This window comes from Rhodococcus sp. IC4_135, assembly GCF_011602025.1.
GTDB classification, from domain to species: domain Bacteria; phylum Actinomycetota; class Actinomycetes; order Mycobacteriales; family Mycobacteriaceae; genus Rhodococcus_F; species Rhodococcus_F baikonurensis.
The window spans coordinates 1-40,557 of the sequence record NZ_JAAOLG010000035.1 but is presented as its reverse complement, the minus strand read 5'-3'; the positions used below and the strand labels follow the sequence as shown (position 1 = coordinate 40,557).

The 40,557-nt window shown below is 64.7% G+C and carries 30 protein-coding genes, 3 tRNA genes and 1 pseudogene; 16 read left to right on the top strand and 18 right to left on the bottom strand.

The window, feature by feature from the left end; translation table 11 throughout:
* Positions 1-84: 84 nt before the first annotated feature.
* A complete protein-coding gene (locus tag G8767_RS30955; protein WP_166813665.1) occupies positions 85-495 on the bottom strand; it encodes a MerR family transcriptional regulator in 411 nt (136 codons plus the stop codon).
* 54 nt (positions 496-549) lie between these two features.
* On the opposite strand from G8767_RS30955, the gene G8767_RS30950 reads away from it, so the two are divergent.
* A complete protein-coding gene (locus tag G8767_RS30950; protein WP_166813663.1) occupies positions 550-1,512 on the top strand; it encodes an oxidoreductase in 963 nt (320 codons plus the stop codon).
* 133 nt (positions 1,513-1,645) lie between these two features.
* On the opposite strand, the gene G8767_RS30945 is transcribed toward G8767_RS30950, so the two are convergent.
* Positions 1,646-2,854, bottom strand: a complete 1,209-nt coding sequence (locus tag G8767_RS30945) for an Ig-like domain-containing protein (protein ID WP_166813673.1) — start codon at positions 2,852-2,854, stop codon at positions 1,646-1,648.
* A gap of 329 nt (positions 2,855-3,183) precedes the next feature.
* On the opposite strand from G8767_RS30945, the gene G8767_RS30940 reads away from it, so the two are divergent.
* The 3 genes from G8767_RS30940 (at position 3,184) to G8767_RS30930 (ending at position 4,963) form a co-directional block, all read left to right on the top strand.
* Positions 3,184-3,256, top strand: a tRNA-Lys gene (locus tag G8767_RS30940).
* A 111-nt stretch (positions 3,257-3,367) separates the two neighbouring features.
* A complete protein-coding gene (locus G8767_RS30935; RefSeq protein ID WP_166813661.1) occupies positions 3,368-4,798 on the top strand; it encodes an amidase in 1,431 nt (476 codons plus the stop codon).
* A 92-nt stretch (positions 4,799-4,890) separates the two neighbouring features.
* Positions 4,891-4,963, top strand: a tRNA-Lys gene (locus G8767_RS30930).
* Between the two features lie 66 nt (positions 4,964-5,029).
* Here the strand turns inward: G8767_RS30930 and G8767_RS30925 are convergent.
* Positions 5,030-5,251, bottom strand: a complete 222-nt coding sequence (locus G8767_RS30925) for a DUF3618 domain-containing protein (protein ID WP_003945299.1) — start codon at positions 5,249-5,251, stop codon at positions 5,030-5,032.
* Positions 5,252-5,396: 145 nt separating this feature from the next.
* Between G8767_RS30925 and bcp the strand changes: the two genes are divergently transcribed.
* A complete protein-coding gene (gene bcp, locus G8767_RS30920; protein ID WP_166813659.1) occupies positions 5,397-5,870 on the top strand; it encodes a thioredoxin-dependent thiol peroxidase in 474 nt (157 codons plus the stop codon).
* A 2-nt stretch (positions 5,871-5,872) separates the two neighbouring features.
* Here the strand turns inward: bcp and G8767_RS30915 are convergent, their stop codons facing one another.
* Positions 5,873-7,216 (bottom strand): dipeptidase, encoded by a 1,344-nt coding sequence (locus G8767_RS30915; RefSeq protein ID WP_166813657.1) that lies wholly within the window; start codon positions 7,214-7,216, stop codon positions 5,873-5,875.
* Positions 7,217-7,507: 291 nt separating this feature from the next.
* Between G8767_RS30915 and G8767_RS30910 the strand changes: the two genes are divergently transcribed.
* Positions 7,508-8,209: a TetR family transcriptional regulator gene (locus G8767_RS30910; protein ID WP_019749142.1), complete on the top strand. Its 702-nt coding sequence runs from the start codon at positions 7,508-7,510 to the stop codon at positions 8,207-8,209.
* A gap of 59 nt (positions 8,210-8,268) precedes the next feature.
* On the opposite strand, the gene G8767_RS30905 is transcribed toward G8767_RS30910, so the two are convergent.
* Both G8767_RS30905 and G8767_RS30900 read right to left on the bottom strand, forming a co-directional pair.
* Complete coding sequence (locus G8767_RS30905; protein WP_021333452.1) at positions 8,269-8,667, bottom strand: holo-ACP synthase; 399 nt, start codon at positions 8,665-8,667, stop codon at positions 8,269-8,271.
* 10 nt (positions 8,668-8,677) lie between these two features.
* A complete protein-coding gene (locus G8767_RS30900) occupies positions 8,678-18,019 on the bottom strand; it encodes a type I polyketide synthase (RefSeq protein ID WP_166813655.1) in 9,342 nt (3,113 codons plus the stop codon).
* Positions 18,020-18,438: 419 nt separating this feature from the next.
* Between G8767_RS30900 and G8767_RS30895 the strand changes: the two genes are divergently transcribed.
* Positions 18,439-19,155, top strand: coding sequence for a hypothetical protein (locus G8767_RS30895; RefSeq protein WP_166813653.1), 717 nt, complete (start codon positions 18,439-18,441; stop codon positions 19,153-19,155).
* Positions 19,156-19,228: 73 nt separating this feature from the next.
* Positions 19,229-19,310, top strand: a tRNA-Leu gene (locus G8767_RS30890).
* A 57-nt stretch (positions 19,311-19,367) separates the two neighbouring features.
* Here G8767_RS30890 and G8767_RS30885 read toward each other — a convergent pair.
* Positions 19,368-20,087 carry an aspartate/glutamate racemase family protein gene (locus tag G8767_RS30885; protein ID WP_166813651.1) on the bottom strand — a complete coding sequence of 240 codons (720 nt, stop codon included), beginning with the start codon at positions 20,085-20,087 and terminating at the stop codon, positions 19,368-19,370.
* Positions 20,088-20,332: 245 nt separating this feature from the next.
* On the opposite strand from G8767_RS30885, the gene G8767_RS30880 reads away from it, so the two are divergent.
* Positions 20,333-20,740 (top strand): hypothetical protein, encoded by a 408-nt coding sequence (locus G8767_RS30880; protein ID WP_021333455.1) that lies wholly within the window; start codon positions 20,333-20,335, stop codon positions 20,738-20,740.
* A complete protein-coding gene (locus G8767_RS30875; protein ID WP_003945334.1) occupies positions 20,737-21,117 on the top strand; it encodes a DUF3817 domain-containing protein in 381 nt (126 codons plus the stop codon). The genes G8767_RS30880 and G8767_RS30875 overlap by 4 nt, the downstream gene beginning before the upstream one ends.
* 62 nt (positions 21,118-21,179) lie before the next feature.
* Here G8767_RS30875 and rdgB read toward each other — a convergent pair whose 3' ends face one another.
* The 7 genes from rdgB to clpS form a co-directional block, all read right to left on the bottom strand.
* Positions 21,180-21,788 carry an RdgB/HAM1 family non-canonical purine NTP pyrophosphatase gene (rdgB, locus tag G8767_RS30870; protein WP_166813649.1) on the bottom strand — a complete coding sequence of 203 codons (609 nt, stop codon included), beginning with the start codon at positions 21,786-21,788 and terminating at the stop codon, positions 21,180-21,182.
* 3 nt (positions 21,789-21,791) lie between these two features.
* On the bottom strand, positions 21,792-22,577 hold the full coding sequence (gene rph / locus G8767_RS30865) for a ribonuclease PH (RefSeq protein WP_003945332.1): 786 nt from the start codon (positions 22,575-22,577) through the stop codon (positions 21,792-21,794).
* Between the two features lie 52 nt (positions 22,578-22,629).
* Positions 22,630-23,388 (bottom strand): cyclic nucleotide-degrading phosphodiesterase, encoded by a 759-nt coding sequence (locus G8767_RS30860; RefSeq protein WP_166813671.1) that lies wholly within the window; start codon positions 23,386-23,388, stop codon positions 22,630-22,632.
* A 97-nt stretch (positions 23,389-23,485) separates the two neighbouring features.
* On the bottom strand, positions 23,486-24,145 hold the full coding sequence (locus G8767_RS30855) for a rhomboid family intramembrane serine protease (protein ID WP_166813647.1): 660 nt from the start codon (positions 24,143-24,145) through the stop codon (positions 23,486-23,488).
* A 93-nt stretch (positions 24,146-24,238) separates the two neighbouring features.
* A complete protein-coding gene (locus G8767_RS30850; RefSeq protein ID WP_166813645.1) occupies positions 24,239-25,306 on the bottom strand; it encodes a P1 family peptidase in 1,068 nt (355 codons plus the stop codon).
* Entirely contained in the window at positions 25,303-25,893 is a 591-nt protein-coding gene (locus tag G8767_RS30845) for a DUF2017 domain-containing protein (protein ID WP_003945318.1), read from the bottom strand. The genes G8767_RS30850 and G8767_RS30845 overlap by 4 nt, the downstream gene beginning before the upstream one ends.
* A gap of 55 nt (positions 25,894-25,948) precedes the next feature.
* Positions 25,949-26,260, bottom strand: coding sequence for an ATP-dependent Clp protease adapter ClpS (gene clpS / locus G8767_RS30840; protein ID WP_166813669.1), 312 nt, complete (start codon positions 26,258-26,260; stop codon positions 25,949-25,951).
* A gap of 121 nt (positions 26,261-26,381) precedes the next feature.
* Between clpS and G8767_RS30835 the strand changes: the two genes are divergently transcribed.
* The 3 genes from G8767_RS30835 to G8767_RS30825 are packed head-to-tail and all read left to right on the top strand — an operon-like array spanning position 26,382 to position 30,424.
* Entirely contained in the window at positions 26,382-27,722 is a 1,341-nt protein-coding gene (locus G8767_RS30835) for a nicotinate phosphoribosyltransferase (RefSeq protein WP_185565010.1), read from the top strand.
* Positions 27,719-28,366, top strand: coding sequence for an isochorismatase family protein (locus G8767_RS30830; RefSeq protein WP_095973027.1), 648 nt, complete (start codon positions 27,719-27,721; stop codon positions 28,364-28,366). The genes G8767_RS30835 and G8767_RS30830 overlap by 4 nt, the downstream gene beginning before the upstream one ends.
* Before the next feature lie 9 nt (positions 28,367-28,375).
* Positions 28,376-30,424: an ATP-dependent DNA helicase gene (locus tag G8767_RS30825; RefSeq protein ID WP_166813643.1), complete on the top strand. Its 2,049-nt coding sequence runs from the start codon at positions 28,376-28,378 to the stop codon at positions 30,422-30,424.
* A gap of 67 nt (positions 30,425-30,491) precedes the next feature.
* Here G8767_RS30825 and glgP read toward each other — a convergent pair whose 3' ends face one another.
* Entirely contained in the window at positions 30,492-33,092 is a 2,601-nt protein-coding gene (gene glgP / locus G8767_RS30820; protein ID WP_166813641.1) for an alpha-glucan family phosphorylase, read from the bottom strand.
* Positions 33,093-33,268: 176 nt separating this feature from the next.
* Between glgP and G8767_RS30815 the strand changes: the two genes are divergently transcribed.
* Genes G8767_RS30815 through G8767_RS30805 form a run of 3 tightly spaced genes read left to right on the top strand, consistent with a single transcriptional unit; the run spans position 33,269 to position 38,942 of the window.
* Positions 33,269-35,293 (top strand): alpha-1,4-glucan--maltose-1-phosphate maltosyltransferase, encoded by a 2,025-nt coding sequence (locus tag G8767_RS30815; protein ID WP_166813639.1) that lies wholly within the window; start codon positions 33,269-33,271, stop codon positions 35,291-35,293.
* Positions 35,293-37,494, top strand: a complete 2,202-nt coding sequence (gene glgB / locus G8767_RS30810; protein ID WP_166813637.1) for a 1,4-alpha-glucan branching protein GlgB — start codon at positions 35,293-35,295, stop codon at positions 37,492-37,494. The genes G8767_RS30815 and glgB overlap by 1 nt, the downstream gene beginning before the upstream one ends.
* Positions 37,494-38,942 (top strand): neutral zinc metallopeptidase, encoded by a 1,449-nt coding sequence (locus tag G8767_RS30805; RefSeq protein ID WP_166813635.1) that lies wholly within the window; start codon positions 37,494-37,496, stop codon positions 38,940-38,942. The genes glgB and G8767_RS30805 overlap by 1 nt, the downstream gene beginning before the upstream one ends.
* Positions 38,943-38,960: 18 nt before the next feature.
* On the opposite strand, the gene G8767_RS30800 is transcribed toward G8767_RS30805, so the two are convergent.
* The 3 genes and pseudogenes from G8767_RS30800 to G8767_RS30790 form a co-directional block, all read right to left on the bottom strand.
* Positions 38,961-39,857, bottom strand: coding sequence for a tetratricopeptide repeat protein (locus tag G8767_RS30800; RefSeq protein WP_166813667.1), 897 nt, complete (start codon positions 39,855-39,857; stop codon positions 38,961-38,963).
* Positions 39,858-39,962: 105 nt separating this feature from the next.
* Positions 39,963-40,325, bottom strand: coding sequence for a DUF3817 domain-containing protein (locus G8767_RS30795; RefSeq protein ID WP_020908283.1), 363 nt, complete (start codon positions 40,323-40,325; stop codon positions 39,963-39,965).
* Positions 40,326-40,425: 100 nt separating this feature from the next.
* A pseudogene (locus G8767_RS30790) lies at positions 40,426-40,557 on the bottom strand (acetyl-CoA C-acyltransferase); the annotation flags it as partial.

Genomic DNA, 40,557 nt, shown 5'->3' with positions numbered 1-40,557 from the left:
CCTCTCGTCGCCTCAGATAGACCGAAAGCCACTTTCGCTCACATCGGGGTAACTGGAGATCGCGACAAATGGCCCAGCCGTCGATCACTCGGGCCGCGGGCCGGGCTCCCAGACGCCCACTACGGTCCCCTCACTCACGTGTCGCTCGTATGCCGAAACCTTGCCGTGGATGACGGCAAGGTTGTCCTGCATCGCAGAAATCCTGGATCGAATCAACACCTCATGCTGTTGCAGAAGTGAAAGCCGTTCCTTCTCGTTTCCCGGACCAGACCTGACGAGTGCGGCGAATTCACGGATCGTGGCGATCGGCATACCCGAGTCTCGGAAGCGATTGCACAGCTTCAACCAAGTGACATCGCTTTCGGAGTAGACCCGACGCCCACCTGCCGAGCGTGCAACCTCGTGAACGAACAGTTCCTCGTGTTCGAAGTATCGAAGCGAATCGATGCTGATTCCGGTCTCGACAGCGACCTCACCGATTGACAGTTCACGCATTGCCTGACGACCTTTCCTTGACCTGGAGTGCACTCCAGATTTTACGGTCCTGCCATGATTTCCATTCAGCGCAAGATCAACACCGGATTCGCCCGAACCTCCACCGCCGACGACGTACTTGCCGGGCGAGACCTGACCGGCACCACCGCATTGGTCACTGGCGGATACTCCGGACTCGGATTCGAGATTTCGCGGTCGCTTTCGTCGGCCGGCGCGCGAGTGCTGGTGCTTGCCCGCCGACCAGAGCAGGCACGGGGTGCCGTGGCCGACTTTCCAGGTATCGAAGTGCGAGCGTGCGACCTGTCGGACCCGAGCAGTGTCAGATCGTGTGCGCGAGAAATTCTCGATTCCCGGATCAGTCCGGACATCATCGTCTGCAATGCGGGAATCATGGCCTGCCCGGAGATCCGAGTCGGGTCTGACTGGGAATCACAGTTCGCGATCAATCACCTCGGGCACTTTGTACTGGTGAACCTGCTTGTGCCTGCCATGCCCGCAAACGGTTCTCGCGTGGTCGCTGTCTCGTCGGCGGGACATTTTCTGTCGGGGGTGCGTTGGGACGACATACATTTCCGCAACGGTTACGACCGATGGCTTGCGTACGGTCAGGCCAAGACTGCAAATGCTCTCTTCGCTGTACAGCTGGCGAGCGCCGGTGCTTCACGCGGAATCACTGCGTTCTCCGTCCATCCCGGGAGCATCCTCACTCCCCTTCAACGTCACTTCTCCGCATCGGAGAAACACGAACTCGGATGGACTACGTCGAATGGCGATGCCGTGCCGGGATTCAAGACTCCCGCCCAGGGCGCCGCGACAGCGGTGTGGGCGGCGACGGCGCCGATACTCGCCGATCACGCCGGCGCGTACCTCCAAGACTGCAACATCGCGGACGTTGCGCAGACGGATGACATGAGCGTCGGCGGCGTGAAGCCTTGGGCTACCGATCGCGACGACGCACGCAGACTCTGGGCACTGTCCGCTGAAATGACCGGAGTGGACGCCTTCGGTCGGCGCTGACACCGAGCGAACGTACCTCCCGTCGCCTCAGATAGACCGAGAGGCACTTTCGCTCGCAAAGGGAATACAGATGCAGAATGCCCCCAACCGGACGGTCGGGGGCATTCTGACGTTCAGTGCTTCAGGAACGCGATCAGACGTCCGCGTTGCCGGTCTTCCAGACGCTCCACGGGATGTTCCAGTCACCGAGTCCGTCGGTGCCGGAGAGCGTGCCGCCGACGGTGTTCTTGACGACGACGATGTCCCCGCGCTTGGTGTTGTCGTAGACCCACTTGGCGTTGGACGGGCTCAGGTTGAGGCAGCCATGGCTCGTGTTGGAGTAGCCCTGCTGCCCGACCGACCACGGCGCCGAGTGGAAGAAGATGCCGCTGTAGGACATTCGGGTCGCCCAGTCGACAGGAGTCTTGTAACCCTGAGCGGAGGTGACCGGGACGCCGTACGTGGACGAGTCCATGATCATGTTCGCGAAGCGGTCACCGATGATGTAGACGCCGTTGTCGGTGGGAGTGCTGTCCTTGCCCATGGAGGTGGGCATGGTCATGACGGTCTCACCGTTGACCTGGAAAGTGACCTGCTTGGTGTTGTCGTCTGCCGTGGCGATGACGGCATCACCGATGGTGAAGGAACTCTTCGCGTCTTCCTGCCCGAAGACTCCCTTTCCGAGATTGCGCCCGTACACGTTGACGCTCACGTCGACCTTGGTGCCCGGTGCCCAGTAGTTCTCCGGACGCCAACGGACCTCACGATTGTTGACCCAGTAGAACGCACCTTCGACGGCCGGAGTCGTGGTGACGGTGATGGCAGCTTCGGCAGCCTTGCGATCGGGGATGTTCTCGTCGAACTGCACGGCGATGGGCTGACCGATGCCGACCACGTCGCCCTCGTTCGGCAAGACGTACGGCTTGGTGACGTTGCCGGGTGCGCTGGTGGTGAAGGACGTGACCGTCGTACTGGCGCCACCCAACCCGAATGCGCGGGCCTCGATCTTGTACTTGCGGTTGTAGCCGAGAGGTTCGGTGGTCGTCCACGACGCACCATCGGCAGCAATCGCGCCGGCAACTGCCTTGCCGTCCTGATTGACCATCTTCACGTCGGACAGGGCGCCGTCGGCGACGTTGATCTTGACCGGGTCGCCCGGGGAGAATCCGACAGCGCCGTCGGCAGCGGTCGAGGTGAGCTTCGGCTTGATGAGTTCGGTGAGCGGATTGGAATCGATCGGCGCCGACCCTTCGGTGCTGACGTCCTTGCCGCCCGACGTGCACGCGGTCATCAGAACGAGAGCACCGAGAGACACCGCGATCATCGCCGCGCTCTTCGACGCTCGACCGTTCCCCCCGCGCACGGACAGACCCCACCTTTGACGACTCATCGTTCGACTCCGCTTCACAATTTCTCCGACTAACTTCCGCGCCACATGCGAATCCCACTTACCGGAAGGCAAGTGGGACTTGCGGTATGACTGCGCTGCACCAATGATGCCAGGCGCGCTCGTTACCAACGGTCATGAAGGGCCACGCCGTCAGTAACGTTCAAGTATCAATCGCTCCGAACCGTCCGTTTTGTTACCGATTTCAGCGGATTTCCTCCGATCGGACTACGGCGGCGACGCCTCCACCTGGCGATTTGCTCCCGAACCGGCGATTCGGCTAATGTTCTGTCTCGCAAGAGCGAGCGCCTATAGCTCAGTTGGTAGAGCAAGTGACTCTTAATCACTGGGTCCGGGGTTCGAGTCCCTGTGGGCGCACTTGCAAAGGTCCCCACCTTCTTCGGAAGGTGGGGATTTTTCTTTGTGTCGTGGTGACCAGGTTGTGGTGAATAGACTTCACAGTTACCGGAACCACGGCCTGGAGGACTGATGACTGAGCGCGGAACCACACCTGACAGCGAGCTGGCATTTGCCGGGGTGGCAGGTCAGGCAGCTCTGATCCGGTCCGGAGAATTGTCGGCCCGCGAACTCACCGAGAACACACTTCGCCGGATCGAACGCCTCGATTCGACGCTCAATGCATTTGTGCGAGTTCTCGCAGACGAAGCACTCGACGAGGCGACGCGGCTCGATCAACGTCAGGCCGACGGCCAAACCCTGGGCCCACTGCACGGAGTCCCGATTGCAATCAAGGACGAGAACGACGTCGCCGGAACGCCCACGACATACGGCGGTGCGGCAGCAACGCGCATCGCACCGGCCGATTCAGAGGTTGTCCGCCGGTTGCGCGAGGCGGGTGCGGTGATCGTCGGCAAGACGACGATGCCCGAGTTCGGCATCTGGCCCTTCACCGAGACTGCAGCAAACGGCTACACGAGAAACCCTTGGGACACCGACATATCCACCGGCGGATCGAGCGGAGGATCTGCGTCGGCCGTCGCGTCGGGAATGGTCGCGGCGGCAATAGGCGGCGACGGCGGCGGTTCCATTCGATTGCCTTCGGCATTCTGCGGGTTGTTCGGCCTCAAGCCGCAACGCGGTCGGGTGAGCACCGCGCCGAACCGAAACCTCTGGCGCGGACTCGGCACGCTCGGGCCTCTCACTCGTTCGGTCGAGGACAGCGCACTCGTATACGACGCAATCACCGGCACCACCGCGACCGACGACTACACAGCCGAAACGATCCGCACCAGCTTTGCCGACGCGGCCGTGTCGGCGCCCGGGCCGCTTCGCATCGCGGTGTCCACCCGGAGTCCGGTCCTAGGCGTCCGCCCGTCAGCGGAGATCGTTGCCGCGGTGCTCTCGATCGCAGAGATGTTGAGCGCGTTGGGACATCACGTCGAAGAACACGATCCCGAGTACCCGGATGCCACTGCCGCTTTTCTCCCGCAGGTGCTCGGCGGCGTCCGCGACGAAGCACTACGCGTCGACCAGCCAGCACTCCTGGAGAAGCGCACACGAGCACTCGCGTCGATCGGCCGGATAGCCGCTCCCGCGCGCGTCGGGAAATTCGCTTACCGCAAAGGCGAGCGAATTGCAGCGACGGTCAACCAGGTCTTCGACACCTTCGACCTGGTCCTGATGCCGACCACGCCTGCCTTGCCTCGCCCGATCGGACAACTCGAAGGAACCGGCCTTCTCTCCGCAGTCCGCAAGGCACTGCCGATCGCCGCCTACTGTTCGATCTGGAATGTCTGCGGCAACCCGGCGGCCGCGGTACCCGCCGGGTTCTCCGAACGCGGGCTCCCCCTGAGCGTCCAACTGGTCGCGCGCAGCGGTGGTGAACCGACGATTCTCGCCCTAGCAAAGCAGTTGGAAAGCACCGTCCGCTGGCCGGATTCGCGCCCGCCACACTCCTGAATTACGGAAGCGATGTAACCATCGTCACCACGATGAACACTCGTTTGCAAACTCCTGAGCCTGTCGGCTAATGTTCTGTCTCGCAAGAGCGAGCGCCTATAGCTCAGTTGGTAGAGCAAGTGACTCTTAATCACTGGGTCCGGGGTTCGAGTCCCTGTGGGCGCACTTGCAAGAAGGCCCCCACCTCACCGGGTGGGGGCCTTCTTCATGTTCTGTCTTCGACGACTCGGGTCAGCGAATGATCTTCCGGACCACGAGTAGTCCCACCACTGAACCGACTGCGATCAGCGCGTACTTCACTGCCGGCTCGTTGAGCTTGGCGAGCACCGTCTTCTTGGTGTTCTCGACCAGCCGCTTCGGGTTGGTGCGGACCGTCAGTTCGTCGAGTGTGCTCGCGAGCTGATTACGCGCCTTCTCGATCTCGCGCTCGATGCTCTCGGTGTCCCTGGGCACGTGTCCTCCAACTTGTCTGTGTTCTGCTGCTCTGTGTGCGGGTCTGCTGTGCGGACGCAGCGCGCCGACACTTCGCTCTACCGTAGAGGAGCAGAATGCCCTCGCGCCCACCTGCCGCGCAATTTCTCGACTAACCTCGATTCCCGTGACCGAGAACAGTAGATTGTCCGCCGGCGACGTCGCGCCGGATTTCACGCTCCCCGACGCCGACGGCAACGAGGTTTCACTCCACGATTACCGCGGCCGCAAGGTCATCGTGTACTTCTACCCGGCGGCCAGCACGCCGGGGTGCACCAAGCAGGCCTGCGACTTCCGTGACAGCCTCGCCGAACTGAACGGCGCCGGCCTCGAGGTCATCGGAATCTCGCCGGACAAGCCCGCCAAACTCGCCAAATTCCGCGATACCGAGGAACTGACCTTCCCGCTTCTCTCCGACCCCGAGAAAGCGACGCTCCAAGCCTGGGGCGCATTCGGTGAGAAGAAGATGTACGGCAAGACGGTGCAGGGCGTCATCCGCTCGACGTTCCTCGTCGACGAGGAAGGCAAGATCGAGGTGGCCCAGTACAACGTCCGGGCCACCGGTCACGTCGCCAAGCTACGACGCGATTTGTCGGTCTGACTTCAGTATCTGCTCAAGAACAGCGCCTCCGCGAAAGCGAGATTCTCGATCTCCGACGGATCGACGCTTTCGTCGGGCGCATGAATGCGGCACTGCGGTTCCTCGACGCCGATCAATGCGATCTCCGCGTCGGGGAACTGCTCGGCCAGCGCGCTGCACAGCGGGATCGATCCGCCTTGGCCGGCAAATCCCACTTCCCGGCCGTAGGCATCGGTCAGCGCAGACTTCAGTTGCGCGAACCCCGTTCCTTCGGTCGACGACGAGAACGGTGAGCCCGTCGATTCCGGTACGACCTCGATGTGGACGCCCCACGGCGCCGCTGCGCGGAGGTGGTCGGTCAACAACTTCTGTGCCTGCGCCGGATCCGTGCCGGGCGGGACGCGAAGATTCAGACGTGCGGACGCGCGTGGCGTGATCGCCGCCGCCGAACCGACCACCGGCGGGCAGTCGATTCCCAGAATGGTCAGCGCCGGACGAGCCCACACCTGTTCTGCCACCGAACCGGAACCGGTCAGTTGGACGCCGTCGAGCACTCCCGCATCAGAACGGAACTGATCGTCGTCGTAGCTGACCCCGGCCCATTCCTGGTCGTTGGTCAAGCCTTCGACGGTGGTGTTTCCGGCGCCGTCGTGCAGGGTCGAGAGAATGTGCACCAGCGCGGTGATCGCATCGGGCGCCGGCCCACCGAAGACGCCGGAATGAATCTCACCCTCGAGTGTCGACACGTGGACCACCACGTTGGCGATCCCGCGCAAAGACGTCGTGATCGTCGGCTCCCCCACCTCGGTGTTGCCGGTATCGGCGATCAGAATCATGTCGGCCGCGAAAAGTTCGGGCCGCTCTCGCACCAGGTCCTCGAGGCCACCGGTGCCCATCTCCTCGGAACCTTCGGCGACGATCGTCAGATGTGCGCTCGGATCGACACCGGCGGCGGCAAGCGCACGCAGCGCCGTCAGATGCATGACGACGTTGCCCTTGCAGTCGGAAGCGCCACGTCCGTACCACCGTCCGTCGCGCTCGGTGAGTGCGAAAGGCGGCGAGCCCCAGAGCTCTTCGTTTCCCGGCGGCTGAACGTCGTAGTGGCAGTACAGCAGAACCGTCCGGGCACCGGCCGGACCTGGTCGTCGGCCGACGACGGCGGCCGAGCCGTCGGGGGTCTCGATCGCCTCGATGTCGGCGAAACCTTGATCGCGGAATGCCTCCAGGACCCAATGTGCTGCGGCCGCGCATTCTTCCGGCGGGTACTGCCGTGCATCGGCGACGGACTTCATCGCCACAAGTGCGCTGAGATCTTCACGGGCACGCGGCATGAGTCCACGTACCGCGGTTCGCAGTTCTTCCGTCATCGTCTCCCTCTCCTCGGCATCGAATCTCGGTGTGCCCGAAGAATCTCAGTGTGCCCGAATCGGACGTAGGGAGTCGGGAGGATCGCCGCTTTCGCCACACCGCGCAGCAACCTCTTCGGCTACTGGACAGGTGGTCACCTAGTATCGAGGTGTGGCAACAGCATCGGTACTCGTGTGCGCGCACCTGCGCGGTGCGTGTCGACCGATCACGACCGCCGAAGTAGGTGGCCGATGACACCGGATAATGCACAAGTCCCAAATTCGACAGAAAACACCGATAGCCTGGAAGACGTGCAGCCCACGACTCGTAACCGCGCGCGGCGACGAGTCGACCCGGCACTGGAGAATCCCCAGAGCCTCGAAGAACCGCAGGAACTGCTGCCGCGCAAGCGTCCGACGCAAGAGCGCAGCCAGCGTAAATTCGACGCACTCCTGGCGGCGTCACGCGAACTCCTCACCGATGTCGGATTCGAATCGTTCACCTGCGAAGAGGTCGCGGCACGAGCCGACGTCCCGATCGGGACGCTCTACCAGTTCTTCGCCAACAAGTACGTCATCGTGTGCGAATTGAACCGCCAGGACCTCGTCGGGGTCCAGCACGAGCTTGCGCAGTTCGGCGGCGAGGTGCCATCACTCGACTGGTTGCGGTTCCTGAACAGTTTCGTCGATCACATGGCCGGGCTGTGGACGTCTGATCCGTCGCGTCGCGAAGTCTGGCTGGCGATGCAGTCGACGCCGTCCACGCGGGCCACCGGAGTCATTCACGAGAAGCAGTTCGCCGAGACCGTCGCGAAAATGCTGGGTCCGCTGACGCCTCGTACTCGGCGAGATCGCCGCCTGATGATGGCGGAAGTTCTTGTCCACGTGGTGTATTCGATGCTCAATTTCTCGGTTCAGGACGGCCAGTCGCATGCCGACGCCGTCGCCGAACTGAAAAGGTTGATGATCGCGTATCTTCTCGTCGCCGAGAAGGAGTCCCGCACGAAGGACTAGTCGAACGACGAAAGAGCCGGTCTCCCCTTGGGAGACCGGCTCTTTCGTGTCCGGCGGAGTTACTCCGGGTCGGATTCGATGACCGCGAACGCACCGGCCATGTCCCCGTCGTGGGTGAGCGAGATATGAATCTTCACGCCGGTGAGGTGTTTCGCGACGTCACCACGAAGCCGAATGCCGGGGCGCCCCCAGGCGTCCGAGACGACTTCGATCTGATTGTGGATCATCTCCCCCAGCACCGGCGGGCTGGCGAAGAGAGCAGTCGACCATGCCTTGATCACTGCTTCCTTCGCCGCCCACCGTGCGGCGAAGTGTCGTGCCGGTTCGGAGCTCCGGGTAGCGGCGTCTCGACGCTCGCCCGGTGTGAAGTTGTCGAGCATTGCCGTTCCCGGCCTGTTCAATTGCTCGGCGAACTCCGACACCGTCACGAGGTCGAAGCCGATACCCAGAACTCCCATACCGTGATTATTACTTGCAGCCGGGCAGATTCGAGCGGTACACCTGGTCTGCGCCGAGTCGTGCGTCCTCGCTCAGCAGCATGTCCGCTTCGAGCTGACGCGACGCCTTGGCCGGCGTTCCGTCGGCACCGAGACGACGATCCGCAGGCCGCTCGTAGAGGCTGTCGCCACCGCACATCGCCTTGGCGAGGCGACGCTGACCGTCGATCGTCCGTTGCTGCGCCGCAGCAACGTAGTCCGCACGCTTGTCAGCCGGAACCGACTCGACGAATGCCTGCGGGTGCACGACGGCGATCAGTCCGGAGACGTGACCGAAACCGAGGCTGGTCAGCAGACCGGCGCGCAGCGGAAGCTGATCACCGAACTTGAGCGGCTGACGTGCCCACACGAGGTGCTCGAACTCGGCCATCTTGTCGTCGACGCAGTCGAGGCTGCGGTTCGGCGGGACGATGCCCTGGCTCAATACCTGGCAGAGCCCGATCAACTGGAAGGCTGCGGCACCGCCCTTGGCGTGACCGGTCAGGCTCTTCTGCGAGACCACGAACATCGGCGCACCTTCACTGCGTCCCAATGCCCCGGCGAGGCGCTCGTGCAGCTCTGCCTCGTTGGGATCGTTGGCGGCCGTGGAGGTGTCGTGCTTGGAGATCACGGCGATGTCGTCGGCGCTCACGCCGAGAGCGTTGAGCGAGAGTGCGAGCTGCGAATCCGCTCCCCCGCGTCCGGCGCCCAGTGCTCCGAGTCCCGGTGCCGGGATCGAGGTGTGGACACCGTCGGCGAACGATCCGGCCCAGGCGACCACACCGAGGACGGGCAGACCCATCTCGAGCGCCAGGTCACCACGAGCGAGGAGAATCGTTCCGCCACCGGCCGACTCGACGAAGCCGCCGCGGCGACGATCGTTGGCCCGCGAGAAGCGGCGATCCTCGATGCCCTTGGCGTGCATGTCCTCGGTCTTGGCAGTGGCCGACATGTCACCGAAGCCGATGATGCCTTCCGTGCTCAGATCGTCGAACCCGCCGGCAACAACCAACTGCGCCTTGCCGAGTCGGATCTTGTCGACGCCTTCTTCGACGGATACTGCTGCCGTGGCGCAGGCTGCGACGGGGTGAACCATCGCGCCGTAACCGCCGACGTACGACTGAACGACGTGCGCTGCAATGACGTTCGGCAGCGCTTCCTGCAGGATGTCGTTCGGACGGTTCTCGCCGAGCAGCGTGTCGATGTACAGGCTCCTCATGGAGGTCATGCCGCCCATGCCCGTGCCCTGCGTGTTGGCGACCAGGCTCGGGTGTACCCAACGGAGCAGTTCGCTCGGAGTGAAGCCGCCGGTAAGGAAGGCGTCCACCGTTGCGACGATGTTCCAGAGTCCGACGCGGTCGACCGAATCCGCCATGTCGGCGGGGATGCCCCACTTGGTGACGTCGAAGTTGGTCGGGATCTGGCCGCCGACACTACGAGTCAGCTTCATCTTGCGCGGGACGCGGATCTCGGTGCCTGCGCGGCGAGTGACCGTCCAGTCGCCGGACTCGGCGGAAACCGTGGCCGTCGTGTTCTCCGGATCGGATTCGACGAAGGCCTGCGCCTCTGCCTCACTGCCGACCACGAAGCTCAGATCCTTGTCCAGGAACACCGAGGTGAGCAGCGGAGCGGTGTTGTCGATCATCGCGCCCTCGTCGACGTAACGACGGATGCCGCAACGCTCGACGACTGCGTCGTGGTACTTGTCCGCGATTTCCGCCTCGGGTACCAGGTCGCCGGATTCGACGTCGTACCAGCCCGGCTTGGGGTCGTTCTCCCAGACGATGAGTCCGGTGTTCCACGCCAATTCGAGAACGCCTGCGGCAGAGAGCTGCTCGTCGACCTCCATCTCGAAGCGGGTACGTGAGGAACCGTAGGGTCCGAGCTCTCCGGCACCCACGATGACCACGAGGTCCGCGGGAGTGACGTCCAGTTCGGGCCAGCTCGGAGCCTTGACCGAGTCGTCGAGACGAGCCGGTGCCGGCAACGCCAGGATGCTGGACTCGTCGACGGCTTCGTCAACGGCTTCGGCGATCTCGGCCACCTCGGCAGCTTCCTTGGCCAAAGCACCCAGATCCAGGTTGGCCTCGGACAGTCCGCCGGTCAGGTCGACCTCGAGCGGAGCCTCTGCAGCGGCGCGTCGCGATTCGCGGGTTGCCGTCTTCAGCAGTTGGGTGGCCATCTCCTGGGTGGACCAGGTGCGGACGCCCGCAGCTTCGACTGCGTCGACGATCGGATCGTTGTGACCCATGAGACCGGTTCCGCGAACCCAACCGATGACCGCGTGTGCCAACGTGACCCGCTCAGCCCAGTTGCGCTCGGCCTTCCAACGGTTGACCACGGCGATCAGCGAAGCCTTTGCCTCACCGTAAGCACCGTCGCCGCCGAACGTTCCGCGGTTCGGCGAACCGGGCAGCACTACGTGCAGGTGGGTGTCGACGTCGCTGTCGTAACCGATCTTCGACAGACCGCCGATGAGACGCTCCACCGACCAGAGCAGCACGCGCATTTCCATTTCGGCGCGAGCGCCGGCGTCGGAGAGTTCACCGCCGACACGGGGAGCTGCGAACGGGAAGAGCATCGTCGGCGTCATGGCCGGCTTGATGAGCTTCTTTGCGCCACCTGCGTTCTCGGTGGCCTCGTTGCCGATCCAGTCGATCAGTGCGTCGACGTCGGTGTACGACGCCATGTTCGTGGGAACCACCCAGAGGGCTGCACCGGCGCGAGCGTTCTCGCGGTACAGGTCGCGGTAGAAGCCGAGGCGCTGACCGTCGAGTCGCGAGGTGGTCACGAATACCGTTGCACCACCGGCAAGGAGCTTGCCCGTGACCGCTGCCGCGATGGAGCCCTTGCTGGCGCCGGTCACTACTGCGACCTCGCCTGCCCACTCGGGTGCGTCGGATTCTGCCGCCGCAGCCGCATCAGCGATGCGGGTGTAGACCTCGGCGAGCGCCGTGCGGCCTTCGTCGGTCGCGCGGGTGGCCCACCACTTCGCCTGTGCGGCGACAGTGGAACCGGCACCGATGAAGTTCTCGACCGACAACGCGGTGTCACCTGAGACACCACCCCTCGCTTCGCTCGACCGGATCCAGATGCGAGCGAGATCCTCACGCGCACTTGCCCAACGGTCGTCGAGCAGGACCGCCTTCTGCGCGTCGAATGCCGGAGCAACCAGACGCGGCCAGTCGGAGCCGAGTTCAGCCGAGACCAGGTCGACCAGTTCGGTGTCCTCGACCGTCGCGACTGCTGCTTCTTCGTTCAGTCCGAGCTGCTCGAGCACCAGGCGGGCGGCCGAGGCCAGAACGCCGGTGCGGCCCGTGATGTTCTCGGTGAACTCGCCCAGAGCGGCCGCGTCGACGGTTCCGCCGCTTCCGCCACCGGTGGCCGGTAGCGAGACGCTGACTCCGCGAGCAGAGCCGACCGAGGCAACTGCGCTGTCGATGACTGCGTCCACTGCTGCAGCGTCGGCCAGTGCGCCGGAGCTCAGGCCACCGAGGTCGCCGCCGCGGATGCTGGCGCCGTCGCGGGTGCCGAGAGCCACTGCTGCGGTGACGTGGTGTGCCCAGCCGTCGCCCAGTTCCCAGACCTTCTTGACGCGGTCGGCGATGTAGCCGGGGCGCTTGCCCGAGGGGCCGAAGACCTTGCGCAGGTGATCGTTGATCGAATCGGAGAGCACCGGTCCGAACGGCTTGTACGTACGGGCGAGCTTGTCGACGGTTGCTCCCAGGGAGCCCATGTCGGCATCCGCGGCACCGTCGATGGCGCCGAGGGACAGCTCGGAGCCGAGGTCGACCAGAAGCTGGTTACGACGCGAGGAGACGCCGTCGCACAGTGCCTCGATCGTGTCGGCGGGGCCGACCTGATCGGGACGGAGCTTGGTCCACAGGCTGATCAGGACCTTCGTGGCATCCGGTGCCTTGAAGGTGAGGTCGTCCGGACGCGGTCCACCCGAAGGTGCGGCCGGCGCAGCAGCTGCAACCGGAGCAGCGGCCGCGGCAACCGGAGCAGCCTGCGCGGCAGGCGCTTCGATCTCGTCGTCGTCATCGACGGCGGGGTCGACGTCGGTGCCGTAGACGATCGCAGCTTCGCGCTCGACGTTGAGAACCTCGACCGGGTAGCCGAAGCGGCCCGGCAGCTTGAGGGTCTGCGACGCGAGGTTCGCCACGGTCGGGGCAGCGCCGAGGCCGATCTCGACGAAGCGCTCGACTCCGAGTCCACCTTCGGACTCGTCGCTGAAGAGCAGGTCCTGCGTCTCGATCCAACGGACCGGGCTGGCGAACTGCCAAGCCAGCAGCTCGATCAGGATGATGCGGGACAACTCGTGAGTGCGCGTTGCATAGCTGTCGAAGTCTGCGAGCACTTCCTGCAGCGGCTCGGACGGCACCAGGTCGGCGATTTCCTGAACGAAGTCACGACGCAGCGAGAACGGCTTCGGAACCAAGTTCGGGATGTAGCGGCCGATCAGGATGTCCGGGTCGATGTCGTGCGGGAGCAAGTCCTGCAGGCACACGCGGAAGTCCGCCACGCCGCCGCGAAGGACCGTGGAGTGGAACGGCACGTCGATGCCGGGGACCTGGATGTATGCCCGCTTGCCACCGAATTCTGCTCGGCGACGGTCGATTTCGACCTCGAGTGCGTCGAGACCGGCTACCGAACCGGCAATGGCGTACTGGCTGCCGCGCAGGTTCAGGTTGACGATTTCGAGGAACTCTCCGGAAGCCTCGGCCACACCGGCGACGAAGCCCTGCACGTCGTCGTCGGAAACACCGATCTGCGACGGGCGAATAGCGGCCATGCGGTAGTCGGAGCGTCCGGCTTCGTCGCGGGGAACGAGCTGGTGCATCGCAGAGCCACGCTGGAAGACGACCTCGAGAAGCGCTTCGAGCGGGAAGACCTCGGCGACAGCGGCGAGTGCGTTGTACTCACCGACCGAGTGACCGGCCAGAAGCGAATCCTCGATGAAGGTTCCGGACTCGCGCAGCTCGGCAACCTGCGCAACACCGAGAACGGCCATGGCCACCTGGGTGAACTGCGTCAGGTGCAGGACACCGTCGGGATGCCTGTGCTCGACACCACGGGCCTTGACGGTCACCGGGTTGTCGCGCACGACAGCGAGAATCGAGAATCCGAGTGCCTTGCGGGTGTGCTTGTCCGCGCGCTCCCAGACGTCGCGGGCGGCCTTGGAGCGAGCACGAGCGTCGAGGCCCATGCCCGGGCGCTGGATGCCCTGGCCTGGGAAGGCGTAGACGGTCTTCGGCGCAGCGGTGCGGCCGGTGGCAACCATGACCAGTTCACCGTCGATGCGGCAGCCGACCTCGACGATTTCGGCACCGTGGTCGATACCGACACGATCGACGCGGACGTCGATCTCGGCGCCGGGGCGAACCATCCCGAGGAAGCGGGCGGTCCAGGCGGTCAGGCGGCGCGGCGGGACGCGGGTCTCGGCCGGGTCGACTGCGGTGACAACCTGCTGCGCTGCGGCGGAGAGCCACATGCCGTGCACGATCGGGGTTCCGAGGCCGGCCAGAAGAGCGGCGTTGTCGGAGGTGTGTATCGGGTTGTGGTCACCGGAAACCTGAGCGAAGGCGCCCATGCTGACCGGCGCGAGGATCTTCGCGTCACGGCGACGACGACGCGAGGTGTCGACAGCCGCGTCGCTGATCGATCCACCGGCGCGAGCCGGGTCGGCGAGTTCGCCTGCGCCGGTGCGTCCGCGGATCGCGAAACGCTCGGTCATGGTGACGACTGCGGGGGCGTCGAGGCCCTCGCCGAGCATGGCACCGACCTCGACCTTGACCTCGACGACGCGACCGAGGTCGGTGTCGAGAACCGAGGCGACCTCGGCGTTGACGACGAGAATGCTTGTCTCGGACGGCAGCTCACCGACGAAGTCGACGGTGTGGTCGAGGTGGACCAGGTCGAGCATGCCTTCGATGACGGAAAGACTGTCGAGCTTGGCTGCGCCGAGGACCGCGAAGACGGCGGGCCAGCATGCTCCGACGACGACGTCCGGAACAGCCTTGCCGCTGACACTGAGCGTGGCGGGCAGGCCGGAACCTGTGACACCGGCGTGATCGGCGATTCGATCGGGTACCCACGCGACGTTGAGGCGGGCCTTGCCGTTCTTGACTGCCGGAAGTTCCTGTCCGGCAGCAACTGCCAGCAGCGCGGACATCGCACCTTCGGCGTCTGCCTCGGTGACGACCGGAGCGCCGCCGTCGACGACGGACTCGGGGATCGTGATCGTGATGTCGACGGACTTGTCTGCCACCAACGGAACCGAAAGCAGCACGTGCGAGGAATCGACGACGGTCAGACTGGAACCGGTGGTGCCGTGAACTGCCTTGTCGGCAGACTCTGCACTCCACTCGTCGAGGTCGCCGAGACGACGGACGGGGTTCTGGGTCAGGCGGCCGGCCCACTGGAGGTCGGGAGCCGAGAGGACGGCGTCGAGAATTCCGGGTGCGGAATCCTGGTGGCGACGGCTCGCGAGTGCAACCGGAGTGGTTCCGGCAGCGATTAATTCGTCGTAGGTGGCCTTCTCGAAGCGATCGAGCAGGTCACCGACCGGCTCGTCGACACGGGTGATGCCTGCGACGGCAACGGTGCCGGGAATGACGCAAACCTGATCGGCGGTGTAGCGGGGATCGTGAGCCTGCCACAGGGAGTCGCTGCGCCACCAACGACGCACGTCACCGTCGACGACGGGAACGAAGTTGACCGGCTTGCCCGGCGTCTTGCACAGCGAGATGAAGAACGAGACGTCTGCGGGATGCAGAACGGTCGTCGAGTAGTCCGGGTACGACGCCTGCAGTGCGCAGATCGCAGCCTCGGGGCGCTCGAGAGTCTCGGCGTCGCCGAACAGCGTGGGAATCGGGCCGCGGTCGACCGGGTGCAGACGCGCCTCGGTGCGCTGGAGCATCTCACCGAAGCGAGCACGCCAGGTGATGTCGAGCCACGGGCTCGAGGTCGCCTCGACGATGGCGTCCTGAAGATCTGCGCCGCAGTCGAATTCCTTCGCGGCGTCGATGCCGACGGTCAGCTCGAGGTAGCGACGCAGCCACTGCGCGTACGTCATGGTCTCGACGTCGCCGAAGTAGGGCTTGGCGGTGACGTCGAGGGCGGCGATGATCTCCTCGCGGCGCTCGGCCACTGCCTCGGAATCACCGGCAACCTCGTCGAGGAGGCGTCCGGTACGTGAAGCCGCGTTGTCGATTTCGTGGATGTCGGCACCGAGCTGGCTACGGCCCGAGGCCATTCCACCTTCAGCGGTACCGGCACCGACCCAGTCCGGCGTACCGGGTGTGTCGACGAGAAGCTGCTTGACCTCGGGAGAGGTGGTGGCCTCGAGAGTCGCCATGGCTGCGGTGCCGACCAGGATGCCGTCGACGGGCATGGCGGGGAAGCCGGCTGCGGCAGACCAGCGGCCGGTCAGGTAATCGGCTGCGCGCTCCGGTGTTCCGATGCCGCCGCCGATGCAGATGACCAGGTTCGAACGCGTACGCAGCTCGGCGTACGTGTCGAGGAGCAGGTCGTCGAGGTCTTCCCACGAGTGGTGTCCACCGGCGCGGCCACCTTCGATGTGAACGATGACGGGGAAGTTCGGAACCTCGTTGGCAATGCGGATCACGGAACGGATCTGCGCCACGGTGCCCGGCTTGAATGCAATGTTGGTGATGCCGATCTCGGACAGCTCGTCGATGAGGGCAACTGCCTCTTCGAGTTCCGGGATACCGGCGGTGACGATGACGCCGTCGATGGGAGCACCGGCAGTACGGGCGCGCTGCACCAGACGCTTGCCACCGAGCTGCAGCTTCCACAGGTACGGGTCGAGGAACAGGGAGTTGAACTGGACCGCGCGGCCCGGCTCGAGCAGCATCTTCAGCTCTGCGACACGGTCTTCGAAGATCTCTTCGGTGACCTGTCCACCACCGGCAAGCTCGGCCCAGTGACCGGCATTGGCTGCCGCGGCGACGATCTTGGCGTCGACCGTCGTCGGCGTCATGCCTGCGAGCAGGATGGGCGAACGACCGGTCAGCTTCGTGAACGCGGTCTCGACGCCGATGCGGCCGCCGGGAAGCGCAACGGGCTTCGGCGCGAACTCGGACCACGAACGTGAGACCTCGGGCGCAGCGCCGGGAGTGAGCAGATTGCGGTGTCCACCACGGGTGGCGGCGGCAATGATGCCGATGCCCTGTCCACGCAACGAAGAGGACGTCATACGGGTCAGCTGATCGCTGGGTCCGAGATCGAGAATCCACTTGGCGCCGGCTGAGATTGCGCCGTCGACAGCCTCGACCCAGTCGACCGGATCGACGAGGACACCCTGCGCAAGTTCGCGCGCACGGTCCGCGTCGAGACCGCAACGGGTTGCCCAGCTGCCGACAAGTTCGACGGCCTCTGCCAATGCGGGGTGGTGGAAGCCGATTTCGGTGTCGAGCGGATCGAAGGACGGAGCGAAGACGGAACCGCCACGCTTCTTGCCCTCACGCTCACGGGCTTCTTCGGCTTCGATCTGCTCGCAGCGTTCTTGCACGCGGGCCAGCTGAGCGGGCGGCCCGGCAAGGACGACGCGGCGACGGCCGTTGCGAATAGCGAGGACAGCCGCGCGCTCGGGCGCCACACCCTCGGCAAGCTCGGCGACGATGGCAGCGAAACGCTCGGGATCGACGCCCGAAACTGCAACCATCGGCTTCGCGGAGGCGCCGGCGATGACGCCACGGCGACGGCCGACGAGGCTGGCAGCGGCGCCGACGAGCTGCGCGACGGCGAGGAGCTCACCGTCGTCGTTGCCCTGCGCGGCTACGGCAGCCGTGGCCAGAAGGCCCTGCGAGTGGCCGATGACGGCGGCCGGCGGGTTACCGGCTACATCCAGACCCTGAGCGGAGAGTGCACGCAACGCCGCAAGCTGCGTGAGGAAGACGCCGGGGAGGGACACCGGAGCTGCGGTGAGCGCTGCAGCGGACGGGCCCGCCGACTTCTCGCCTTCTTCTTCGTCGACGATCTCGGCTTCGAGCATCCACGCGATCGGATCGAACCCGACCGGGCGAACCACGAGAAGATCCTGTGCAACGGGCGCGAGGCGTGCGGCTGCGTCGTTGACCAGATCGGTCAGAACGGGCTCCAGGCCGTTGTCACGGCTGAGCTCCTCGAGCGAGGTGAGCCAGGGAGCGCCCTGACCACCGAAAGCGATTGCGTAGGAAACGCCGTTGTTCAGCGAATCGACGAGGGCACCTTTACTGGTCGTGCGGGACTGTCCCCCATCGACGCCGAAACGGCGCCCACCCTTCGAGTCGCGTCCGTTTCCTGTAGGTGTCGTGTCATCGATCGTCACGCGTACGTCCTCTCCTGGTCACCTCTGCGGCGAGGTGGGATTTGCGGTGTGCTGCCCGGCTGAAGTGCTCGCGAATTCGTCGAGAGAATCGACGGAGTCAGGGCGTTCGTGCAAGACAAGGTTTACACAGAATCATGAGGATTTCCTCACGTTTGTCGGCGCCCTGGAAATCTGGACTTTCGGGGCCGTGATCTTCCTCACGAGACTTCGAGAAAGTGACTCGCGAGTAGGTCGCGAACGCCCTGCCTGGGACTGTTACCGGGATTTTCAGAAACCTGAGGAACCCCTCATATTTATTGTTACCAATTCGTGACCTCCTTGACGGACGGTCGATCCCGTGCGTTCGCGGCGACAATCTGTCGGACCCTCTCGCTACGTTCAGCGCGTCCACACAGGACAACTTCTCGGGGGGAGAAATCATGAAAGACACAGACGTAGTCAGGGCGGTCGAATTCATCGCCGCCGAACTTCCGCGCGAGGCGTGGCCGCATTGGAATCAGGGATGGCCGCGCGAGTCCGAAGCCGCCCTTCTCGACGCGATCTTCTCGTCGCGCGCCGCCTACGGAACGCCGAAGACCGGAGTCCGCGCCGTCGTCGACCGTTGGCGCACACACCGCTCGGTAGCCGCCGGCGAACATCTCGACAACCTGTCCGCTCTCGCCGCCTTCACCGACCGTGGCGACGAACTCGCAACGGTTCTCGGCAATCGCCAGCGCGTGCCGGGCAACTACTCCACCAAGGCCGAGGGTGTAGCTCGCGCAGCCAAGGCGCTCGTCGACGCCGGTTGCCGGTCCAGTGCCGACGTCGAGGACACCGAAAGCCTCCGCTCGGCAGTCGTCTCCGTTCCGGGCCTCGGCCCCAGGACCTTCGAGACGCTGGTGTTCTTGTCCGGGAAGTTGTCGGCAGCCTCGATAGATCTGCTTGCACGGTTCGCCACCGAGGCGAGCAGCAGCGAGGAATTGTTGTCGAGCATCGACGCAACCGAATTGCTTGTTGCGGTGTCGGAACATCTCGACGTCGATGTTCGGACACTCACCCACGCTGCGTGGCGGTATCAACGCACCGCTGAACAACCGCGCCGATCGAAGAAAACCACCACCTCGCCGGCAGCGGATCCGCTCGCCGAATCGGCCTGAGAGCAGGCGGGCACATCCCGACCAGGGTGGTGTTCCCGCGAGCGATTCCACTCGCGTATCCTTTGAATTCCGCGCGCGAGTGGCGGAATTGGCAGACGCGCTGGATTTAGGTTCCAGTGTCTCAGGACGTGGGGGTTCAAGTCCCCCCTCGCGCACAACGAAGAGCCCCGCCGGATCTGATCCGGCGGGGCTTTTTCAGTTCTTGATCACGTTCAGCGCTTTCGATCCTTGACCGGTGGAGTCATGTACGTCGTCCGACTCGGCGTCAGTCCCAGACGGACCGAGCTCTCCAACCATGTGATCGCCGCTGCCGTCGGATCCACAACTGGAACATGAATCCCTGTGTCATGCAGCCTGTCTCGGACTGCGCCGGTCACACCGAGCATGCCGGTGCAACCGAGAACAATGGAGTCCGCCTCCCCGTTCTCCACGGCCGCAGACGCCTGATCGGCCAGTCGATCGATCAGAACCTCCCGATCGGTGAGTCCGAGCACCGGCATGTCCACGACTCGAATACTGCCCAGCCGATTGTCCAGCCCGTATCGCCGAGTGAGCGATCGAAGCATCGGCACGACATTGGGCAGGATGGTCACGACGCCGACCCGATCGCCCAGACTCATCGCCGTCAGGAAGGACGGCTCGAAGCCGCCGACCACCGGTGCGTCGATGATCTCTCGGGCGGCATGCACTCCGGGATCGGCGAAACACGTGATGAATACACCGTCGACGCCGTCAGCGGCCGCCTCTTCTACCCTCTGCACGATCCCGGGGCCGGCCAGCGCCTCGTCGTACTCACTCTCGATGCTCGCCGTTCCGGAACGCAGCGAAACGACGTCGACCCTCGTACCGGGCGCTGCCCAGTGCTCCACCTCGGCTGTCACAGCAGGCGTGAGTGTGGTGTCGATGACCGGACGAATCACTCTGATGTGCATGAACGCTCCCCTGTTGTCGGATACGCCCGAGGTTATCGATGCAGTTCAGCCGGGAGAATGTGTTCAATGCCCGACGGTGCGGTCGAGGATGGGCGTAGCGCACATGCAGCTTCTTCGACACGCCGTGGCACGGCTCCTACGACACGCCGTGGCACGGCCTCTACGACACGCCGTGGCACGGCCTCTACGACACCGTGTCGGAGATCGCAGGGCGAGGCACTATAGCTCTCAGGTACCGTCTTAGTGTGTCCAAGAACGCTACGAAACGCCGACCTGCGCTGATTCTGCTGGTCATCGTGTCAGCCGCCGGCTGCCTCGCGCTCGGCTGGTGGCAGTGGGAGCGCTTCGAAGCCGTCGGAGGGTCCGGACAGAATCTCGGGTACGCGTTCCAATGGCCGCTGTTCGCGGCGTTTGTCGTGTACGCGTATCGCAAGTTCGTTCAGCTCGAAGACGTGGACCCCGAAGAGGCCGAGGCCGAGGAAGCCGCCGCGGAGCCGCGTGAGATTCCCGCCGACCTCTTGCCGCAACGCCCGCAGGCCGAGTTCGACGATGTGAACCTCGACGTCGACGATCCTGAAGCCCGCCAAATGCTGGAATACAACGACTACCTTGCGCAGCTCGCCGCTCGCGAGTCCGATAGGAGCACGACGTGAGTACCGGTTCGGAAGCGAGCATCGCTACCCCCGCAGTCAACGCAGAAAAACAGAAGAAGGTTGCGTCGGCGCTGGTCCGATACCGCGTTCTCGCCTGGATCACCGGCCTCTGGCTGCTGTTCCTGACCGGTGAGATGGTCTACAAGTACCTGATTCTCGACAATTCCGCGGACGCACCGTCGTGGTTGTTCTACATCGGTCAGATCCACGGCCTGTTCTACATGCTCTACCTCGTGTTCACGATCGACTTGGCGATCAAGGCCCGGTGGAAGCCAGGGACGACGGTTGCCACCGCGCTCGCCGGCACGATCCCCTTCTTGTCGTTCGTGTTCGAGCACAAGCGAACCGCCCAGGTGAAGCAGGCTTATCAGCTCTGAGAGTGTCGAAAAGCAGAGCCCTGAACGCAGACGCGTTCAGGGCTCTACTTTTCGGATTCGGTTCAGCCGGCCAGTGCGGCCAATGCCGGAACGAGCTGCACGAGCGCGCGCCCTCGATGTGACGCCGCATCCTTTTCGGCCGGGGTGAGTTCTGCGGCCGAGCGGGTGTCGCCGTCCGGACGGAAGATGGGGTCGTATCCGAATCCACCGTCGCCGGTCGGTTCTCGGCCGATCACCCCGCGCCATTCGCCGCGCACGACAGTCTCGTCGCCGCCGGGGATCACCAGTGCACAGGCGGAGACGAATGCCGCGCCCCGCCGCTCGTCGGGCACGTCCCCCAGCTGAGCCAGTACCAGAGCGGTGTTCGCGCCGTCGTTCCCGTGAGTGCCCGACCACCGCGCGGACAGCACACCCGGCATACCGTTGAGCGCATCGATCTCGACACCGGAATCATCTGCAATGCAAGCCATTCCGGTTGCAGCGGCCCCGTCACGGGCTTTGGCGAGCGCATTCTCCTCGAACGTCGCTCCGGTCTCGGGGGCTTCGGGGAACGGCGGTACCTCGTCGAGCCCGACCAGTTCGATTCCGTTCACTCCGGCGGCGTGGAGAACTCGATGAAGTTCCTTCAGTTTCTTGGCATTTCGGCTGGCAACCAACACTCGTACGCTCACAGCTCAGGCACCGAACTTCTTCTTGGGTTCCGGATTCTTCGGTTCGGGGAGCACCCCGGGATACGGCTCGGCCAACGCCTGACGCTGTATCTCGAAAAGTTGCTCACAACCCGCCAGAGCGGAGTCGAGCAGCTTGTCCAGCGTCGAGCGCGGGAAGGTGGCGCCCTCACCGGTTCCTTGAATTTCCACCAGCGTGCCGGTATCGGTGGCCACGACATTCATGTCGACCTCGGCACGCGAATCCTCTTCGTACGGAAGGTCGAGACGAACTCGTCCGTCCACGACGCCGACGCTGACGGCCGCTATGCCACACGAGATGGGCTGCGGGTCGGAAAGCAGGTCGGCTGCGCGCAGGTACGTCACGGCGTCGACCAGGGCTACGTATGCCCCCGTCACTGCCGCGGTGCGAGTGCCACCGTCGGCTTGGAGGACATCACAGTCGAGGGCGATGGTGTTCTCACCGATTGCCGCGAGATCGATGCACGCCCGAAGTGACCGGCCGATGAGTCGACTGATCTCCTGCGTGCGTCCGCCGACCTTGCCCTTGACCGATTCGCGGCCACTACGTGTGTGCGTGGCGGCCGGAAGCATCGCGTATTCGGCTGTCAGCCAACCCAAGCCGGAGCCCTTGCGCCAGCGGGGTACACCTTCTTCGACACTGGCCGTGCACATGACGCGTGTGTTCCCGAACTCGACCAGAACGGATCCGGCCGGATGACTGGTGAACCCGCGGGTGATCTTGACCGTGCGGAGCTCGTCGTCCGCCCTACCGTCTTCTCGTGTAGTCACCTTCGTGAGCCTAGCGGTCGCCCGGTCGGCGCTGCATCGAATGTGAGGGGAATCAGATGTCGTAGACACTTCCGGCGGAGACGGCATGAACCGGTCCGGAGAATTCGGATTTCGCTTCGGCGATCACGTCTTCACGCGATGTCCACGGCGGGATGTGGGTGAGGAGAAGTTCCTTGACGCCGGCGAGCGCAGCCACACGGCCGGCCTCCTTGCCGGAGAGATGGACTCCCTCAGGTCGATCGGGGCTGTCGGTCCACGACGCTTCGGAGAGCAACACGTCTGCACCACGCGCGAGTTCGACGACGTTGTCGCACATACCGGTGTCGCCTGTATAGACGAGCACGCGGCCGTCGGCGCCGGTGATCCGGAATCCGTAAGCCTCGGGTGGATGATTCATCCGACGGGCGACGACGCTCAGTTCTCCGAACGTCACCGGATCGTTCTCGGCCCAGAGCCGGACGTCGATGGTGTCGGAGATGTCGTCCATCTCGCCGGCGCACTCGGCGGAGGACACTCCGATGCGGCACGCGGTGTCGGTGGGGCCGTAAACCAGAGCCCGTCCGACCGGCGGGTTGGGGTGATAGCGACGCCAGACGAGCAGGCCGGGCATGTCCAGACAGTGGTCCGCATGAAGGTGTGAAAGCAGGATCGTCACCTCGCCCGGATCGGCGTATCGCTGCAACGCCCCAAGAACTCCCGGGCCGAAGTCGATCACGAGCGGCGGAGTTCCCGGTGCCGTGAGCAGGTATCCCGAAGCCGGTGAATCCGGACCCGTGACGCTGCCGGAACACCCCAGGACGGTCATGCGCATACCGGTCATGCTGCCACGTCTACCCGTCTGGGAAAAAGCTCTTGGTGGTTTTGGCGCGTCGAAGTCACACCGCAGTGAGGGTGTGACCCACGTCCGTTCAGAAACTCGGTGGTCGAACGGCCGGCGTCGACCCTGCGCGCTTGGCCCTCTCCCCCGACGTCAGCGCCCAGGCGGCCAGCACGCCGCCGATCGCTCCGAACAGATGTCCTTGCCAGGAAACCCGTGGATCGCTCGGCAGTACGCCCCACAGCACTCCGCCGTACACGACGAAAACAGCAACGCCGATCAGGATCTGGGTGAAGCTGCGCGTGAAGAACCCGCGCACCAGCAGGTAGGTGACCCAGCCGAAGATCAGCACGGACGCACCCACGTGATTCGAGTTCGAGCCGGCGAACAACCAGGTCCCGACACCGCCGATCACCCAGATGATGCCGGTCGCCGCGAGTCCGCGCGCGATTCCCGTCACCAGCACGAGGTATCCGAGAATCAGCACCGGAATGGTGTTGGCGATCAGGTGGCCCCAGTCGTCGTGAAGTACCGGGGCGAACAGGATTCCCCACAGACCGTCGAGCGTGCGCGGGGTGACGCCGGCATTCTGAACATTCTGACCGGAGATGACATCCACGATCTCGATCACGTAGAGCAGGATCGCGAAGCCGCCCACCAATACGGCCGACTGCTTCCACACCGAGGGCGGACCGGATTTCGGTGCCGGCGTCCGGGTGCCGAAGTCCGGATTGTTGAAATCCATCGTCATCGTGTGCGTCCTCCACCGTCGATCCGGTTTTTCTGATTCGCTCACTGGCGACCAGGCTCAATTCGAGATTACCGCCGACACCAGGAGTGCTGCCTAGAGAAATGCGGACGGGAAGAGTTCGCGGTAGCTCGGGATTCCGGCCACCGACGTGGCGTCCAGAATCGCTGTGACGATCGCACGTTCGACCACCTGCGCCGACGCTGCGCACACCGCGTCGAGTACGGGCAGATCGTTCGGGAAGGCGGCCGGAACCGCGATCTCCGGATTCGGCTTGTGATCACCGGTAGCGAGGGCGAAGATCGTGTCGCCGTCGAGCGGCGAATGTGCGGGCCGAATCGCACGAGCCAGACCGTCGTGACCTGCGACAGCGACGCGTCGGCACCCGGCTTTGGTCAGGGCGGCGTCGGTGGCGACCACACCGATCGTGGTGTTGAGGACGGTTCCCTTGGCCGCGACGGCGTTGGCTGCCGCGAGTTCGGACGCGTCGGGAGGCCTGAGTCCGAAAGATTCCGCGCCGTCCGAGCCGACGCCCCACGGCAAACCTGTTCGCGGATCGAAGACCGAACCCACCGGATTCGCCACGATCAAGGCGGAGACCGTCGTCCCCTCGGCGGGGCCGTCGGCGATCACGACGCTGGCCGTTCCCACCCCACCTTTGAGCGCTCCGGCTCTGGCACCTACCCCGGCGCCGACCGTGCCCGTGGCGAATTCGCGCGAAGCGGTGTCGGCAGCGAGAAATCCGAAGTCTCCGGTAGGACGAACGTTCCAGTCGCCAACCGGCAGATCGAAGATCACGGCGCCGGGCACGATCGGTACGACCTGACCAGGAGCCCCCATCGGGATCCCGTGATCGTGTTCCTCGAGCCAGCGCATCACTCCGTCGGCCGCGGCAAGTCCGTATGCACTGCCGCCGGTCAACAGCACGGCATTGACCTGCTGAACCGAATGGCTCGGGTCGAGCAGGTCGGTCTCGCGGGTACCCGGACCGCCGCCGCGGACGTCGACCCCCGCCACCACACCGGCCGACACGAGCACGACCGTGCAGCCGGTGGCCGCGCCGCTTCCGAGTGTGGCGCCCTCGTCGAGTTTGTGGTGATGGCCGACTGCGAGGCCGGCGACATCTGTCAGTGAATCAGTGGGCCCGGTCCGCGTCGTGGTCATGGCATGAGCGCCTGGACGAGGGAGTCCTGCATCCACGTCAACCAGTGATAGACGTCGAGATGCGGGGCTCGCGGGTCGTCGGGTTCGAGGCTCTCCGGGGTGTCGGCGTCGATGCCGAGATTGGTGCCGAGCGCGAGACGGACGTCGTTGAGCGAGGACAGCCAGGCGTCGGCCTGTTCCTGCGTGAGAACGACCTTGCCGCCCGCCTCGGGAAGCGAAGCCAACAGCATTCGAGCGGACTCACGTTTGGCGTCGATGATCTCGGGCTCGTGCAAACTTCGCAGCGCACCGTTGACATTGGCACCCGCGTCGTCGAGATCGTCACTGTCCGGAGCGACCTTGTCCGGATCGGTGCGCTGGAAGTCGGGAAGCAAACGTGCCAACACCGGATTGTCCGGGGTCTCCGAATTTCCGGTGCGAAGGCCCGTCAGCGCGGCGAGCTCGTCCTGCGGCGCCGAAGACGCACGCTCGTCGAGAAGCCCGGTCACCGACTCCACGAGCGAGCGCAGAACTGCCGCCTCGTGGCCGTCCATCTCGGACTTGAACTTGACTCCGCCAAGTGAACTCTTCCTACTCCACGTCCGCACGCGTCGGACTCCCGTCTACGAGTTAGGCGAACAAATCGGTCGAAAAGGGCTTTTCTCAGGTGTCGTCGCGTTGCATCGTGGCCCAGAGACCGGCCGCGTGGAGGCGACGGACATCGGCCTCCATCTTGTCGCGCGATCCGCTCGAGACCACGGCCTTGCCCTCCGAATGGACCTGCATCATCAGGTCGGTGGCCTTGGCTTTGCTGTAACCGAACAACTTCTGGAACACGTAGGTCACGTAGTGCATGAGATTGACCGGGTCGTCCCAGACGATGGTCACCCAGGGCCGATCGGCGGCTTCGATGGTCACCACAGCCTCCGACTGCTCGGGCGTGGCTTGAGGAGAGGAAGCCGTAGCGCCTCTCATCGTTACGTTCGCCGAGTAAGTGCCGGACACGGTCGCGCCGCCGAAAACCATGTATCCAGGGTACGGCGCGACGAGAGGCGACAACACCCACCCACGTCGTCTCGCGCATAGAGTTGTGTGCGTGCCTACGCAAATTTCCGACATCCGCGACGCCGGTGCCAGCACCGCACTGCTCACCGATCAGTACGAACTGACCATGCTCTCGGCGGCTCTCGCCGACGGATCTGCCTTCCGTAACTGCAGTTTCGAGGTATTCGCACGGCGGCTGCCCGACGGTCGTCGCTACGGCGTCGTCGCCGGTACCGAACGCCTGCTCGACGCACTCGAGCAGTTCCGGTTCGGTGAACCGGAACTGGCGATCGTTGCGAAATTCCTTGACGACACGACGGTCGAGTGGCTGCGCAACTATCGATTCTCCGGTGACATCGACGGCTACCGCGAGGGCGACTTCTACTTCCCCGGATCACCGATTCTCTCGGTCCGCGGAACGTTCGCCGAGTGCGTCATCCTCGAAACCTTGATTCTCTCGATCCTCAACCACGACAGCGCGATCGCTTCGGCCGCAGCCCGCATGGTGAGCGCAGCGGGCGGTCGACGGATGATCGAGATGGGCTCGCGTCGTACACACGAACAGGCCGCCGTCGCCGCTTCACGTGCCGCGTATCTCGCCGGCTTCGACGCCACCTCCAACCTCGAAGCCGCGCGGCGTCACGACGTACCCAGCGCGGGTACCAGTGCACACGCCTTCACTCTCCTGCACACCACCGAAGACGGTCCGGACGAGGCAGCGGCATTCCGCGGTCAGGTCGCGGCACTCGGCGTATCCACCACGTTGCTCGTCGATACCTACGACATCACCGAGGGTGTGAAAACGGCTGTCGCCGTTGCCGGTCCCGAACTGGGCGGAGTTCGCATCGATTCCGGTGATCTCGGCGTCCTGGCTCGCCAGGTACGGCAACAACTCGACGACCTCGGTGCCACCAAGACGCGCATCGTCGTCTCCGGCGACCTGGACGAGTACGCCATCGCGGCCCTGCGGGCCGAACCCGTCGACTCGTACGGCGTCGGCACTTCACTGGTCACCGGATCGGGCGCGCCCACAGCGGGCATGGTCTACAAGTTGGTCGAGGTGGACGGGATCGCCGTCGAGAAGAGAAGCACCAACAAGGCATCTCGTGGCGGCGCCAAGAAGGCACTGCGCGTGGTGCGTCCGACCGGAACGATCGTCGAAGAAGTCATCTACCCCGCCGGCTCGCCCGCTCCGGTTTCCGAGGCGGACGGCGCGACCGAATTGTTGATCCCGTTGGTTCGCGAAGGCAAAGTCGTCGAGAGCGCACCGACGCTCGAAGAGAGCCGCGCAGTTCTGAAGGCTGGGCTCGTGAGCCTGCCGTGGGAAGGACTCAAGCTCTCGCGCGGAGACTCGGCAGTGCCCGTTCGATTCTCCGGAGGTGAGCACCGGTGAGTGCAAAAGCACTGATCGTCGTCGACGTTCAAAACGATTTCTGCGAAGGTGGCGCTCTCGCTGTCGACGGCGGTGCTGCGGTTGCGGCTGCCGTCAACGATTTCGTCAACTCCCACGAGTACGACGCCGTAGTCGCGACTCGCGATTTTCACATCGACCCTGGGGCGCATTTCTCCGAGACTCCCGACTTCGTCGACAGTTGGCCGGTTCACTGCGTCGTCGGGACGGCCGGCGCCGAGTTCCATCCGGCGTTCGACGCCTCTGTCGCCGGTTCGGCGATCTTCTCCAAGGGCGCCTACAGCGCGGCCTATTCCGGTTTCGAGGGAGCAACCGAGGACGGCACGACGCTCGAGGACTGGCTGCGCGCCCACGAGATCACCGACGTCGACGTGATCGGCATCGCCACGGATCACTGTGTCAAGGCCACGGCCGTCGACGCCGCGCGCGCGGGGTTCGCCACGACAGTTCTTCTCCCCTTCACCGCTGGTGTGTCGACCGCCACGATCGAGTCGGCATTGGTGCAGATGCAGGAGGCGGGAGTGCAGCTGATCGGGCGAGACGAGGCGTCGTCGGAAGAAGACTCGAATGCCGGGGAACTACCCCGGGAATCATCCGTGGACGTTTCTGACGTAGGGATCCATTAACCTTCGTGGGTGGCCGATCAACTCCCGAACGTTCCCGAACTGCTCCAGACAGCGGTGCGGTCGCTCGGCGGTGCCGAACGAACCAGTCAGCTGACGATGGCGTCCGCCGTGGCGCACTCGATCGATACCGGCGAGCATCTTGCCGTCCAGGCCGGCACCGGTACCGGTAAGTCGCTCGCCTACCTCGTTCCGAGCCTGCGCCACGCGGTCGAATCGGGACGCACCGTGGTCGTGTCCACCGCCACCATCGCGCTTCAGCGTCAGCTCGTCGATCGAGATCTGCCGCGGCTCGCCGACGCACTGAAGAAGCCACTCGGCCGACGCGCCGAGTTCGCAATCCTCAAGGGCCGCAACAACTACCTGTGCATGAACAAGATCCACACCGGCGCGTCCGAGCAGCCACCCGAGGACGAGTTGTTCGATCCGTTCACGGTCTCGCGTCTCGGCCGGGAGGTCGTACGCCTCACCGAATGGTCCTCCGACACCGAAACCGGTGATCGTGACGAATTGGTGCCGGGCGTGTCCGATCAGGCGTGGCGGCAGGTCAGCGTCACCTCCCGCGAGTGCATCGGCAAGAACCAGTGCCCGGTCGGTGAGGACTGCTTCGCCGAGCGGGCCCGAGTCGAGGCGTCGAAAGCCGACGTAGTGGTCACCAACCACGCACTGCTCGCCATCGACGCCATCACCGGCATCCAGATCCTTCCCGACCACGACGTCGTGGTGATCGACGAGGCCCACGAGTTGGTCGACCGCGTCACCGGCGTTGCCACGGCTGATCTCACTGCCGCCTCGATCAGTGCCGCGGCCAGGCGCTGCGGCAAGATCGCCGAAGAACAGGACGCCGACCGACTCGAAGCTGCCGGCGAGGGTTGGGCGGGGCTCCTCGAAGAATTACGGCCAGGTCGATGGGAAGGCCTCCCGGACGGGGCGGCGCCCGCACTGGCCGCGATCCGCGACGCGGCCTGGTCGCTGCGCACCGCTATCGGCCCGGCCAAACCGGGTATGGCGGCCGCAGACCCCGAAGCCGCTGCCGCCCGCAACGCCGCGCTCTCGTCCGTCGACGACGTCCACGACAGCGCCGTACGCATTCTCACTGCTTTCGACGAACCCGACCCGGCCAAGCGCAAGGACGTCGTCTGGCTGTCCTCGGACGAGTTCCGCGGATCGGTGCGGCGCTCCGTCCGGATGGCTCCGCTCTCGGTCGGCGGGTTGCTGCGCTCACGACTGTTCGCCGAATCCACCGTCGTTCTCACTTCCGCGACACTGACCGTCGGCGGATCGTTCGACGGGCTCGCCGTCAACTGGGGTCTCCCCGCCGAATCGTCCGCGCGCCCCGACTCGGGTACCGCCATCGGAACCGAAGCCCCTTCCGACGCTTCGGCTTTCCGCTGGAATTCGCTCGACGTCGGGTCGCCGTTCGACCATGCCAAGGCCGGCATCATCTACATTGCCCGCCACCTGCCCACGCCCGGCCGCGACGGCCTCTCCCCGGTCTATCTCGACGAGATCGCCGAACTTGTCGAGGCTGCGGGCGGACGCACCCTCGGACTGTTCTCGTCGATGCGCGCCGCCAAAGCCGCGTCCGAGGCCATGCGCGAACGCCTCGACACACCGATCCTGTGCCAGGGCGACGACGCCACCGGCACCCTCGTCAAGGCCTTCGCCAAGGACGAACCCACGTCACTGTTCGGCACGTTGTCCCTGTGGCAGGGCGTCGATGTTCCGGGGCCGTCGCTGAGCCTCGTCATCTTGGACCGGATTCCGTTCCCGCGCCCGGACGACCCACTGCTGATGGCCCGCCAACAAGCCATCGAATCCCATGGCGGTAACGGCTTTCTCAGCGTCTCGGCCAATCACGCGGCGCTGCTCCTGGCACAGGGCGTGGGCCGTCTGCTTCGCAGCACCGACGACAAGGGCGTGGTCGCCGTGCTCGATCCGCGTCTGGCCACGGCGAGGTACGCGGGTTACCTTCGCGCATCACTGCCTCCGTTCTGGGAGACGACCAAACCCGAAGTCGTCCGCAAGGCACTCACCCGCATCCGCGACTCGCGTCCCTGACCGAGTTTCACCCGGGCACAATTCTGCCCCGGTACCGACCGAACGGCCCGGGGCAGAAAGCACAACGTCAGACGTTCGGTGTGGTCACCAATCCGAGTTCGGACGCATTGACCAACAACCGGTGATGTGGCAGAACCCGTACGGTGTAGCCGACGGAGCCGGAGACCGGAAGGGCGACCTCGGCTTCGAAGATCTCGGTTCCGTCCTCGGCGCCGAAGTGTGTCATCGGGAACGTCACCACGTCGGTGAGTTCCTCGCCCGGGCTGACGCGTCCGAGAACTGCCTGAACCTCGACATCCGAGACCGACAAGCCGCCGAGGCGGACCTTGGCCGTCAACGAGATGGTCGCACCGATCTCCGGAGTGTCCGGCAGGCCGGAACCGTCCACCTGCTCGACGGCGACCGACGGCCACTGCGATTCGATGCGGCGACGGAACTCGGCCACCTCACGCGCACCGGCAAAATCATCCGCCACTACCGCTCGAGCTGATTCCGCCGAAGGGGCGTAGTAGTCGACCGCGTAGTCACGAACCATGCGTGATGCCAACACCTTCGGGCCCAGGTTTTCGAGGGTGTGGCGAACCCTCTCGACCCAGCGCGTCGGCAGATCGGCTGCATCACGGTCGTAGAACGTCGGCAGCACCGCGTGCTCGAGAAGTTCGTAGAGCGCGCTGGCTTCCAGATCGTCACGCCGCACGTCGTCGAGAACACCGTCGGCCGTCGGAATGGCCCACCCGTTCTCGCCGTCGTACATCTCGTCCCACCATCCGTCACGAATGGAGAGGTTGAGTCCACCGTTGAGCGCGGATTTCATGCCGGAAGTACCGCATGCCTCGAGTGGGCGAAGCGGGTTGTTGAGCCACACGTCGCAGCCCCAGTAGAGGTAGCGGGCCATGGACATGTCGTAGTCGGGCAGGAAGACGATGCGGTGACGGACATCCGCTTCGTCGGCGAACCGTACGACCTGCTGAATGAGTGCCTTGCCACCGTCGTCGGCGGGGTGCGACTTACCGGCCACCACCAACTGCACCGGACGCTGCTCGTCGAGCAACATCGCACGCAGACGCTCGGGATCACGCAGCATGAGCGTCAACCGCTTGTACGTCGGAACGCGCCTGGCGAATCCGACGGTCAAAACGTTGGGATCGAAAACTCCAGTGGTCCAGCCGAGTTCAGCCTCGGTCGCGCCGCGTTCCAGCCACGATGCCCGGACGCGACGACGAACTTCGTCGACCAACTTGCCGCGCAACGCATTACGTGTTTCCCACAGTTCCGTGGCCGACAACTCGTGCAGGCGCTCCCACCCGCGCGCTTCTTCGAGTTGCTCCTGCCCGACGATCCGCCTGGCCACGTCCATCCACTCCGGCGCCGCCCACGTCGGTGCGTGCACACCGTTGGTGACCGAACCGATCGGCACCTCGTCGGCGTCGAATCCCGGCCAGAGTCCGTTGAACATGTCGCGGCTGACGATGCCGTGCAACTTCGAGACGCCGTTCGCGCGCTGCCCCAGACGAAGGCCCATGTGCGCCATGTTGAAGATCGACGGATCGGATTCGCGCCCCATCCCGACGATGCGGTCGACGGTCAGGCCAGGAAGCAACGTCGATTCGTTCTCGCCGTTCGTGCCGCCGAAGTAATGACGGACCAGATCTGCCGGGAAGCGGTCGATTCCGGCAGGTACCGGGGTGTGCGTCGTGAAGACGGTTCCGGCTCGAACCGCGGCCAGAGCGGAATCGAAGTCCAGACCACTGGTGGTGACAAGTTCCCGAATCCGTTCGATACCGAGGAATCCGGCATGCCCCTCGTTCATGTGGAACACCTCGGGATCGGGCAATCCGTAAGCCGCGGTGTAGGCGCGGACCGCGCGCACGCCGCCGATACCCGCGAGGATCTCCTGCTTGATGCGGTGATCCTGGTCCCCGCCGTAGAGGCGGTCCGTGACGCCGCGAAGGTCCGCGTCGTTCTCGGCGATGTCGGAATCGAGCAGCAGCAACGGCACTCGGCCGACCTGAGCGATCCACACTCGCGCACGAAGCACACGGCCACCGGGCATGGCCACGTGAATGACGACCGGAGATCCGTCGTCGGAGGCCGGGCCTGCGTCCGTCAGCAAACGAAGAGGCAACCCTTGAGGGTCGTGGGGTGGGTAGTGCTCGGCCTGCCAACCGTCGGCGGTCAGCGACTGGCGGAAGTACCCGGATCGGTAGAGCAGTCCGACGCCGATGAGCGGCAGCCCGAGATCGGACGCGGCCTTGAGATGATCACCGGCAAGGATGCCCAATCCACCGGAGTAGTTGGGCAGAACCTCACTGACCCCGAACTCCATGGAGAAGTACGCGATTCCGCCGGCCAACGACGTGCCCTTGGCCTGCTGGGACTGATACCAGCGCGGCGTACTCAGGTAAGCGTCGAGATCGGCTGCTGCAGTGTCGAGGTCACCGAGAAATGCCTCGTCGCTGCCGAGTTCGTCGAGCCGGGCGGGGTCGACTTCCCCGAGCATCCGGACCGGGTCGAACTGGACTGCTTGCCAGAGTTCGGGGTCGAGTCGCGAGAACAAATCCTGTGTCTCGGGATGCCACGACCAACGAAGGTTGGTGGACAGGGGGCCGAGCGCGGCAAGGCGCTCCGGAAGGTGGGCTCGGACAGTGAACCGACGCAAGGCTTTCACCCCGCGAACCCTAGTCGAGTTCCTTGCACTCTGTCTGGTGGAACCTCACGTCCGAGCCGACCTGACCACCGACGGACCCGGCTTCGCCGTTATCAGCGCTCCGGCGCGACACCCACTACGGTTGAACCGGCGAAAGAAAGTTTTACCGCGATCCATCACCAGAAATGGAGCTTCCCGTGTCAGGACGCCTCGGTATCGACGACGTGGTACCCGAGATCTCGGGTAACTATCCGGCAAAGGCCGTGGTCGGTGAAGTCTTTCCGGTGCATGCCACCGTGTGGCGAGAAGGCCACGACGCCATTTCCGCAACTCTGGTGGTGCGTGGTCCGCGCGGAACCAAGCCGCTGCGTATTCCGATGGATCCCGGCACCGAACCGGACACCGTCAACGCGGTGTTCACGCCGTCCGCCGAAGGCATGTGGTCGTTCCGGATCGAGGCGTGGAGCGATCCCATCGCCACCTGGAAGCACGCGGTGGAAGCAAAGCTGGCCGTCGGGCAGGGCGCTGTCGAGCTGGCCAACGACCTGGAAATCGGTGCGCGCCTGTTCGAACAGGCCGCGCACGAGGTGCCGCGGGGCAACAGGTCCCGGCTCGAGGCCGTCACGGCGTCGCTGCGCAGCGATCAGGCGCTGACTGCTCGCGTCGCTCCGGCCTTCGCCTCCGACGTGGCCGAATTGCTCCGCGCCACTCCGCTCCGCGAACTGGTCACCAAGGGCGAGTCCCACCCCGTCGTCGTCGATCGCAACCGTGCACTGTTCGGCTCCTGGTACGAGTTCTTCCCCCGCTCGACGGGCGGTTGGGACGAGAACGGGGTCCCGCAACACGGCACGTTCCGCACCTCGGCCGAGGACCTGCCCCGCATCGCGGCAATGGGTTTCGACGTCGTCTACCTACCGCCGATCCACCCCATCGGGGAGATCAATCGCAAGGGGCGCAACAACACCCTCACCCCCGAGCCCGGTGACGTCGGTTCGCCCTGGGCCATCGGCTCGGTCGACGGCGGGCACGACGCAGTCCACCCTCAGCTCGGCACCCTCAAGGATTTCAAAGCCTTCGTCGCCACCGCTCGCAAGCTCGATCTCGAAGTGGCACTGGATCTCGCGCTGCAGTGCGCCCCGGATCATCCGTGGGCCAAGAAGCATCCGGAATGGTTCAACGTCCTTCCCGACGGCACCATCGCCTACGCCGAAAACCCACCCAAGAAGTATCAGGACATCTACCCGATCAACTTCGACACCGATCCTCGCGGCCTCGACAAGGAGATCCTGCGAGTCGTCCGTCACTGGATCAGCGCCGGTGTCAAGATCTTTCGGGTCGACAACCCGCACACCAAACCGCCCAACTTCTGGGAGACGCTGATCTCGGAGGTCAAGAAGACCGACCCCGACGTCCTGTTCCTCGCCGAGGCATTCACCCGTCCGGCACGCATGTACGGTCTGGCGCGACGCGGATTCACCCAGTCGTACACGTACTTCACCTGGCGAGTGGCGAAATGGGAACTCACCGAATTCGGTAACGAGCTGGCGGCGAAGGCCGACGAAGCCCGACCGAACCTCTTCGTGAACACCCCGGACATTCTGCACGAATCCCTCCAGCACGGTGGGCCCGGAATGTTCGCTCTACGAGCAGCTCTCGCCGCTACACTGGCGCCGACCTGGGGCGTCTACTCCGGTTACGAACTTTACGAACACCAAGCCGTTCGCCCCGGCAGCGAGGAATACCTCGACTCCGAGAAGTACGAACTCCGTCCGCGCCGTTTCGCCGAAGCAGCAGCGCGAGGCGAATCTCTCGAGCCGTGGATCACCGCGCTCAACCGCATCCGGCGTGCACACCCCGCACTGCAGCAGCTGCGGAACCTGCACTTTCACCACATCGACAACGACGCACTGATCGCGTTCTCGAAGTTCGACGCCTCGACCGGCGACGCCGTCCTGACGGTGATCAACCTCAACCCGTTCGCGGCGGAGGAGGGCACTGTCTGGTTGGACATGCCGGCACTCGGACGCGAGTGGCACGACCACATGACCGTGCTCGACGAAGTAACCGGTGAGCAGTTCAATTGGGGCCAGGCCAACTTCGTCCGGCTCGAGCCCTGGCGTTCGGTGGCGCACATCCTCGCGCTCCCACCCGTTCCGTATCCGGCCCGGATCTCTCTGGCCTACCAAGCACGCAACGCGCACCGCGCGAGTGGAGGCAAGTGATGCCAACGGACAAGTCCCCTTCGGGTATCGCCCCGGACAGTCACGATCTGGATCTGCTGGCACGCGGTGAACATCACGATCCACACAGCGTCCTCGGCGCACATCCCCACGCCGACGGGACCGTTCTGCGAGCGCTGCGTCCCCACGCCGAGTCCGTCAGCGCAGTCATCGGCGGCAAAAGCTTTCCCCTCGAACATGTTTCGAACGGCATCTTCGCTGCCTTGGTCCCCTATCCCGACCTGATCGACTATCGCTATTCGGTGACGTACCCGGGTGGACACACCGTTCTCGCGGCTGACCCGTACCGATTCCTGCCAACCCTCGGCGAACTCGACCTACACCTGTTCGGCGAGGGTCGACACGAACGCCTGTGGGACATCCTCGGTGCACACCCGCGTTCTTACGAAACGCCGGACGGACCCGTCGACGGTACCTCGTTCGCCGTCTGGGCTCCGGCCGCCCGCGGTGTGACCGTCGTCGGCGATTTCGACGGGTGGGGAGGGCAATTCGCTCCCATGCGCGTCCTCGGCTCCACCGGAGTCTGGGAGATCTTCCTGCCCGACATCGCAGTCGGTTCGCTGTACAAGTTCCGAGTCCACGGACACGACGGCTCGGTTCGCGACAAGGCAGATCCGATGGCGTTCGGTACCGAGGTTCCACCGGCGACGGCCTCGCGGGTGACCACCAGTTCCCATGTGTGGAACGACGCTGCCTGGCTGGAAACCCGTGCAGGTGTCGACCCTTCGCAGTCGCCGATGAGTGTGTACGAGGTGCATCTCGGATCGTGGCGCCCCGGTCTCGACTACCGGCAGATGGCCGAACAGCTGGCGGAGTACGTCACCGCAACCGGATTCACCCATGTCGAACTGCTGCCGGTCTCCGAGCACCCGTTCGGCGGATCGTGGGGATACCAGGTCACGTCGTACTACGCACCGACGTCCCGCTTCGGCACGCCCGACGATTTCCGGTGGTTCGTGGACCACCTGCACGCCGCAGGAATCGGCGTCATCGTCGACTGGGTACCCGCGCATTTCCCGAAGGACGAGTGGGCGCTGGCCCGTTTCGACGGAACTCCCCTGTACGAGCATGCCGATCCGCGACGCGGCGAGCAGTTGGACTGGGGCACATACGTATTCGACTTCGGCCGCCGCGAGGTCCGGAACTTCCTCGTCGCCAACGCGCTCTTCTGGCTCGAGGAGTTCCACATCGACGGACTGCGTGTCGACGCCGTCGCATCGATGCTGTACCTGGACTACTCACGTCCGGAAGGTGGGTGGACTCCCAACATTCACGGTGGCCGCGAGAATCTCGAAGCCGTTGCGTTCCTGCAGGAGATGAACGCAACCGTCCACAAGAACCATCGAGGTGTCGTCACCGTCGCCGAGGAGTCGACGGCGTGGCCCGGAGTCACTCGGGCAACCAATGTCGGTGGCCTCGGGTTCAACATGAAGTGGAACATGGGGTGGATGCACGACACCCTCGGGTTCCTCGGTCACGACCCGGTGCACCGGACCTACCACCATCACGAGATCACTTTCTCGCTGATGTACGCGTGGAGCGAGAACTACCTGCTACCGATCAGCCACGACGAGGTGGTGCACGGCAAGGGGACTCTGTGGACCCGGATGCCCGGCAACGACTTCGCCAAGGCGGCCGGTCTTCGGTCACTGCTTGCGTACATGTGGGCGCATCCGGGCAAGCAACTGCTGTTCATGGGACAGGAGTTCGGCCAGAGCGCGGAATGGTCCGAAGAACGCGGCCTCGACTGGTGGCAGCTCGACGATCAGTACACCGGCACTCTCCATCGCGGCGTCCAGCGACTGGTCGGCGATCTCAACTCCGCGTACCGACGCCATCCGGCAATGTGGACCCTCGACACCTCGCCCGGTGGATACTCCTGGATCGACGCCAACGACACCGAGAACAACGTCCTCAGTTTTCTGCGTTACGGTACTGACGGTTCGATTGTCGCCTGCCTGTTCAACTTTTCGGGCAGTGAGCACTCGAGCTACCGCGTCGGGCTACCAGAGCCCGGCCGATGGGTGGAAATTCTCAACACCGATGCCGAGGTGTACGGCGGCTCCGGAGTCGGGAACCTCGGAGCGGTCACGGCAACGTCGCGTTCGTGGCACGGTCGGCCAGCCTCCGCACAGGTGGCGCTGCCAGCTGCTGGAGCGATTTGGATAAGTCTGGAGCGTTGATGGTCGGCCGGCGAGTAGTCATTGTCACGTCGTCACTGTTGGCGGTGGCCGCACTGCTCGCCGGTTGTGCCGGCGGAACGAACGGTCACGCCGTCTCGATTTATCACGACCCGTTCCGTGTCGCCGGACTCGACGCGACAGCGGGACCAAGTGGGTTGCGTCCGGGAGCCCCCAATGCCGACCGAGCAATCACCGGTACCGACGGTGGGGACATCGACGCCCTGGCGGCCAACGCCATCACCGACATCGAAACCTACTGGGCCGCCGAGTACCCGGCTCTGTTCGACAAGCCCTTCGAGCCGGTCGTCGAGCTGATCTCGTGGGACCCCACCGAATCGAACGGACCGGACTTCTGCGAGGAGACCACCGAAGAACTCATCAACGCCGGGTACTGCAGCATCGATCACACCATCGGTTGGGATCGCGAACTGCTGCTGCCCGAGGTTCGAGAGAAGTTCGGCGAAGTGGCCGTCGCGTTCATCTTTGCGCACGAGTACGGCCACGCGGTTCAACGCAAAGCCGGGATCGTCGGCGGTAAACGAGATGCGGCCCTGGTGCGAGAACAGCAAGCCGACTGTTTCGGTGGTGCCTTCCTGCGGCACGTCGCGGAGGACAAGGCCGCACACTTCACGATGAACACCTCCGACGGACTCAACAAGGTGTTGGCGTCGGCCGTCGCCATCCGCGACGAAGACCCTAATGATCCTGAGAGCCATCATGGTTCGGCTTTCGAGCGCGTCACCGCCACTCAGATCGGCTTCACCGACGGCGCCGGTGCGTGCGCGAAGATGGACGCCGACGAAATCGAGTCACGACGCGCAGACCTCCCGCAGCAGTTCGCCGAAGGCAACGACTCCGGAGAACTGCCTGTCACCGAGGCAACTCTCGACGAGTTCGTGAAGACATTCCAAGCGATCTTCGATCTACCCGAGCCGCCGAAGGTCGTGTTCACCGGCGCCGACACCGGGTGCAGCGATGCCGTTGCGACCGAACCCGTGTCGTACTGCCCGTCGACGAACACCATCGGAATCAGCGTCGACGACCTTGCCGAGCGCGGCACGCCGGGTCGCGTCGGGCGACGCGAGTTGATCCAGACCAACATCACCGGTGACTACAACGCCTACGTCCTGCTCGCGTCGAGGTACACCCTCGCGATGCAGAAGGAGAACGGCCAATCTCTCGACACCCCGCAGACTGCCTTGCGCGCCGCCTGCCTGTCCGGCGTCATCACCGCAGCGCTCAGTCCCACCAACGCCGCGGCGTCCGGCGCACAGGTCACACTCTCCCCCGGCGACCTCGACGAAGCCGTATCGGGGCTGCTGACCGACGGCCTCGCCGCCAGTGACGTCAACGGTGAGACGGTTCCGAGTGGGTTTGCGCGCGTCGACGCGTTCCGGACCGGTGTACTCGGCGGCCGGGAAGTGTGCGACAGCCGCTACACGGAGTAGCGGCTGCCGGTCCACACGTCAGTAGAGAGCGGAAGCCAACTTACGTCGGGCCGCGATGACGATCGGTTCTGCCGGGTCGAACAGTTCGAACAGTTCGAGCAAGCGCGTCCGAGCAGCAGCCTTGTCGTCGCCGGCAGTTCGCGAGACCACCGAGATCAAGCGGGCGAACGACGCCTCGGGTTGCTGGGCGAACATTTCCAGGTCGGCCGCAGCGAACTGCAATTCGAGATTGGACGGATCGGCATCCGCGGCCGCAATCGACTCGGGATCGACGCCCTGAACCCGAGCCATGAACTTCACCTGGCGGACAGCGCTCTTGGCCTCCGCGTTGTTGGGTTCGGCGTCGAGAATCACCTGGTACGCAGCGATGGCGGCGTCGAGATCGCCCTCGTCCAGCGCGGTTTCAGCTGCGACGAAGCGAGGATCCTCGACCTCCTCCACCGGCTCGTCACCGTCGGGCACAGGCCCACTCAACTTGCCCTCGACAGCTTGGAGCACTGCGTCGAACCACTGACTGAGCTGCGCCTCCGGCTGAGCGCCCTGGAAATCGGCCAACGGCTGACCTGCCGCGACGGCAACAACCGTCGGCACCGACTGGACGCCGAACGCCTGCGCGATACGAGGGCTCACGTCGACGTCGACGTTGGCAAGAATCCACTTGCCGCCGGCACGCGCGGCCAATGATTCGAGAACTTCGGTGAACACGACCGAGGGCTCGTATGCGCGGCCACCGATGTTGACGATGACCGGCACCTGGCTCGACTTGAGCAGGACTTCGCTTTCGAAGTTCTCCTCGGTCACCTCGATCACTGCCCCGGAGACAGCAGAAACGGCCCCGTCGCCGCTGGTGTTACGCGGCGGTGGTGGGGCCGTGGCCCGCTCTTTGAAGGCGGACAAGTCGACTGCGCCGCTCATGGCGGCAGCAACTGCGGACGAACGCGCGGGGGGCCTGGAACCTGGTCGAGTCACGACTCCCAGTTTGTCACGAGTTGCGCGGAGCTACGTAGAGGGATGCAGCACTCAGACGAGCGCAGCGTTTCCCTTGGATGCCTCGAACTCCGTGGACAGTTCGCCGAGCTTGCCGTTTCGCACGGCCCAGCGCTCGAATATGACGGTGCCGAACGGCGGAACGCTCGAGATCAGCGCAAGGATCGTGGTCTTGATGTCCCACTTGAGCGACCACGCGGTCAGGAGGGCAACAACGATGAACACCAGGAAGCCGGCGGTTCCGTGGACCATTCCGGGGATGCGAATCGCTTCTTCGTGTCCGAGGACCCACTTGAAGAACATGGCAACCAGCAAAGCCGCCCAGGTCACAGCTTCCCACCACGCCACCAGACGGAAGCGTTTCGCGGGAGTGGATACGTCAAAGATGTTCGCCATGAGGCCATTGTGCCCGAACAACTACGACGCCCCGTAGTTGTGTGAGGAAAACCACGGGGCGCCGCTGAGCGAGAGCACTGGTTCAGGTGTATTGAGACACTCAGGCCTTGGGGACGCGGATGATGAGTGCGTCGCCTTGTCCGCCGCCGCCGCAGAGTGCGGCTGCGCCGATGCCGCCGCCGCGGCGTTGCAGTTCGAGGGCGAGGTGCAGGGCGATGCGGGCGCCGGACAT

Coding starts and splice junctions, on each gene's coding strand:
- G8767_RS30955 (WP_166813665.1), bottom strand. CDS start 495: ATGCGTGAACTGTCAATCGGTGAGGTCGCTGTCGAGACCGGAATCAGC.
- G8767_RS30950 (WP_166813663.1), top strand. CDS start 550: ATGATTTCCATTCAGCGCAAGATCAACACCGGATTCGCCCGAACCTCC.
- G8767_RS30935 (WP_166813661.1), top strand. CDS start 3,368: ATGACTGAGCGCGGAACCACACCTGACAGCGAGCTGGCATTTGCCGGG.
- G8767_RS30915 (WP_166813657.1), bottom strand. CDS start 7,216: ATGACGGAAGAACTGCGAACCGCGGTACGTGGACTCATGCCGCGTGCC.
- G8767_RS30905 (WP_021333452.1), bottom strand. CDS start 8,667: ATGGGAGTTCTGGGTATCGGCTTCGACCTCGTGACGGTGTCGGAGTTC.
- G8767_RS30895 (WP_166813653.1), top strand. CDS start 18,439: ATGAAAGACACAGACGTAGTCAGGGCGGTCGAATTCATCGCCGCCGAA.
- G8767_RS30885 (WP_166813651.1), bottom strand. CDS start 20,087: ATGCACATCAGAGTGATTCGTCCGGTCATCGACACCACACTCACGCCT.
- G8767_RS30860 (WP_166813671.1), bottom strand. CDS start 23,388: ATGCGCATGACCGTCCTGGGGTGTTCCGGCAGCGTCACGGGTCCGGAT.
- G8767_RS30855 (WP_166813647.1), bottom strand. CDS start 24,145: ATGACGATGGATTTCAACAATCCGGACTTCGGCACCCGGACGCCGGCA.
- G8767_RS30850 (WP_166813645.1), bottom strand. CDS start 25,306: ATGACCACGACGCGGACCGGGCCCACTGATTCACTGACAGATGTCGCC.
- clpS (WP_166813669.1), bottom strand. CDS start 26,260: ATGAGAGGCGCTACGGCTTCCTCTCCTCAAGCCACGCCCGAGCAGTCG.
- glgB (WP_166813637.1), top strand. CDS start 35,293: ATGCCAACGGACAAGTCCCCTTCGGGTATCGCCCCGGACAGTCACGAT.
- G8767_RS30805 (WP_166813635.1), top strand. CDS start 37,494: ATGGTCGGCCGGCGAGTAGTCATTGTCACGTCGTCACTGTTGGCGGTG.
- G8767_RS30800 (WP_166813667.1), bottom strand. CDS start 39,857: ATGAGCGGCGCAGTCGACTTGTCCGCCTTCAAAGAGCGGGCCACGGCC.
- G8767_RS30795 (WP_020908283.1), bottom strand. CDS start 40,325: ATGGCGAACATCTTTGACGTATCCACTCCCGCGAAACGCTTCCGTCTG.